Genomic DNA, 57,671 nt, shown 5'->3' on the forward strand with positions numbered 1-57,671 from the left:
AATATCTGCGGCAATTTTGTTTTTATCTTTTTTAAGAGCATTAACTAATTTTTGCTGCTCTTTTTTCTCCACCTCAAGAGTAACTTTCTCCTTTTGATTTTCGGCAATTATCTTCTTTTTTACTTGTCTTTGCCCGTCTAGTTTAGCATTAAAATCAACTAATTGTGCTGTTTTTGACTGAATTTCAAGGCCTTGATTTTTTCTGAAAGCAGTGTATTGTTTTAAATATTGTGCTCTTTTATAAGCTTGTAAAAAACTTTCTGAAGATAAAATAAACATTGCACGGCTTTGCTCAGAACGGCTTTTGTACGATTTTAAAATCATCTCAGCATAATCTTCTTTTAGAACTTTTAGTTCTTTTTTAAGTTTATTTACTTGAACCTGATTAATATACATATCATTACCAATCAGTCTTTCCTGTTTTGCTGTAGTATTAATTAATTTCTCTTTAAGCTTAATTTTGTTTGCCTGAATTAAATATTCATTCACAGCAGATTTTTCTTTTTTTCGAACAGATTGAAGCATCTTTTCGTTATCTCTGATTTCCTGCTGAATTTGAGCTTTACGCTGCTCCAGTTTTTCTTGCTGCGAATCCTGCGCCCATACAAATGTGGTGGCGCAAATTAAAACTAGACTTAGAAGAAATTTTGGCATGTTTCTGTTTTTATTTTTGCAAATTTACTTAATTGTAACTTTTTTATACCCGCTTGGAACACTATACGGAAAAGAAAGTTCTTCATTAAATGAAATATTGTTATAATTCAAATTAATACTTGTTTTGCCTTTTGGCTGAACGGCATTGATTTCTATACTTGTTGGCAGTATCCCTTGATCAAAATTTTTAGTATCAGAATAGGCAATTTGTAATGTTCTGTTTTCAGACGGTTGCGAAATCTCTTCTTTCTGAATTAAATATTTTTCTCCATCTAAGAAAAAGGTCTTTTTTAAATTGGCATCTTTTTCTTCGTCCAATCTAAAAAGATTATCTACAATAGTCTGGGTATATTTTCCTTTTCTTAAATCATCAAAAGCTTCTCCAACCAATAGATTTTGAACTTTAGAATAATCTAAATCTGTTCCGAGCCATTTGCTCAAACTTGTAAAGTCTCCTTCATAATAAGTGCCGTTCATTTTTTCGTAATAACTTACTGCTGAAGGCGTTATTAAAGCTTTAGCCATTGTAATTCCTAAAAAACGTACACTTATTAAAATCTGTTTGTCTTTTTCGATTCTAATTTCGGCAGTAACATTTTGGCTTTGTTTTTCATCAGCATATTTTGCACTTGCTTTTATATACAAAGTCGAAAAATCTAACTTGTTGTTGTAATGTTTTTCGATTACTTTTTTGTCTTCTTTCTCTACAATTGACTGGCTTGTATTTCCTTGTACCGCTACTGCTTTGGATTTGCATGAAATTACGGCAATAGACAATACTAGTATTGATATATATTTTTTCATCTAAATTTTATTTTTTCTTTTTTAATACTTCACTTGCCTTCAAAAAGTATTCCTCTTTTTTCTTTGCGTCTCCTAATCCATTGTAAGCCTCTCCTAGCTGAATATTAAAATTTGATTCTAATTTTACGTCATCCACTACATAATCAAGACCCATTTCTAAGACGGTTTTTGCATTTTTAAATTGTTTCATCTGATTACTTCCTAAACCAGCATAATAATAAAACTGAGCCTGACTCGGATAAACTTCAATCAGCATCATAGCTCTTTTCGTCATTGGCTCGTATTGTTTTGCTTGAGCATAGGTATCCAGCAATAACATATTGGTTTCAAGATCAGTATCTGAATTAGCCTTTAAATCTTTTTCATAATATTTAATGGCATTTTCAAATTGTCCTTTGCTATGATAAAATTTTCCAATTTCTTTGGCAACATCGACATTCTTATCATTATCAAAATACGAAATAGCTTTTTCTAAATCGGCAGAATACTGTGGATTTTTATTTACATAAATCAAAAATTCATTCAAAGTTCTGTGTTTGATTTTTGAATCGATTTTTGAGCTTGCTAAAATCACATTCATCGATTTTATAGCTTTATCTGCCTGATTGGCATCTAAGTAAGTTTTAAACAAACTCACCTGCCCCCATTCTGAATTTGGAATTTCTTTGGCCAGCTGTTTTGCTACTTCAAGCGATTTTTCGTTTTCATTATTCTTTGAATATAAAAGAATGAGATTCAAATAATTTGATTCTTCTTTTGGATCTTTTTTAATCTGCTGAATCAAATTATCAATTTCTGCATTCTGATATTTCCCTTGAGATAAAATCTGCGCTTTATAAATTTCGCGATCAGAAGATTTTCCGAACTTATCGTTCATCTCATTAATCGCTGTCAATGCTTTGTCATACTGATTCGTAATCATGTACAACGAAATCAAATCGTCTTTATATTCTTCGTCAAAAACAATTATTTTTTGAATAATTTCAATTGCCAAAGGATAGTTTTTTGTCTCGTAACTTACATCGTAAATTCCGAGCCAGAACCACTTATTTTTAGGATCAAGCTGTGTAGCTTTTTCAAAAGCCGTCTGCGCATTTTGATATTCTTTTAGCAAAAAATAGTTTTTTCCTAATTCAAAATAAGCAACTGCATCATTGGGTTTAAGTTTAATACATTTCTCCAATGATACAATGGCTTTATCATAATTTTCAATTCCTTTTTGTTTTAATGATTCATAAAATGAGTCTTGATATTCGTCTGTTGCCATAGCAATATCTTCGGGTTCTGTCTGAGCAAAAACCGAAAATGATGTGCTGAATAAAGCAAAAACCAATAGTGTAAAAACTCCTTTTTTTATCATCTGTAAAAATTACATTTTAAACAAAACGAAACTTTCTTAATTTTTATTTTATTCTAAAACAGCGTAATCCCCAATACTGATACTTGTAAATTTACCATCGTAACTTACATGGTTTCCGATCATTGCATTATCTAAAGCAGCATTTTTAATTTGAGAATACGTCTGGATCAAACTATTTTTGATTGTACTGTCTGTTACATGGCATCCATTTCCAAGAGAAACGTTTGGACCGATAGTAGTATTTTTCAAAACAACATTTTCTCCAATATAGCAAGGAGGAATAATAGTTGAATTTTCTAAAGTCACACCATAATCTACTAAATGCTCTCCGTCATTGTGAAGAAAACCTAACATTCTTGTATTGGTTTCAACCGTAACATCTTTGTTACCACAATCCATCCACTCATCAACACTTCCGGTTTTGAAAACTTTTCCATTTGCCATCATCGCTTTGATACCATCATTAATCTGGTATTCTCCACCATTCTGAATATTATTATCCAAAACATTTTGAAGTTCATTTCTTAGAATTCCAACTTCTTTAAAATAATAAATTCCGATAACAGCTAAATCGCTAACAAACGCTTTTGGTTTTTCAACCAATTCTATAATTTCATTATTTTGGTTTAGTTTCACAACACCAAAAGCTTCTGGCTGCTCTACTTGTTTTACCCAAATTACAGCATCTGCTTCTGGATCCAATTCGAAATCAGCTCTAATTAAAGTATCTGCATAAGCAATTACAGCTGGTCCTGACAAAGAATCTTTAGCACACATAATAGCATGTCCAGTTCCTAACGGCTGATCTTGACGATAGATTGAAGCTTTTGCTCCTAATCCTTTTGCTAGATCTTTTAAACTTGCTACAACATCATCTCCAAAGAACGCTTCATCTCCTAAAATAAAAGCAACTTCTTCAATTGGTTCTTTTAATATTTTGGCAATATCTTCAACTAAACGGTGTACAATCGATTTTCCTGCAACTGGAATTAACGGTTTCGGAACCGTCAATGTATGAGGCCTCAATCTTGATCCTCGGCCTGCCATTGGCACAATTATTTTCATTCTTTATTTGATTTTATGAGAAGATCTTCAAAAATCTTCATTGGGTTTGGTCTTTGTTTTTTTATTATTTTACTCCAGTGCTTCCAAAGCCTCCTTCACCTCTTGATGTTTCAGAAAGTGTTTCAACTTCTATCCATTCAGCTCTTTCGTGTTTTGCAATAATCAGCTGTGCAATTCGCTCTCCATTTTCGATTACAAAATCGTCATTAGATAAATTTACTAAAATTACTCCGATTTCTCCTCTGTAATCTGCATCAACAGTTCCTGGCGAATTTAAAACAGTTACTCCTTTTTTTGCCGCCAGTCCGCTTCTTGGTCTTACTTGTGCTTCGTAACCAATTGGCAATTCAATAAAAAGTCCCGTTTTTACAATTGTTCTTTCTAAAGGTTTTAACGTAATAGGTTCTATAATATTGGCACGCAGATCCATTCCTGCAGAAGCAATCGTTTCGTAATTTGGTAAATCGTGCTGCGATTTATTGATAATTTGAATTTTCATTTTTAAATATAGTTTTTCTTAAAACGTCTTATTTTCTCCTCATTATTCCTTTTATAGTATCTTTTTCAAAATGGTAAACCATATACATAAAGATTAAAAGAAGCGGAATTCCAACATAATATTTTTCTCTAAATCCGTAAAATGAGATTATTGAAAATACTATTGAAACGCCTAAATAAGCACCAATCTTGTTCATGTCATAAGGAATCGGATAATATTTATTTCCTAAAACATAAGAAATAAGCATCATACTTCCGTAAGCAGAAATGGTTGCAATTGCAGAACCGTAATAACTGTACTTCGGAATTAAAAGGTAATTTAAAATCAAGGTAACGATTGCACCAACAATAGAAATGTAAGCCCCGATTTTTGTTTTGTCTGTCAGTTTATACCAAACCGATAAATTGTTGTAAATACCCAAGAAGAAATTTGCCAAAATAATTAATGGCACAACTTTCATGGCTTCCCAATACGATTTGTTGTCTAATAGCAAATATTTTAAAACATCTGCAAAAACAATTACACCTAATAAAATCAATGATCCTAAAATCACGAAATATTTGGTGATAACGGCATAAGTCTGTGGTGCATTTTCATTTTTAGCATGACTAAAAAAGAAAGGCTCTATCCCTAATCTAAAAGCTGTTGCAAAAAGAACCATAAACAATCCTAATTTGTAACATGCAGAATAAGCTCCAACTTCAGACTTTGCTAAGTTTTCAGGAAGCAAATAGCCAAGTAGAATTTTATCGAAATGTTCGTTGACAGCAAAGGCCAATCCGGCAACTAAAATTGGAAGTCCGTATTTCATCATCTTCCTCCAAAGCACAGGATCGAATTTTCGTCCAAGCGAAAGATAATTTGGAGACAGCACAATAAATGTCGCCAAACTTGCTAAAAGGTTTGCAATAAAAATATAAGCAATCTGGAAATTTTGAACATATAAATTATCCCAAACAGAATTCGGGTTTGCTTCCGCCAATTTTGGAAGATACATTAGAAAGAATATATTCAGCAATAAGTTTATAACAACATTTCCAATTTTAATAGCCGCATAAACCATAGGTCTCTGATTGGCTCGAAGTTTTGAGAACGGAATTAAAACCAATGCATCTAAAACTAAAATCCATACCGTATAAGTAATGTATTGAACATCTACTTCGGCTAGATTTGCCAATGTATTTCTAAAAATCAACCCCGCGAAAAGAAAGAGTATTGAAGTCCAAAATATAGAAATAGTAGAAGTCGCGATTACATTTTTCTTATCCTCTTCAGCGCTGTAAAATCTAAAAAAGGCAGTTTCCATTCCGTAAGAAAGAACTACGTTAAAGAAAACCATCCAAGACAATACGATCGAAACTTCACCATACTCAGCTGTAGGCAAAATTCCTGTATACAATCTCACTAATAAAAAACTCAGCATTCTCGGTAAAACTGTGGCCAGTCCGTAAATTGCCGTTTGCTTGAATAGATTTTTATATAATCCCAAAATATAATTCTAATAATGTTTGTAAGACAAAAATAACCATTTCTTTTGTTTAATGGCGTTTTTGTTGTTGCAATAAAGAAAACTTCTAATTGTTTTTAAACTGTCATTTTCTTTTCGTCTAAAATTTTCACAAAATGAAATCCTCTCGGGACATATCCTTGATTATAATAAAATCTATGAGCACCAAAATTTCCTGTAAATGCATCTAGAACAATACTACTACAATTTAACTCTATGGCTTTTTTATCTACATAATCGGTAAGCATTTTTCCGATTCCTTTAGATCGATATTCCGGATTAACAACAAAATTGTCAATCTCCAGATATTTTCCTGTCCAAAGTTTCGTAGCCGACCAACAGCCGGTAAGTCCAAGACAAATCTCATCTTCAAATACCGCAATCTGAATGTAATTATGCGGAAGCATTTCAGAAAGAAATGATTTATATTTTTCAAGAGATATATTTGGATATAAAAAACGAATCGTGTTGATCTGAGCTGCCATATCTTCAATGGTAATAAGCTCTTTTATCTGTAAAGCCATTGTTTAAAAATGAAATAGAATTCAAAAATACTCAAAATATAATCATGAAAGAATCTGCATCAATTACATATTCATATCGTCCATATGTATTTAACTAATTTAACAATCATTAAATTGTAACTACACAAAATAAATTCAGGTTTTATCCGTTTTAAACAAAAGCATTTGTTTTAACAACTTCCTGATCGCAGACTAAAACTGAGGAATCTCTGGACAAAACTACAGAAACAGCAGTAATGTTTCATTAAATTACTTACCTACAAATAATTACACGATTTTTTAACATAACATGTGAAATATATAAAATACACATGAAAATTATGTAACATTTTTTTAACAGTCTTTTTTTAAATTTGTTACAAAGGGATTGGGAAAGCTAAATGCAACCCTTCAAAAAAAAGAAAGCACTGGGACTAATAAAGCTTGTTTGTTCCCATAAAAGACAAAGCATAAGGGATTGATTCAGCTGTAATGTAACCCTAATAAAAACAGAGCACTGGGACTGATAAAGCTTGTTTGTTCCCACAAAAGACAAAGCACAAGGGATTGATTCTGCTGTATTGTAACCCTTAAAAAAACAGAGCATTGGGATTAATAAAGCTAGTTTGTTCCCATGAAAGACAAAGCACACAGAGTCAATCTGTCTATTTTTATAAAATGGTAGTGATTCTCAACTTAATAGTAATTTGAGAATCACCATTTTATAAAAGTTATTTTTAAAAAAGAATGAAACTTCCAATAAAAGAAAAGCCAGCTAACGCTGGCTTTTCTTTTATATAGTAATGGAACTACTATTATCCATTTAAAGCTTCTGCTCCACCAACAATTTCCAAAATCTCACTTGTAATCGCAGCCTGACGAGCTTTGTTATAAGTTAATTTCAATTGGTTTCTTAATTCAGTTGCGTTATCTGTTGCTTTGTGCATTGCAGTCATACGTGCTCCATGCTCAGAAGCAAATGAATCACGGATTCCTTTATACAATTGTGTTTTTAAAGACTTAGGGATTAAAGTCAACACAATATCTTCTTTTCCTGGTTCAAAAATGTAATCTCCAGAAGAAGCCGCTACACCAGTACTAATAGGAGCTAACGGTAAGAACTGTTCTACTTGAACAATTTGAGTTGCAGCATTTTTAAACTGATTGTAAACTAACTCAATTCTATCGTATTCTCCAGTTAAAAACTTTTGTGTCAAATCATCTGCAATTCCAGCAACATTTTCAAATGTCAAATGGTCAAAAATTGCATTATGATGACCGTGAACTTTATGAGTTTTGCTTAAAGCATCGTTTCCTTTTTTACCAATAGCAAAAACATCAACTTGCTTTCCAGCATAAAAATCAGTACGGTTTTTAATCTCTTTAATAATATTTGAATTGAAAGCACCGCATAAACCTCTATTTGAAGTTATAGCTACTAACAATACTTTTTTTACTTCACGTTGTGTAGTGTAATCTCCTCCTACTTCACCTTCGAGTGTCGCAGAAAGATCTTGCAATAACTCCGTTAATTTCTCGGCATAAGGACGCATTGCAGTGATTGCATCTTGTGCTTTCTTCAGCTTTGCAGCAGAAACCATTTTCATAGCCGATGTAATCTGCATCGTCGATGAAACGGAAGTAATTCTATTACGGATTTCCTTTAAATTTGCCATCTATTAATTAGAAAATGTGACAATTTTTAAATTAGATAATTAGAATAATGTTGGAATATTTTCTAATTATCTAATTTATCAATTATCTAATTAGTTATATTTTGCTGAAACTTCTTTTGCTGCTTTTTCAATAACATCTGTAATAGCGTCATCTAATTTACCAGCTTTCAACGCGTTAAGCGTATCTTTATGTTTACTGTTTAAGTAAGCGATAAAATCAGCTTCAAATTCTTTTACTTTATTTACAGGAACATTTCTCAATAAGTTTTTAGATCCAGCGTAAATAATTGCAACTTGGTTTTCAACAGGATAAGGGTCATTTAAACCTTGTTTCAAGATTTCAACATTTCTTTTTCCTTTTTCAATTACGTTTAAAGTAACAGAATCCAAGTCAGAACCAAATTTAGCGAAAGCTTCTAATTCACGGAATTGAGCTTGATCTAATTTTAAAGTTCCAGAAACTTTTTTCATTGATTTAATCTGTGCATTACCTCCAACACGAGATACAGAGATACCTACGTTAATTGCAGGACGAACCCCAGAGTTGAACAAATCTCCATCAAGGAAAATCTGACCATCAGTAATAGAAATTACGTTTGTTGGGATATATGCAGAAACGTCACCAGCTTGAGTTTCGATAATTGGCAAAGCAGTTAATGAACCACCACCTTTTACGATAGATTTGATAGAATCTGGTAAATCGTTCATGTTTTTAGCGATACCATCATCAGCGATTACTTTACAAGCACGCTCTAATAAACGAGAGTGTAAGTAGAAAACGTCTCCAGGATAAGCCTCACGTCCCGGTGGTCTTCTTAATAAAAGAGAAACCTCACGGTAAGCAACAGCTTGTTTAGATAAATCATCATAAACGATAAGAGCTGGACGACCAGAATCTCTGAAGTACTCTCCAATAGCAGCACCAGCGAATGGAGCATAAACTTGCATCGGAGCTGGATCAGAAGCATTAGCAGCAACAATAACTGTATAAGCCATTGCTCCTTTTTCTTCTAACATTTTTGCAATTCCTGCCACAGTTGAAGCTTTTTGTCCAATTGCAACATATATACAGAATACAGGTTTTCCTGCATCGTAGAATTCTTTTTGATTTAAGATTGTATCGATACAAACAGTTGATTTACCTGTTTGACGGTCACCGATTACAAGCTCACGCTGTCCACGACCAACTGGGATCATAGCATCAACTGCTTTTACTCCTGTTTGTAATGGCTCAGTTACTGGCTGACGGAAGATAACTCCAGGTGCTTTTCTTTCTAAAGGCATTTCGTATAAGTCTCCACCGATTGGTCCTTTTCCATCAATTGGAAAACCAAGAGTGTTAACAACACGCCCTACCATTTGCTCACCTACTTTAAGAGAAGCAATACGTTGAGTTCTTTTTGCAGTAGATCCTTCTTTAAGTCCAGTCGATGGTCCTAATAATACAACCCCAACATTATCCTCTTCAAGATTCAATACGATACCTTCCATACCGTTATCAAATTCCACTAACTCTCCATATTGTACATTAGACAGCCCGTAAACACGAGCAATACCGTCTCCAACTTGAAGTACTGTTCCTACTTCTTCTAGCGTAGCACCAGATTCAAAACCTTCTACTTGCTTTCTTAATATTGCTGAAATTTCAGCAGGTTTGATTTCCGCCATAATTATTATTTTTACCTACTTTTACTTTTATTTAAAATTAGAATATAAATCAACTAGATTTTTTAAGCCCTCCAAATTGCTGTAGTCAATTTTTTCCAAATCACTACTACCAACAGAATCTCCTACATATTCTTTTAACTTACTTAAAAATTTATCTTCTTTACCTTTTTTTACTAAAATCTGAAATCCTTTTTCTTGATTTGGTACTTTAATTACATAAGTATTTGATGGTATATCCTGATAGATACTCATCTTATCTGTAACTTGTACTTCTTTAAAATACTTCCAAGATGCAGAAGCTAAAGACACTCCCGCTAAAGCTCCTAAATCAAGAGCTGTGTTGTCTTTTGGCGCAACATTTTCAATTTTTACCAAAAGAGCTCTATATTTTGTTTCTGTATTGTCATCATTATAGACACCAAACATCACGTTTTCTTTTGCTTTGAAATTGAATGTTCTTAAATTTCCTTTTTCGTTAGGACCAAAAACCGTTACCAGTTTTCCATCCCCACCGCCATCTAAATCTACCATTCCATTGCTAGATTTTGGAGCAGCTATTCTTTCAAAATCAATAGTTACTTTTCCTTCAGTTTTTTCACCTTTTGGATCAATAGCATATCCTTTTTTATCAAAAATATTAGCTGAATTTTTCTTAGCTTCCTCATATTTAGCCATCTTGTCAGCATTTTTAGCACTTAAAAGTACTTCAGCCTCACTTAAGGTCATAAATTTTTGACCATTTAAATACGAGTTATCTACAACTTCTTTAACTAATCTTTCAGTATCAGCTGCGCTGCTTCTGCTTGTATATTCGAAAGATGGTGCATAAGTAAATGTTTTGCTTGACTCAGTCAAAGCTACTACCATTTTTCCTCCTCTATCCACAGCTTTAACCAAAGATCTTCCGCTTAATGACAAAATATCAACATTCAAAACTGGATAAGGAGATGAATCTTGTTTCCAAGAAACAACATACTTTGCTACCACTTTAGACATAAACTCTTTACGCTCTGCATCACTATATTTTGACGTAAAAGCATCTTCAGGAACTTCACCAGAAAAAACTAATTTTTCAGCTGTATGAATTTGGTAATTTAAAGTGGCTAATTGTTTAGCATCAACTTTACCTGCTTCTTTTACTTTTTCTATTTCTGCAGAAATACTAGGGCGTTCTTCAGCAAAAAAAGCATCAAGATTTTCAATACCTTTTGCAGTGAAAATTGTATACTTTTTAGCAAGAAGCTCTGCTATCGCTTTTTTATAATTTAATGTAAAAGACAATAACTCAAAGTTTACCTCTGTTTTTTTAGACCCATCTAAATTCGTAACTACTAACCAGCTTTTAGAATTTTGAGCATCAATTTTATGTGTTTTCAAATTGGCAACAATCCCTGTCGAACCATCTAATGATGTATACGTAAATTGTGTACCAGTTTTATCTTTATCGACCTTAGCAATTGCAGTACCATCGAATAAAATTTTGTTATCATCTTCTTTGATCTTTTGACCAAACGATAGAAATGATATACAGAAAACAAATAAAATTAAAAAATTCTTCATAGGTTAGATTTAGTTTTGGGTTAACTCTCTTTTTAATACTTGTAATCTGTTAGCAACTGAAGCGTTGTACTGATTATCTCCTATTCTCAAAATAAATCCACCAATAATTGAAGGATCTACTACATTTTCAATTGTAATTTTTTTATCTGATAAAGTTGCAACTTTTGCCAAAACTTTAGCTTCTAAAGCTGCATCCATTGGGATTGCTGTTGTAACTTTCGCTACTTCAACTCCGTTGTTTTCATCAAATAATTTATTGTATTCTACTGCAATTGCATCTAGAATTTCAAATCTTTTATTTTCAAATAATAAACGGAACAATCCTTTTGTTACTCCATTTACATTTGCAAAAACTTCTAAAAGAGCACTTTCTTTAACTTCAACAGTTGTTGTTGGGTTTTGAATAAATGTACTCAATTCTGTATTTGTCTCAATTGCATTTGCAATTGATTTCATATCGTTATTTACAGCTTCGGCAACACCTTTAGAGTTTGCTAAGTCCAGAATTGCTTTTGCATAACGAATTGCTGCTCTTGTACCTGCCATAATCTTAGTTTAACTTTATGTCACCTAACATTTTCTCTACTAATTTAGTTTGAGATTCTTTGTTAGATAATTCTTCTTTCAATAATTTCTCAGCAATACTTAATGATAGAGAAGAAACTTGAGATTTCAATTCTGCCATTGCAGCATTCTTTTCACTTTCGATAGCCGCTTTAGCTTGATCAATCATTTTTTGACCTGCTTCTTGTGCTTCGTTTTTAGAATCAGCAATCATTTTCTCTTTCATTTCGCGAGCTTCTTTCAACATCGCGTCACGTTCAGCACGAGCTTCATTCAAAATTCTTTGATTGTCAGCTTGTAAGTTTTCCATTTCTCTCTTTGCATTTTCAGCAGAAAGTAATGCATTTTTAATACCTTCTTCTCTTGCAGTAATAGATTCCATAATTGGTTTCCAAGCAAATTTTACCAAAAGCAAAATTAATATTACCAAGATTAAAGCTTGCCAGAAGAATAATCCGAATGAAAAATCGTTAATTAACTTATCCATTTTATATAACTATATTAAATATTTAATTTCTTTTTTAAAGTAACAACATCTTTAACCAACCGTTAAAGATGCTGTTATTTTTTTCTTTATTATTTTCCTAAGATTAAAGCAGCGAATGCTAAACCTTCTAATAAAGCAGCGATAATGATCATCGCAGTTTGGATTTTACCAGCAGCTTCTGGCTGACGAGCAATAGCGTCCATAGCAGATCCACCGATTTTACCTAAACCTAAACCTGCACCGATTACTACTAAACCAGCACCTACTAAAGTTGGAATTGTTCCCATAAGTATTTATATATAAAATTAAACTTCTAATTAAATAATCGCAGTTTCGTCTTCATGGTGGTGAGCGTGATCATGATCCTGAACAGCCATACCTATAAACAATGATGATAACATTGTGAAGATAAACGCTTGTAAAAATGCAACCAAAATTTCAATAACAGAGATAAACAATGTCAATCCTAATGAGATTGGCAAATCTGCCGCTAAATTTTTTCCAACAAAAATCATTGCAATTAAACTCATAATTACTACGTGACCTGCAGTAATGTTTGCGTACAAACGAATTAATAATGCAAATGGTTTTGTTAATGTTCCTAAAACCTCAATCGGAGCTAAGATAATTTTCATTGGAACTGGCACTCCTGGCATCCAGAAGATGTGCCCCCAATAATCTTTGTTTGCACTAAATTGAGTAATGATAAATGTAAAGGCCGCTAAACAAACTGTAATAGCAATATTTCCTGTTACGTTGATTCCTAGCGGAGTCATTCCTAATAAGTTTAAGATCCAAACAAAGAAAAACACAGTCAATAGGTAACCCATATATTTACGGTATTTTTTCTCTCCAATATTTGGAACAGCAATTTCATCTCTGATGAAAATTACTAATGGTTCTAAAACTCTACCGAATCCAGTTGGGATTGGTCCTTTTTTGTATGATCTTGCTAAACCAGTAAACATTAATAATAATAATACTGATACGAAAAGCATTGAAACAACATTTTTAGTAATTGAAAAATCTAATGGTTTTTCATTTGATGGATGACCATGCTCATCAAAGTTGATTGTTCCAGCAGCATCTGTTTTGTAAATTTTACCGTGAACTAATTTGTAGTAGCTACCATCAACTTCTGCAACTTCTTCTCCGTGGTGTAATTTTGAAGAAGAGAAAATTTTTAAACCACCATCAATTAAAATAACTGGTAATGGAAAACCGTAGTGTTTATTTTCTTTTTCATCCGAAAAGAAAACAAAGTCATGAGAATCCTGTAAGTGGTGATCAATAAATGCATCCACTTTTGCCTTTGGGTCAAGAGCAACATGCTCTCCCTCTTCGTGAGCATTATGTGAAACTACTTTCTCTTCGTGAGCAGTTTCAGTTTGTACATGCGTCGAGTCATTCTCTGGATTTGCAAAACCCATAATCGGTAGAGAAGCTACAAAAGCAGCAAGAATAAAGCTGAGTGGTTTGTTTGAAATCACCATATCTTGGAAAATCTTATTTTTTTACGTTTCTAAAATTTGGTGCAAAGGTACATTTTTTATTAATATTCAAAAGGATATGAAAAATTATTTTTAAACCTTGTTTTAAAGAATTGTTATTTTAAGGCTTTTCATTTAATAATCGGACAGTTAAAAGCGTCTGAAATAACAAAAACAGCACAAATGTTATAAAAAAACTGACTTTTTCAACATTGGTTTCCCCTGTTTGATTTTTTAAAATTGGCTGCAGAACTAAATAGGCTAATAACATTTGCGTAAAAGTTCCGAATAGGAACGTCATTCCGACGATTTCAAAATTTTTCTTTTTAACTACTAATAATATAAGGTATAATAAAGACGAAATGGCGAAGAAAGAAAAATATAGTAATTCTAAACTGTAATGAAAATTCTCCTTACTAATTTCACTAAAGAAAAAAATTGCTTTATGAATAATATAAGTTCCTAAAGCAAGGCCGAACAAATAAAAAAACGGTTTGTAATTTTTTGAAAGCATTTGAAATAATTTTTGTGCAAAGATGCAACTTTTATCTCAAGACGTTTTACATACAAACTACTTTGTTTTATTGATATCATTTACTTGTCGGATTACATTATATAATGCAACTCCAACTCCGACTAGTACAAAAATGGTATTATAATAAACTTTCGGGCTCGGATGTTCTTCGTCAAGCCAAGTCCCGAAATAAGAGAATACAAAAATAATGACTCCCATTTGAAAAGGAATGTTAATAAATGCGAGCCATTTATTTCTCCTATTATTATTCGGTTCCTTTTCCATCTTCTAGCATGATTACAGGATTCGAATGAGCAAGCATCGTACAGGTTGCTGTGAAATCGGCTCCTGGCTCTATCGAAAGTTTTCCTACAGCCACTTCTCCGTGTATTTGGGCAGTCGATTTAATATTAAGGGTTTCCAGAACTTTTATTTTTCCATGAAATTCTCCTTCTATATCAGCGTTATTACAAATTATTTCTCCTTTAACGGCTCCTTTGGCCCCAATCACTATTTTGCCTTGCGAAGTAAAGTTTCCGATCAATTCGCCGTCTAATCTAAAATCGGCTTTTGAGACTATATCTCCAACTATTGATGTTCCTTCAACAATTCTATTTGTTCTTCCTAATTGTTCAGTTCCATTTTTCTTTACTTTTTCAAACATGGCGGTTAAGATTTTTAAGGGGTTTTCGGGGTCAAGTATGCGTCTAAATTCTTTTTGATCTGAACGATCTTGTAATTATCATTTGATATTATTATTGCTTGATCTGGGATTTTATATTTTTTATCGTCTCTGAAAACTCCTGCAATATCATTTGCATAAGCCTCAGATTTTAAACCATGAATAACTACAAAACTTTCTGTTTTATTGTATTTATCCAGAGATGTTGTCAATCTTTCGTAATTTTCAACTAATAAAAATACTCGGATTGCTTCTTCAATTCTTTTAACTGCTTTTGTATCGCTGTTAGAAATACGATATAAGATTTTCCAGTTTTTAGTATCGGTTGTTGTGAAACTAAGTTTCTCCAAAACAGGAATTTGTTTCTCTAGAATTTCTCTAGCATTTTTACCTTCTTCACTATTTGGGTAATTGTCTGCTACATTTTCAAGTCCTTTTTTATAGGCTTCTAGACCATTTACTTTTCCTAAAGTATTGGCTTTTAGTAATTCGTATTTAGATACAATGTCATCTCCCGAATATTGGTTAATCAGATTATCAACATTGGCTAAGACTTCATCAAATTTTTCCTCTTCAAAAAGTTTATACCATTTCTGATATTCTTTATCGGGATTAGAACTTGGATCGTCTTCTTTGTTATTTAAAATATGAGCGTATCTCGAATCTGGATATTTTGAAGAAATCTCTGCTTTTATAGCTTCTGCTTTTGCTGGATTTGTAATCTGATAAATTTTGTACAAATTATACATCGATGGCAGTACCAGTTTTTCTTCAGGATTATTTTTAAGCAATTGTTCCAGTTTGTCGCTAGCCAGATTATATTCTTTAAACTTCTCCTTGTATATAAGTCCTAATTGATAGTATGAAAAATTGCGCTCTTTACCAATACTATCCATTGCAGCTTGTGAAGTTGGAAGCTTTTCTACATAATAAGCTACCGTATATTTTTCAGGAACTATTGTATCTTTCAACGCATTGGCAACTTCTTTTGTATTGATAGTGTCATTCATTACGGCATCGTTTGCAGATCGTACTCCCGCCAATCTCCAATTTCCACCCAAAGTTCTGCTTCCCCACATTTTTTTAAATTGCAGTTTTCCATAAGCTACTGTTGTAGGATTATAAAAATAAAATGTGCTTCCATTATCGTTACCGCCAGGAGGCATACCAATTCCTTCTGGTTCTGCTGGTTTACCTAAAGAATTAGGGTTAACGGCTCCATTTCCTGAAAAATCTGCTTGCGAATTTCGATCAATATTCGCCAATCTTTCTTTTTCTTTTTCCTCTAAAAGTCTTTTTGCTTCGTCCTTCTTTTTAAGCTCAGCAATATAATTTTCGAAATAATCTTTCTTTTCGTTTGGTGGCAGGTTGTATATTTTAATAATACTGTCGTTGCGTTTTGCAATACCCTCGTATTTAATTACATTATCAAGATTTTTTCTGTTTTTTTCTATAAAAGCAAACTCTCTGGTTTTTGGATCCAGTTTTACCAAAGTACTGTCATAATACTTGGCAGCCATTGTATAATCTGTATTTTTAAAATACATATTTCCAATGTTTCTATAAGCCGAAGCCATCAAATAAGGATCTTTTGATTTTCTGCCTAAAGATTTATTGTAAAATAGAAGTGCATTTTCTTGATCTTTATTCTTATCAAAGAAAACTCCCATTTCATAAAATAAAATATCGTAATAAGGACGGTTCTCTCGATTTTCTACCAGCTTATTATAGGCTTCAATAAACAAATCCTGATTACCATTTTCATAATCAAACATCTGTGCTTTTTTCGCGTAAGCGTGCATCATGTACTTACGATCTGCCTTTCTATTTAAATCAATAACAGCGTCATAGAAATAAATCGCGCTGTCACGTTTTCCTTCTGCCTGATACATTTGCCCAAGGATAAAACGATATCTTGCGCGTTCTTCACTACTTTTTGTAAATTGTTCAGCCACTCTAAGTCTAGAAACAGCGCTATCCTTTTGTTCCAGATTTAAAAAAGCTTCTGCCAAAAGCGCGTTGGCATCAGCATAAGTCTGTTTATCTAAATCTGTCTTTTTAAGTAAAAGTTTGATGTTTTTAAGAGCAATTGCATCATTGCCTAAGCGCATATTGGTTTTTTCGCGCCAGATTTTTGCGGTATAAATATTATTGCTTTCTGGATATTTGTATAAAATATAGTTGAATGCCTCAATTGCTGGGATAAAACGCTGATCGTAATATCTTGCTTTTCCAAGCATAAGATAAGCTTCATCAATCTGCCAGTTTCTTTCTCTTCCTCCAATATTCATGGAGTGTTTCTGAATGGCTTTTGTAGCTTTGGTTTCAGCCTTTTCAAAATCAGGATTTTTTGCTTTTTCGCCTTCAGAAAAATTTTCATCAAACTGCATTTTTTCAATTGGCAGCTGTTTCCAAAAATTATCTTCGTTATTGGCCTGAATTGACTTTAGGCCTTTATCAAGACCAATTCCGCCATTATAAAGAATATTATATTTTGTCCCAATCGAGTGAGAACTTCGAGCCAAAAAAGTATTTTTTTTGGTAGAACAAGCTATCAAAAAGAATAAAAAAATGGGAATAAAACTATATTTAAGAGTATTCTTTTTCAATAGAAAAGAGTTTAAAACACATAACTACTAAAAACTAATTTTAGTATAATCACTTGTAAAAATACGCTTCTTTTTGAAATATAGAAATTCTTACACAGCAAAAAATAATTCTAGTTCTTGTAAGGTCTCTTTTGAAGTCTGAATATCTTTTACGATCTCGCCTTTATTAAGCGCAACAATTCTATCGCAAACCTCTACAGTATGCTGTAAATCATGGCTTGAAACTAAAACCGTTACATTTGGATCATCAGCTAATTCTCTAATAATTTTTTTTAATCGACTAACTGTAGTTGGATCCAGATTTGCAAATGGCTCGTCTAAAATTACTACTTCAGGATTACCAATAAGCGTTGCAATAATCCCCACTTTTTTCTGGTTTCCTTTAGATAGATCACGAAGGTATTTTTTGTTCTTTAAAATTTCTCCATTAAAAAACTCTTCATGTTTTGCCAACAATGCATCAATATCTGCTTTGTTCTGATTTCGTAAATCTCCGATAAAATAGAAATATTCTTCTGGAGTCAAATATCCGATAAGGAAATTTTCATCTAAAAAAGATCCCGTAAAAGATTTCCAGTTCTCACTAGTATTTACTTGAATATTATTACTTTTTATGTATCCAGTTGAAGGCTGAATAAGATCCAGAAGCAAACTGAAAAATGTTGTTTTGCCTGCTCCATTATTTCCCACCAAGCCAAAACTTTGCCCTTTTGGAATTTCTAAATTACTAATGTTTAAAACTGTAGTTCCGTTATATATTTTTGAAAGCTGATTTACTTGTATCATAATAATTTTAGATTGTTGATTTCAGATTTTATATTAATCCAAATTGATTCATTTTCTAATTAACTCTTTTGTTTATAAGCACTTATCGTACTGTATTTCTCAATTTTGTATCTTCTTTCTATTAATGAAAATACTTTTTCTTTAAAGATAAACCCTAAGACTCCTGCTCCTGCAACCAAACTTAATGCTACAGATTTATCTGCGTAACGTAATCCAAGCCAATACAATAATAATGGCAAAAATATTTTTGGTAGGGACAAAAGCATAGCGCTTACATTGAATGCTTTTTTATCTCCAAAAGCTCCTCCAGCATTACTTAAATCGATTGGTGTTTTGGTAAAAGCGCCTCCTAAAAGCACCAAATGAGAATTGACTCCTATATTATAAATTGCTCCTACTACAATAATTAGATAGACTTCCCACCCAAACAAAAGATAAAAAGAAGCCAGAATTGTAGAAATAAAAGTAGCAATTACAATAAGCCACCATTTTGCGGTAATATAACCTCTATACGGAATATTCTGTGTCATCATTAATTGATAATATGAACTATCCCAACTTGGCACAAACTGCCCAAAAACAAACAGAAATCCTCCTGAAACAAATATTCCAGCAAAAATTTGCATAGCAGGCGGCTGATGGGTATTTCCGAAAAAAATCAATCCGTAGAATAAGAAGATTACACTCATTACTATAGTGGTTTTTGACCTTTTATTTCTTTTGATGAGTTTAATATCATTTTTTAAAAAAGTACCCAAAGTCCCAAATTGATTCAGCCAAGCCAGATTTTCTGTTGATGCCACATCGTGTTTTACAGAAAGACCTGCGTCTAGGTATAAATTCTTTTCAAAGTATTTAAAACTAAAAATATAGAGCCCGATTAGTATTAAAATCGGAATTAAAAACACTCCATCAATATCATAGAAATTCTGAAAAAATGGAGTTGTAAATATTGTGACATCAAACAACTTATAATATTGTGCGCCCCCTAAAACTACTATCAATACTACAAATACAGCAAATAATTTGTCAATATTACTCAAGATAATATTCAGGAAATTGTTGATGTATATCATCGCCATTATTCCTAAATGCCAGAAAATAATTTCGACAACATCATATCCATTCAAAATTAACACGACCGAAAACGGAATAAAAAATAAAGCATGTATCCAGTTAAAAAAAGACAAGGCCGTTTTGCCTAAAGAAAAATGAACAATTGTTGGTTTCTTAAAAGGAAGAACCAATAAAGGTTTAATATTCAAAACAGGAATTGACTGCAATAACAATCGAATTATTAAGTCTAAAAGAAAATAGTAAAAAAGAAATTTATTGACTGTTACTAATGGTTCCAATTTCATATCCTTTAGAACATAAAATGCTCCAACGCCCATTGCGACAAAAATTAATGAAAAATAGATCATCAAAAAACCTATTATAATTTTCATTGCCAGGTTTTTACCGAAGGATGCCGACCTAATAAAAGCCTTCCATTCGAGGTAAATAAACTTCTTAATCATGGTTTATGGTTTTAGTATTTTTGTAGTAAGAGACCAAATGTAGGAAAACGTTACAAAAAAAGTTAAAAAAAATAATTTAGTGCTAAACTTTTAATGGTGGTTTGCTACTTTTGCATAAAAATTCTATCATGCCTTCATTCTTAAAACTTATAATTAAAGAGGTTAAACGCGAAACTGCAGATGCTGTTTCTATTCTTTTTAATGTTCCTGAAGAACTAAAACCAGACTATAAATTTATAGCAGGTCAATATATAAATTTAAAACTAACTCTTGATAACCAAGAAATTAGACGTGCTTATTCTATTTGCTCTGCACCAGATAGTGGCGAATTAAGAATTGCTGTAAAAGCAGTAAAAAATGGTCTTTTTTCTCAGTTTGCCAATACAAAACTGAAAGCGGGAGATGTTCTTGAAGTAGGTCAGCCAGAAGGTAAATTTACTTTTGAACCAGATGCCGAAAGACAAAAAAACTATGCAGCATTTGCTGCAGGAAGCGGAATTACTCCAGTTCTTTCTATTATAAAATCTGTTCTTAAAAATGAGCCGAAGAGTTCATTTGTATTAGTTTACGGAAATAAAACTCCTGAGAGCACAATCTTTCATCAAGAACTTCACGATTTACAATTGCAATATGTAGGCAGATTTTTTGTGCATTATGTATACAGCCAAGCAAAAGCTGAAAATGCTTTATTTGGAAGAATTGAAAAATCGGCTGTAAATTTTGTTTTAAACAATAAACACAAAGAACTTCAATTTGATAAGTTTTTCCTTTGCGGACCAGAAGAAATGATCAATACTGTTTCTAATGTTTTGAAAGAGAAAAATGTAAAAGAATCTGCTATTAAATTCGAATTGTTTACCTCTTCTTCTGAAGAGCATGCAATTCAAGGTTCTCAAGAAGGACACACAAAAATTACTGTTTTGGTTGACGATGAGGAAACTACTTTTGAAATGTCTAAAAAACAAACAATTCTAGATGCTGCTCTAAAACAAGGTGTTGACGCTCCTTATTCTTGCCAAGGCGGAATTTGCAGCAGCTGTTTAGGACGTGTTACCTCAGGAAGTGCCGAAATGACAAAAAATTCTATTTTGACAGACGGCGAAATTGCTGAAGGTTTAATTTTAACATGTCAAGCGCATCCAACCTCAGAAACTATTTATGTTGATTACGACGACGTCTAGTCTCATTAAATTTCAATATTAAAAATTCCAAATTCCAATCTTTCAATTGGGATTTGGATTTTTTTTTGTTTAATTGCGTTTCTACTCTTTGTCAAAGTTTAAAACTTTGACGGAGATGTAACTTGGAATTTAAAAAATTGAAAATTAATTGTTTATGAAATCGGTACGAGAAATTTTTAGAAATAAGGAATATCTTCTGGATGAGCCAGAAGTTGGCAAACTAGTTGATTATTGTGAAGAGCTTCAGGATGAAATTGTTGAACTAAAATTTCAAAAAACCGACAATAAAAAACTTGCCTTGCTCGACATGATTAAAGAAGTTATAAAAGGATGCGATAGCGTTGAAAGAGAACAAATGGAACACGAACGCTATGGTTATGATGCTCCTAATTACCAAGAAACCATTGCAAACCTTAAAAGTTATATCTACCGTCGTTGTCGCGATGAGAAGATTTGGCTCTAATTGAAATAAAAGCAAAATATTGTCGAATTATTGCCGATTTTTCATTAAATTAGAGGTAAAATTATAGCAATCTCAATCTCATTGTTTTGAGATTTTACAGAGCTAAATCAAATTTGTCAAACATTTAAACATTAAATATCATGACAGCTCACGTACAACACTTTCATCTCTATCTTTTTATTATGCTCGTTGTAACTGCTTCGCTGTGCGTTTTAGCAGTTATTATAAAAATGAAAAACAGAAAAGGTCCTAAGTTGCTTGAAAGAGAAAAATATAATTCAACTTTGGCTGACAAAATGGTAGAAGTAAAAAAAACCGATTCAAATGTTTTTAATATCTGGCCTTATGTAAGCAGGCTTAAATCGGCTAAAGTTTTATCTAAAAAAATTAAAGATCATGATTTGATTTATAAAATTTATAGAGATCCATCCAATAAATTCGAACATATTCTATTGTCAACTGAAGACAAGAATAATTTTGTTTCAATTATAGTAAACAAAAAAAGAAAAAAAACAATAGGATATTCTTTCCTCGATTCTAATGAAAGATACGATTTAAACAAAAATATTGCTTAAAACATTGTTCATAGCAAATACCCCAGCGGGGTAAAATGTTTATAGGATCACAATAAAACAAAAGAAAAAAGCTCCAGCGGAGCGACATTATTATAAAAAGCATGTCGCTCCGCTGGAGCTTTAATATTGTAGACGCATATTCTACTATAAATATTTCGCTTCTCCGAAGCTTGCAAAAAAGTAACTACCGTTTTAGTCTGTTTTCTAAATATTTACAAAAGTTGCTCTAAGACCTTGTCAACAACCTGTTGTGGTAAAATTGTCCTCATAGCATTTTCATATCCTTCAACAACTTTATTTCCGTAAACTGATGTTGGTAATTTTGGATATTGATTTCGGTCTGAAGTCAATGCATTTTCTAAACTTTGATTAAATGGCAAAAATCCTGCATAAGGATGTGTCGCACCCCAAAGTGTAACGACTTTTACACCCAACATTGCTGCAATATGTGCGTTTCCAGAATCCATAGAAAGCATTACATCAAGATTACTTATCAATTGTAATTCCTGCTGAAATTTAATTTTTCCAGCCATATTTATTACGTTTTCAAAAGGTTGGGAAAGTGAATCTAAAACTTCGATTTCTTTCTTTCCTCCGCCAAAAAGTAAAATTTTGTATGAAGAATTTTCAGCCAATTTTGCAATTACTTCTTTCATTAAATCCAAAGGATAAACTTTAGAATCATATTGTGCAAAAGGTGCGATTCCAATTAATTTCAAATTTTCATTTCCGATAATTTGCAAAATATCAGAACCTAAAACTGCTTTTTCAGGAAATGTTGGTTTCGATAAATCCAAAGGAAAACTTAATTCTTCAAACACTTTTACATGTCTTTCAAACATGGTTGGCAATTGTTTGAAAATCTTGTTTTCTTCACGTGTCAATTCTTTTTTTCCTTCTCTTCCTTTATCAACTGTTGCTCTTTTTTTTCCGCTTAAAGCGAAAAGCAAACTCACCACTTTTGATCGTAACACATTATGAAGATCAGCAAAAGCATCAATCTTCAATTTTTTTACATCCTTAAACAAGCGTAAAAGCCCTGGAAATCCTTTGTGTCTCTCTTTTTCATCAAAAGCAAAAAACTCCAAATTCGGAATTCCGTCAAAGAAAGGTTTAAAAAACGGACGAGAAATAACGGTCAATTTTACCTCTGGATACTGTTTTACAAAAGCTCGTAAAACAGGAACCGTCATGGCGACATCTCCCATTGCGGATAGTCTCATGACGGCTATATGCTTAATTTTGCTAGACAAGTCTGCCAAATTATTATTTTTTATTTTGGTATAAAACTGGATTCAAATCATCGTCGTTGTACATTTTCATTTGTTTGTACACTTTCATGAATTTATCTCCGTTTTCAATATCTGTAAGTAAATCATCAATTGCAGTAGATAAATCACTTCTTTGTTCTAAAAGTACATTTAATTTTTCCTGACATTTATCTCTATGCTCTTGAGTAGCCTCTGCACGAGTAGCTTCTTCATGCATGTGATAAATTTTTAATGCCAAAATCGATAATCTGTCAAATGCCCAAGCTGGACTTTCAGAATTGATTTTTGCGCCGTCTTTTACTTTTACATTGCTGTATTTTTGTAAAAAATAACTATCTATATATTCCACCATATCAGTACGTTCCTGATTTGATGCGTCAATTCTTCTTTTTAAAGTTAAAGCCGCTACAGGATCAATCTGTGGGTCGCGAATAATATCTTCAAAATGCCATTGAACAGTATCAATCCAATTTTTTAGATATAACAAATGCTCGAACTTATCTTTTGGATAAGGATTATTGATCGGCTGATCTACATTATCAAACTGATGATAATCTTTGATACTTTGCTCGAAAACAGAATATGCTAATTTTGAAAACATGTTTTTATTTTTTTAATAGATACAAAGATACTTTTTATACTTTTATGCTGCGAAGAAAAGGAATTATTTTTCGTTTCATCATTATATCTCTAAATAAACTACAATTTCATCATGAAAATTCATTATATCTCTGAAAATAACAGTGTTTTAAATCATTTCTTAGGGCAAATTAGAAATGTAAATGTACAGAATGACAGTATGCGTTTTCGTAGAAATATTGAACGCATTGGCGAAATTATGGCTTATGAACTGAGTAAAATTTTACCTTATAAAAATGTCGAAATCCAAACTCCTCTTGGAATTAAGAAGACTACAGAAATTGATACAGATTTAGTTTTGTGTCCAATTTTAAGAGCTGGATTACCACTTCATAATGGTTTTTTAAATTATTTTGATCATGCCGAAAATAGTTTTGTTTCTGCCTGCAGATTTCACCCTAATAATGATGACGAATTTGAAATTCGAGTTGAATATCAGGCAATTTCAGACTTAAATAATAAAACCGTTCTGCTTCTTGACCCGATGCTCGCGACGGGGCAATCAATAGTTGCAGTTCACAAAAAACTAGTCGAAAACGCAACTCCAGAAGAATTACATATTGTTGTTGTTATTGCTGCTCCAGAAGGGATAACTTATCTTGAGGAAAATCTTCCTGAAAACTGTCATTTGTGGGTAGCTTCTCTAGATGAAAAACTAAATGAGAAAAACTACATTGTTCCTGGTCTTGGCGATGCTGGCGATCTTGCTTACGGAAGTAAATTATAACTGAGAGAAAAAAGTAAATAAACTACACACAATCAAAGTGTAATAAACAATTTCGTTATTTAGTTTCTGTTGCATGTATTCTACATGACTTGTGGCCATAATACTTAATGGAGCAATACTAAACAATAATAAATCGTTGCTTTTGTTTGGTGAAACAATGTAAACAAAAGCGGCGATAAAAAAACAAGCTACAATTTTTTTATACGAAGAATGTACGATCTGCGGTCTGTTTGACAATGTCATTAACATCGAAGTAACAAAAAACAAGGCAACAGCAGTATAAATTGAAAGTGCGGCGTTTTCATAATTATTCTTAAAATAATCAATTCTAAAATCGATTACAGCTCTTTCTTGAATAAAAGCTAAGGCATCAAAATTTAAAATTAATGATGTCATGTAAAATAAAATCGTTACTGCCAAAAGTGCGATAAATGGCAAAACCCAGTTTCTATAATCTCTTGAAACGTGAAAAATAATCGAGATGTAAACCAATATTAAGAAGAGAATACTCCAAAATTGAAACAAAGAAGCTATAAAAATCCAAAATGCTGCGTCAAATATTTTTTCTTTTGATGCTTTGAGAGATTGTAGCGAAATCAATCTTCGAAGAGCCAATAAAACAAAAAAATTGGCATAGATAACATTTGAGTTATTAAATATTGTTGGAAAAAATAAAATAAACAATAAGTAAAAAAGTATCGCGTAACCATTGTCTTTACTGAGTCCGTTCTTTTTTACAATGAAATTAATCATAAAAAAAGAAGCCAAAATAAAGCATAACAAACTCACTTTTTGAAAAGCCAAAAAATAAGAAGTAACCCAAGATGGGTCTTTAATTTGGAACATAAAAAAGAAAACCAGTATTAAAATTACAACCAATGAATAATTTAATGGCGTAGATTTTTTAAAAACACTTGTTATCATAAGGATATTTTATACTTTTGTGATTGTAAAGATAATACTTGTTTAAAAGGAAAAACCTAACAAGTTGAAAAAAGATTTGGTTTACCGAATTTTATCTTCAAAGCATTACACAACAATAAATAACATATAATTTTAAAGAATTATGACAGCTTTTTTTGAAGGAATACAATACTTATTCGTTAACATTTTGTTTGCTCCTCTTGACTTTTTACGTCGTTTGGAATTAATTACATGGTTTGGTGCAAACACTATTAACTGGATTTTCATGATCATCTGCTCATGCGCAATCGTTTATTGGATTAAACAATTACGTATTTTTGATGACGCTGGAACAGAAAACCAAGATACAACGGCTCATTCATTTTTAAAATAAAAAATCAAACCCTTTAATTAAAAAGGGCTTGTGAATTTTATTTTTAGATTAAATCGAAACCGATATCTTTTCTAAAATACATCTTATCAAAGCTTAGTTTATCTATGTTTTGATAAGATTTTTTTATGGCCTGCTGGAAATCGTCTCCATAAGATGTTATAGCAATTACACGTCCTCCATTAGTAACGACATTTCCGTTATCTAATTTTGTACCCGCATGAAAAACTATAGAATCTGTAATATTTTCTAAACCAGAAATTACTTTTCCTTTTTCGAAATCTTCTGGATATCCGCCAGAAACTACCATAACTGTTGTTGCGCTTCTTGAATCTACTTCTAAATTAAATTCTCCCAATTTCTGGTCTGCAACAGACAAGAATAATTCTACTAAATCTGATTTCAATCTCGGAACCACAACTTCAGTTTCAGGATCTCCCATTCTTACATTGTATTCAATAACAATTGGCTCTCCTTTTACATTGATTAAACCAATGAAAACAAATCCTTTATATTCGATTCCGTCTTTTTGGAAACCTTCGATTGTTGGTTTTACGATACGTGTTTCGATTTTTTCCATCAAAACAGCATCTACATAAGGAACTGGAGAAACTGCTCCCATTCCGCCTGTGTTTAAACCTGTATCTCCTTCTCCAATTCGTTTGTAATCTTTTGCCGTTGGAAGAATTTTATAGCTTTTTCCGTCAGTTAAAACGAAACAGCTTAATTCGATTCCGTCCAGGAATTCTTCAATAACTACTTTTGCACTTGCTGTTCCAAATTTAGCATGAACCAGCATGTTTCTTAGTTCGGTCTTAGCTTCTTCAAGATCCTGAATAATCAAAACACCTTTTCCAGCTGCTAGTCCGTCTGCTTTTAAAACGTATGGTGGTTGTAAAGTTTCAAGAAACTTACATCCTTCCTCAACTGTTTCAGCAGTAAAACTGTCATAAGCTGCAGTAGGAATATTATGTTTCATCAAGAATTCTTTTGCAAATTCTTTACTTCCTTCTAATTGCGCACCTAATTGAGATGGTCCAATAACTGGAATATGTTTTAAACTTTCGTCGTTTTTAAAATAATCGTAAATACCTTTTACCAACGGATCTTCTGGTCCTACGACTACTAAACTTATATTTTCTTTAAGCACTAATGCTTTTACAGCTTCAAAATCTGTCGCAGATATTGCAACATTTTCAGCAATTGCAGCAGTTCCTGCATTTCCTGGCACTACAAAAAGTTTTTCGCAAAGCGGACTCTGTGTCATTTTCCACGCAAATGCATGCTCTCTTCCGCCTGATCCCAATAATAAAATTGTCATGGTGTTGTTGTATTTAGTTGTGGTGCAAAAATACTTGCTTTTGAACGTAAAAAATAATTAAATCTCTAAAAAGTTGTTGGTTCTATACTGTTAGTAATTCCTAAATATTATTTTTGACGAAAATTATCCAGAAAAATGATTCGCCTTTTTGATCTTTCCCTTCAATTAAATGGTTTTCCGATAAAGGAAGCAAAAGCTGAATTGGATAAAATTGTTCATTTTTCTGAAGACAAATACATTTCGTTTCTTGAAAATAAAAAGAAAGAAATTGTTGATTTTCATCTAAAAAACAACTCATTTTACAAAGAATTGGCTGGAAGTACAACTGTTGAAAATTGGGAAAATTTGCCCATTTTAAACAAACAAAATCTTCAAAAACCTCTTGAAGAAAGACTTTCAAAAGGCTATTCTAAAAAAAACATTTACCTTAACAAAACTTCAGGATCAAGCGGAACTCCTTTTGTTTTTGCTAAAGACAAATATTCGCATGCCTTGACTTGGGCTTCGAATATTATGCGTTTTGGCTGGTTTGGAATTGATTTTAATTACTCGTATCAGGCACGTTTTTATGGAATTCCGATGGATTTTATTGGATATAAAAAAGAACGTTTCAAAGATTTTTTGACGCATCGTTTTCGTTTTCCAGTTTTTGATTTATCGGATGATGTTCTAGAAAAATTTCTACAGAAATTCAAAACCAAAAAATTCGATTACCTCAACGGCTATACTAGTTCTATTGTGCTATTCGCCAAATATTTGGAGCAGAAAAACATTATTTTAAACGAAATTTGTCCGACTTTAAAAGCTTGTTTTGTTACTTCGGAAATGCTTTTTGAAACGGATAAAAAATTGTTGGAAAAACAATTCGGAATTCCGATTATCAGCGAATATGGCGCTTCTGAATTGGATTTAATTGCTTTTGAAAATCCGCAAGGCGAATGGCAAGTAAATGCTGAAACGCTGTTTGTTGAGATTTTAGATGAAAACAATAAACCTGTTCCACATGGAACAGAAGGAAAAATTGTAATTACTTCGTTATTCAATAAAGCAAATCCTTTTATCCGATATGAAATTGGCGACATTGGAATTTTAGACGAAAAAAGCACACCACAAAAACCAATTTTAAAAAAACTGATTGGAAGAACCAATGATGTTGCAATTCTTCCAAGCGGTAAAAAATCACCCGGTTTGACTTTTTATTATGTAACCAAAAGCATTATTGAAGACGATGGAAATGTAAAAGAATTTATCATCAAACAAACTAAAATAGACACTTTTGAAATTGAATATGTAGCTGAAAAAGAATTGGTTTCAGAGCAAATCCAAAAAATAAAAGAAGCTATCGATTTGTATTTAGAACCCAATTTAAACTTCACTTTTACTAGAAAAACGGTTTTAGAAAGAACCAATCGGGGAAAATTAAAACAATTTAAATCTTATTTGTAATATAAATAAAATCTTACATTTGTTTTTCAAATAAAAACTCATGGACGATAATTCTTTACTTTCAGAAGAAACAATTTCTAATAAAATATATTTTATTCGTGGTCAAAAGGTAATGCTTGATCGTGATTTGGCTTTGCTTTATGGAATAGAAACCAAAGTGCTTAAACAATCTGTGAAAAGGAATATTTCAAGATTTCCTGATGATTTTATGTTTGAGTTGTCTCAAAATGAATTTGAAAACTTGAGGTCACAATTTGTGACCTCAAGTTGGGGAGGAACTCGAATATCTCCTTTTGTCTTCACTGAACATGGAATTTTAATGCTATCAAGCATCCTAAAAAGCGACAAAGCAATTCAAACCAATATTCAAATTATGAGGATTTTCACGAAAGTGAGACAAATGCTTTTGGATACAACTGAAATTAAAGTCGATATTTTACAGATTCAGAAAAAGTTAGAGAATCATGATAAAAATATAGAATTGGTGTTTTCATATTTGGATGAATTAACTGAGAAAAAAGAAAACGAAGAGGAAAGAGTGAAAATTGGTTATAAAAAATAGATTTTCAAAAATTGTTTTTTAAACATTAAGAAAATCTTCCAATTTGTTTAGAATCCAATTTAAACTTTACTTTTGCCAAAGAAAGTTTTTAGAAAGAATCTATGAAAATTACCATAATCGCAGGTGCGAGACCTAATTTTATAAAAATAGCTCCAATTATTAATGCTATCAAAAGTAAACAAAATGAAGGTTTCGATATTTCATTTCGTTTAGTACACACAGGCCAGCATTATGATAAAAACTTAAGCGATACTTTTTTTGAAGAATTAAATATTCCTCAGCCAGATATCAATTTAGAAGTTAAAAGCGGTTCTCAGGCAGAACAGACAGCTGCAATTATGATTGCTTTTGAAAAAGAATTACTTCAAAATCCTACTGACTTAGTTTTAGTTGTTGGCGACGTTAACTCAACAATGGCCTGCTCAATCGTCGCAAAAAAATGCCATACAAAAGTCGCGCATGTTGAAGCTGGTATACGATCTGGAGATTTAACAATGCCTGAAGAAATTAATAGAATGCTGACGGACAGTATTACCGATTACTTTTTTACAACCTCAACACCGGCATCAGAAAATTTATTAAAATTAGGCTCACATCCAGAAAATGTTCACTTTGTGGGCAACGTTATGATTGATACTTTATATCAAAATATCAATAGAAGTTCGGCACCAGATTTTTGGAGCGAGCATCAATTAAAAGAAAAAAATTATATCATTTTAACCTTGCATCGTCCGGCAAATGTTGACGAAGTTTCGTCTCTTATCGATTTATTGCACGGAATTGATTCATTAGTAAGTGATAAAAAAATAATTTTCCCTATTCACCCTAGAACGCAAGCAATTTTAAGCGAAAGTAAAATCGGATTTAAAAACATCATTTTTGTTTCACCACAAGGTTATCTAAATTTTATGTACTTAATTAAAAATAGTTTTGCAGTTATTACAGACAGCGGTGGAATTTCTGAAGAAACAACTGTTCTTGGAATTCCGTGTTTTACGATGCGTGATAACACCGAAAGACCTGAAACAGAAACCATTGGATCTAATACAATTGTGGGAACTTCTTTTGAAAATCTAAAAAAAGTCTTTGGTTCATTTTTACAAAACGGTGCCAGAAAAAGCGGTATTCCAGAATTATGGGATGGAAAAGCATCAGAAAGAATTATTTCAATTTTATTGGATAAATAATGAAAGATATCTTAATTATATCCAATTATTATCCGCCAGAAAAAGGTGCAGCTGCAAATAGAATTGAGCAATTGGCTTTGAAATTAAACCAAAACGGATATGAAGTTTCGGTGATTTCTCCACTTCCAAATTATCCAAAAGGAGAAATTTTTCCTGAATACAAAGGTAAATTCTCGGTGACAGAAAAAATTCAGAATATTACTTTAAAACGCCTTTGGATTTATCCGAGTAATAGTTCTAATATTTTTAAACGAATTATTTCGACGTTTTCTTTCTCTACTATCCTATTTTTTCATTTATTATTTGCCAAAACACCCAAAAAAGTAATTGTGCAATCTCCGCCTTTATTGTTGTCTTTTACTGCTGTTTTTGCACTTTGGATTAAAAGAAAAAAAATAATTTTGAACGTCTCCGATCTTTGGCCAACAGCTGCAATTGAACTCGGCGTTTTAAAGAAAAACAGTATTTCGCATAAAATGCTTCTTTTTATAGAACGTTTCATTTACAAAAAAGCAACGCATATTTTTGGTCAGTCAAATGAAATTATAAATCACATTCATTCTATTTTTCCAGAAAAAAAATGTTTTTTGTACCGTAATTACCCAGATCATTTTGTAGAAAATATTATACATAAAAATGAAACACCTGACGAACCTATAAAGTTATTTTATGCAGGATTGTTAGGTGTAGCGCAGGGAGTTTTTGAACTTATTCAAAAATTATATTTAAAAAATCTAAATGTAGAATTACATATTTTTGGAGATGGTGCAGAGAAAGCTCAAATTGTCGATTATATGAATCAGAATCCAATGCAGAAAATTGTTTTTCACGGAATGCTGGATAGAAATGTGCTTCATGAAAAACTTATGAGTTTAGATATTGCACTTGTTCCATTAAAGACAAGAATTTATGGTTCTGTTCCTTCAAAAATATTCGAATACAGTGCTCTAGGATTTCCTGTTCTTTATTTTGGCGGTGGAGAAGGTGAAAATATTGTGGAAGAAAACAATCTAGGATGGGTAGTTCCAGTTGAAGATTTTAATGGTTTAAATACAACTTTACAACAGATTTCAGAAACTGGAAAAATTAAAATTCAAGACATGAAAAAAACAATTTTTAATCATGCAAAACAGAATTTTAATCTCGATAAACAAATGAAAGATTTAATTGAAAATGATGCTTTTTGAATCAATTTCATTTAAATGAAAAAGGGGAAATGTTTAAAATTTCCCCTTTTTTTATTTTATATAATTCGAAAAATCTTTATGTTCTTCTTTGGCTAACTCTTCGGGAGACAATGATTTAAAATACTCATAAGTGATTTTCATTCCTTCAGCACGGCTAACTTTGGCTTCCCAACCGAGCAATTTTTTAGCTTTTGTCGTGGCTGGCTGGCGCTGCAACGGATCGTTTATCGGCAACGGATGATACACTACTTTCTGATTCGTTCCTGTCAGTTTTATAATTTCTTCTGCAAAATCTTTAATCGTGATTTCGTCAGGATTTCCAATATTTACTGGATATACATAATCAGAATGTAATAATCTGTAAATACCTTCGACTTGATCGTCTACATAACAAAAAGAACGCGTTTGCATTCCGTCTCCAAAAATCGTTAAATCTTCGCCACGTAAAGCTTGTCCAATAAAAGCAGGAATTACGCGTCCGTCGTTTAGTCGCATTCTTGGACCGTAAGTATTAAAAATACGTACGATTCTGGTTTCGACACCGTGAAAAGTATGATATGCCATCGTGATTGATTCCTGAAAACGTTTTGCTTCGTCATAAACTCCACGAGGACCAATGGTATTTACATTTCCATAATATTCTTCCGTCTGAGGATGCACTAAAGGATCTCCGTAAACTTCTGATGTTGAAGCAATCAAAATTCTGGCTTTTTTAACTCGCGCTAATCCTAATAAGTTATGCGTTCCTAAAGACCCTACTTTTAAAGTCTGAATTGGAATTTTTAAATAATCTATAGGACTTGCCGGCGATGCAAAATGCAAGATATAATCTAACTCACCTGGAACATGTACAAATTTGGTAATATCATGATGATAAAACTCGAAGTTTTCTAATTTGAATAAATGTTCAATATTTTTAAGATCTCCCGTAATTAGATTATCCATCCCGATAACAAAATATCCTTCTTTGATAAATCTGTCACATAAATGTGATCCTAAAAATCCCGCTGCTCCTGTAATAAGTATTCTTTTCATTTTAATATTTTCTGTTCATTAGAATTATCTGCCACATTCAACATGCAGTAAAAAATTATAAAGAAAATTATTCCTCTTTGTCGACTCAAAAAAGACTCGGTCAAAAATAAGACTATCATTGTTACCGCAAAAGCAATATGAACAAAATCTTTGTTTATAATTCCTCTTTTGATTGTAATGAATAACATGCTTACTAGTACTAAAAAACCAAATACTCCTAATTCTGAGAATATTTGAATGTATTCATTGTGAAAATTAAACTCTCCGTAATTTGGATATAAATTATGTTCTTTTACTTTTTCTTTGATTTTATTCTGAGAAGCATCTAATCCAAATCCTGTAAAAAGAATATTCTCTTGCTCCAGCATTTCTTTAAAAATTCTAATCTGGAACAATCGAAAAGCTGTTCCTGGGAAAAAATCATTTTGTTGAAATTGATCTTGGTTCCACGCTTGTTTTAAACTTACATTATAAATTGGCCCTTGGTTTTCTTTAGTATTTTTATTTAAAGAACCGTCAACAAATATTGTTTCAAACTCAATCATAAACCTTTCTCTAATTGGTTTAATAAAAAGTATGGAACTTATAGATATCACAATAACAGTTGAGAGTATTATCAGCTTTGTTTTTCTTGAGATAGCAGAAAAAAACGAATAATAAGTTATGATCAAAATCAAATCAACTACAATAATATTTTTAGATGATAATAAAAATATAAAGACAATAAGAACTGAAAATCCTGCTTTATCTATAATTGATTTTTCTTTTTTGGTAAGGAAATAAAATAGGCCTAAAGAAGCAAAAACAGACATATAAATCGCATTTAACTCTAAAGTGACTAATTCGTGATAAAAGAAAACTCCTTTGTTCCCAAAATTTATGAATCTTACAATTGCCTTTATAAAATAGAAAATCGCGAAACATACCATTGTAAAACTATACCACTTGATAACCTTATTTACATCATTTCGATTTATTTTTGGCAATGCGCAAAAAGCTAAAGGAACCAAGAGTAACAATATTTCTTTTTGTAAACCTCTGACAGTTAAATTGTTTTCTATTGTCCAAATGAGTGATAAAAGCATCAAAGCATATAATAGTATTGGGAGTAATAAAACTTTAGAAAACGAAAAATCTATCTTTTTTGCTTTAAGAAAAGTAAACAATAAAAAAACAATACAGGTTAAACTCCCTATATTATGTTTCAATGGAAGTGTTATTAACATTGCCGCTAATAAACAAGTAGGCAAAGTTTTGTCCTTCCATAATTCATCCATTTTACTGTAGACTTTCTTCGAATAATTTAAGATATGATTCATTTATTTTATTCCAATTAAATTCATGAAGTATTGTATCAAAGTTATCTTGAACAATTTTTTCGTGATCTTTTCTTTTTACGGTTTTTATAAAGTGTTTAATATCTTTTGCATTCGAAAAATAAAATGCCTTTTCTTGTAAAATAGCGCGATTAAATTCGTTGTTGTGTGCAACAATTAATGCTTTTGTAGCCATTGCCTCAAGTAAAGAAGGGTTTGTTCCTCCTACTGAATGTCCATGAAAATAAAGATTAGAAAAATATCTTAAATTATCTAAATGTCTTTTATTATAAACTCCGCCTATAAAACGTATATTTCGATAATTATAAAACTTCTTTTTAAGATAGTCTCCATAACTATTATCATTATTCCCTACAACCAGCATCACTTTATCATCTTGACTTTCAGCAATACCGTCCAAAATTACTTCTATATTATTTTCTGGTTCAAAACGAGCTATCAATAAATTAAAATTGTTTTTTTCAACATTATATTGTGCAAGCACCTCTTCTTGCGGTTCAGAAAACAAATCAGCTCCATAAGCAATATAAACTGCCTCTGTTTTATATTTTTCTTTCAAATATTTTTTAATCCCCAGCGAGTCTGCAACTAGATAATCACTGCTTTGTACTGCTTTTTTTTCGGCAAATTTTAAGAACTTTTGTATTGGTTTGGAATATTTGGTTCTCTTCCACTCCAATCCATCCATGTTGGTAATTATTTTTGTTTTTTTTGGTAAAAGAAAAGACCATATAGAACTGCTTGTATAACCTAATTGTAAAATGATATCAAAATTTCTTTTTCTAGAATCTAAAATGCAATTCAGATCATAAATAAATTGTCCGGCAGTGCCTATTTTATATTCTGGATCATATTGATGAATAATATTTACTCCCATAAAATCTTTCTCCTGAAAAATATGTTTATGAGAATTATATACATAAACATCGTGTTTTTTTTCAGCTAAAAAAACGGCAAAAATTTCAGCAAACTGCTCAAATCCACCATAATTATTAGGAATTCCTCTAGTACCAAGAATGGCTATTTTCATTTTAAGTCTTATAAAACAGGAATCAAAAATAATGATTTTAAAATTCTGAAAATTTTTATTATAAACAAATTCATTTATAATTAATGATTATTTGATTTAATTTCTACTTTTGTTCGCAAGCGGTTTAAAATAACACTTATGATTAATTTTGAATACCTGGAAACCCATTTAGACGATTTGCGCTTAAAATATTTAACTGCCAGTCCGTTTCCGCATTTAATAATTGATAACTTTTGTGAAGAAGAAAAGTTGCTAAAAGCTCATCAAAGCATTCCTGAACTCAAAAACAAAAGCCGCGACTATTCTTTTGCAAATAATAAATTTGAAAAATCAAATTATAAAGAATTGGGCCCTGAAATGTATGAATTGTATAATGAGCTTTCTTCTGAAAGATTCAATAAAATCATATCTTATATAACCTCAAAATCTGTTTTTGTTGATCCAAAAAATCACGGTGGTGGCTTACATCAGGGCAAGAAAAATAGTTTTCTGGATATGCACTTAGATTTCAATTATCATCCTATTAAAAAGAATTGGTATCGCGAATTAAATCTGCTTTTATATCTAAACAAAGACTGGAAACCAGAATATAAAGGAGAATTAAAAATATTTGATTTAAGAACAGGTGAAAATGCAGAATTAGACGTTCCTTTTAATCGTTTAATTATTCAGCAATGTGCGCCTTACACGCTTCATGGATATGATATGACAAATTTTCCTGATGGCAATTATAGAACTTCTGTTGCAACTTATGCCTATCAAATTCATAAAGTACAAATCGAGAAGGCAAGAACAACAGATTGGTATCCAAAAGAAGATGCTTCGTTTTTAAAAAAACAATTTGCTAAAAATTATAATTTTCTAGTTCAAACAAAAAACAAATTATTTGGAAGCAATACAGCCAAAAATCAATAAACTGAATTGTTGTTATTCATGTTTTTTAATCTGCTGATACAATATATCTGCTGATTTTTGCCAGCTGTACTTTTCTTTTATTTTTTGCGACATTATCTCAAAATCTGAAACTACATTTTGGGTTAAGATCTTTTGGAGTTTTTGATTAAAATCGTCCTGATTATAAGGATCAAAATAATAATCCTCAAAAAAAGTAAAATCTGACATTGCTGTTTTATTAGAACAAATTGTTGGGACTTTGGCCGCTACTGATTCCAATGGAGGAATTCCAAAACCTTCTGCCAAAGAAGGATAAACAGATGCATCTGCTCCCCTCAACAACAATAGCATTGTTCTTAAATCGGTATTTTTTAAAGTAATTATCTCATTTTTTATTTCGGAATTTAATGCATTAAAAACCTCATCATATCGTTGATTTGATAAAGTATCATTTCCCAAAAACAGAAGCTTGTATTTTTTGTACAATTTCAGATCTATAAAAGCTTTTAAAACCATTTGTTGATTTTTTCTTGGCTCCCATCGGCTTACATAAATAATGTAATTTTTTAAAGAAAACTTTTCTATAACTTCAGCTTTAATCTGCTCTTTATCATATTCTTGAAAAAATGCATCATATATCGCATTTGGAGTTATCAGATAATTTGATAATGCAAAATGTTGCTGGATTTTCTGTTTAGAATATTCTGAAACCGTCAATCTGATTTCTGAAAATTTAGCGCTTTGTTTATATAAAAACGTATTGACAATTTTGCTGAAAAACGTAAAATATTCTGGAAAATCAATAAACAATACATCATGTGTCGTAACAATGTATTTACACCTTTTTATTGGTGAAACGGTATATTGAAAATGAGCAAAATCAATTTTATTCCTTTTTATAATCTGCGGTATATCAATCAGTAATCTCAGAAATTTGTTTTGATATCTGTATTTTAAATACGTAACATTTGAATGGTTTCCAAAAATAGATGCCAAATGATCCGGATTAGAAGAAACTAAAAAAAATTGAATATCGCTTTTCTTAATTAACTCAAAATATAAACCTTTTATATAGGTTCTTGTTCCTTGAAAACCACTATCAAAAACATGGCAATCAACAAAAATACTGGTTGTGTTTTTAATACTCATTTTCAATTCTTTTTTGACTTATATGCTCTCTTATTATTATTTCTCTAAGGGCAATCAAAAAACCTATTATTATCGATTTATTATCCAATTTTAAATACAGTCCCAGAAACACCCAATTTGATACTATTAGAAAAACACTTGTTCCTATCAACAAATAATTGACAGCCTGCACATTCTCTACATCAGATTTTTTTTGTCTGTATAAAATAATTAAAAAAATTAGAAGAAATAAAACCCCTAATAATCCTGATTTTAAAAACACTGTCATATATGCATTGTGTGCAATTGGGATATACTGAACATTTTCGTGGTCATTGGTCCAAATTTTCCTGCCCAAATTCAGGGTTGAACCGAGGCCTTCTCCAAAAAATATAGCTCTGTTTCCTTTTGCAGAAACTTGATTTACAGCAATTATATTTTCAAAAGATCTATAATTGTCGTTAAAATCTTTCCAATCATCTTTGTCAATTTTTGTTTTAAAAGCTTCCTGAGGCGCAATTTTTATTTTATATAAAAAAGCCTGAATACCTTTTCCTTCTCTTTTTGGGTTAATATAAACAATCGTTGTATAGCCAATAATTGTTGCCAAAAAAACAAACAAAATTACTTTTAAAGATTTCTTATTAAAACTTAAATATCCCTTTAAACCAACATAAAGAATAATAAATTGAATTAGGTTTGTTCTAGCCAGATATAAAAAACTAGATAATCCAATTATTGCTAAAAATAGGATTCTCTGTTTTTTTGATATTTCTAGTTTCAGCTCTTTACAAAAAATAAGAATAATTAATACATAGATTTCGTAATCGCTAAAATAACCGCCATTTTCCCTGAGCAGATTAACACTTAAAGTTCTGAATTCAATAACCGCGAAAGATAACATCACGAGGTGCATGACAGAAATTGCTAATCCTGTATAAACCATCACTTTTAAAGCTAATTTACTGCTGAATCTACAGAGTTGATATCCAACCAATAATCCTAAAATTGGTTTAACTAAATAGGTAAAATCTCTTATAACTAAAAAAAGCGTTGTTGTGCTGAAGAATGTAGAAACAATCGCTATTAAAAGTATAATGAGAAAAATAACGTTATATTGAATAATGGTAAAAGAATATTTTCTTTTGATTGTCAACAATAAAGTTAAAGACCAGACCGCAAAAGTAAGTTCGTAGTTAGCAAACAAAGAAACTCCGATGCAAAGCAAAAATAAAATTTGGTACGGAAAACTTTTGTAAACTGGTATATTCATTATTACTTACTCAATCTAATTATTGGTTTTAAAACTGCACAATATAAAACTATTACCATTATTTCGATAAAAATTGTAGCAATAAAAGCACCCTGTAACCCAATAGTTTTTACTAATAAAAAAAACGCAAGCAAACTAAAAATTGAAGAGCCGATTGTAATATTTATGTACACCTTATTCTTATCTAATGCAAAAAGTAATTGTTTTAAAGCAAAAGAAATTGCCATAAATATAGGTATAATCAAACCTAATCTGAAAAAGTATACCATTGGTTTTAAATCATTTGTTTCAATATTGAAATATAACAAGACTTCTTCTGCAAATACAAATGCTATAAATACTAATAATAGAATAAATATATAATTTAGACCATTATATTTTAACCAATGTGAAACTCCTTTTTTTAAACTTGTGTGTATTTGCAGGCAAACATCGGCATAGATAAAATTGAAGAACATTTGCAAGTAACTTCTAAAAGTCATGACGATCTGTTCTATAATTCTATATTGTCCAGCCATTCCATTACCTCCCACATAACTAATTATCATTATAGGCAAATATTGATAAAACGAAAGAAACAATTGAGAAAAAGTCAGAGAGAATTCTTCCTTTAATAATACCAATGCATCTTTAATAACATTGTGATAGAATTGTAAATCGTATTTTTTAATCAAATAAATTAGTCCTATTAAACTCGAAATAATCAAACCAAATCCTAAATAAGCATTCGCATAAATATAATCATCCCTTTTAGTGATAAAAATAAAAACACAAGCAACATATATTACTTTCGAAATAATATTAATAAACGAGATCCATTTATAGTTTTCCACTCCCTGAAAAATCCAAGTAGGGTTTAAGAATTGACCTATTACATACAAGAAACTAAAAAAGAAAACGCCTTGTTCTTTATTAAAAAAAGGAATAAAATAAATAAGAAGAAAAGCAATAAATGACGAGAATAAAATCAAAAAGAATTTCATTACATATATTGAAACTATTTTTGTTCTTATAATCTCAGGATTCTTTCTATTTATTGATATTTCTTTGGTTCCGTTAATATAAGAACCATAATCAACCAAAACATTCAATACTAAAGCAAACGAAAATCCTACGCCAATTTTCCCTAATCCTTCTTTTCCGCAAACAGCTACTAAATAAGGCATTACCAAAAGCGGGCTGACCAGATTAACAATCTGGCCAATTCCATAAATAACAAAATTTTTAATTCGGTTATTCTGTAATACATTTTGGCATTTTAATTTAAACAAGATAATAGGATTTGTTTAGAAATAGTATAGGTCGCAGATAAAAAAAGCCACATTTTTGTGGCTCTTAAATCTTATGTAAGTTATTTTACAATTAATTGAATCTGATCGTAAAGTGCTTTCTCAGAATAAAACAACGGATCGTATTTTCCTTCTTTTGTTTTGAAATTTTGAACAATTGAGTTTTTCTTGTCTACAATTTTTATACAATCATTTGGAATAAAGTAATTGAAAAATAATGAATCCTTAGCTTCAAAACTTTTACTGTAATACTTCATCTTAAAGTTTTTAATGATGATTTCTTTTTGTGCTTCATTTGTTCCAAAATCAATTCTGATATAGTTTGGAATTACATCTTCAGGAAGATTAAAAACGATATCCTGCGGATTTTCATTTGCCTTTACAGCCATCCAAACCGAATTTTCTTCCTTATATGGAGCTTCGTAGGCATCCTGACTGTAATATAGCTGAAAATTATCGTCTGTTTTTACTGTTGCTGTCAAGGTTACCTGAAAATTATTGTTTTGTGTTTCAAGTTCAACTGGTTTAACTTCATCTTGTTTTACTTCTTTCTTACATGAAGTGAATGTTACAAATAAAATCAAACTTGCAAAAAATAGTTTTGTTCTCATTTTAAATTTTTTGGGCAAATTTAGTTTTTAAACTTTAAAAAAAATCTTTATCTCAACCAAAGTGTGTTATATTTTTAAACATTTGTTTTCTCCGTCATTAATACTTTCTGTTTTCTATAAAAAGCTTTAAAAAAATGCAGTAATACGTAAAGAAAAACAAGTAAAACCGGAAATATCAATTTCTTATGTCCATAAATAATACCTTTTTTTTCAATATTTAATGTTGTGCTGATATCTTTTATAATTTTATCAAATCCAATTAATTCAAGTCTATGACCTCCCTGTTCATTAACTAAATCTCCTTTTGTTTTAATAACATCGTTAAGCTGGGTATTTTCATTATAATAGACCAAACTATTGCTTTTTTGCGAACTATTTGCTTTGGCAGAAAATTCTTTCAAGACACCATCAATCTGAGATATAGTAGCCTCATTATGAATTATTTTCTCTTTAGCATTTGCTATTTTTGCTTCCTGAATTTTTTTATAGAAATCTGTTTTATTCAAAAAATTCAAAAGCGGATCAGTTATTTTTTTACTATCGGCTAATTCATTGGTTAAAATTGAAATTCTATGGTATCGATAATTTTTACTTGTTAGATTATCCTCTATAATTTTTTTTATATCTCCATTATCGGCCATCAATTTAATCAATTCAAAATTTTCAGGTTTATTTTCAATCAATCTATAAACATCTGATATAGGTTTAATTGTAATAGATATAAGGCTTTCAGGATGTTGAATTCCAACTGCCTTTTGTAAAAAAAGAGTGTCGTCTTCTCTAATCTTAGAGTAAATTAAATCAATTTTTGCATACAAATAATCTGTACTGTCAAAATTTGGTGCGACGATAATTTCTTGTTTGTATTTTTTTTGAGTTATATCTAAAAGAAGTCCTAAACCAAAACCAACCAAAACTAAAACCAAAACAATAATCCTATTGCGAACAAAGAATTGAATTAAATTAAAAATCTTGGTATTTATTCTATCGAAAAAATTACCAATACTTTTTGAAACTTCAAAAATATCAATCTCCTGATCTAGATTATCCTGCGGTATTTTTGTACTCATTTACAATTTATTTTATATTGAAAATCTGTTCTAAAATCTTAATGGTAATCAAATAAGTTGGTTTAACCCCAGTTGTTCCTAATCCACCTGAAGCTAGCGTGCTTCCTGTTTCTAGAGGATTATCTGAAGCATAATAAGCATAACGAACTTTGATATCATGCGGTACGCTTTTTCTAATTTTAGATGCAGACTGAATCGCTTTTTGGTAATATGATCCTTCCATTTCAAGACCTATTACACCCCAAGTAGATTCATGGAAAAATTTCAATAAATCTCTGTTTTGCAATGAAGTTCCAAGAACGGTAACCATCGCACCTTCATAAATGTCTATATCATTTCCTTCAAACATTGCGCCTGTTAATTCGTTTTCGAAGAAATAATTATCTGCCGTTCCTTCATTGATATGTGCAGACGGAATCATGATATCTCCTTTTCCTCCTTCCAGAATTCCAGCTTTTCCCATAATAGAAACCGATTTTACATTCAGTAAAGTTTCTTTTTTGAATGGTTTTAAAAGCTCATCAATGGTTTCATAAGCCTGCTCTCCAAAAGCATAGTCCATTACAATAATAACTGGTTTTTCTTCGCCTACATTAGCATGCGAAAAAGCTGTTTTTGACCAATCAATTTTAGCTGTATCAAAAATCTGAACATCAATATTGGTTCCTGAACAATCTGGCAGCGAAATCATTCCGTTTTTTAAAGCCAAATCTTCAACCTGAGATCTGATTTCTTTTGAACCCGAACCGCTTAATTCTTCATAAATAAAGAAATCTGTTTTGCCTTTAAATTTTGTTTTTAAAAGAGGCGTCGCAAAAATCGAATTCATCACACTGTGCATATTTGCACTTATTACGTGAATTGGTCTTTTCAACAAATCGTTTGCTTTTAATACTTCTTTGATGTTGGTTGCCCAGATTTCTCCGTGAATATGATGTCCAAGACGCTCACGCAAAACTGGACTAAAAGTAATTGTACGTTTATTGTTTTCAACAATTTCTTCGATTGCTAATTTTCCTAACCAATAAATAACATGTAAGAAACGATCTGGTGCATTTTCTGAACCAAAAGCATCGTAAATATCTAAAACTTCCTCAAAAGTTCTCGCTAAAATATTGGCAACATGCGAAATTGCTTTTTCTTTTTCAACTTGAGAAAGCTTTTTAGTCTGCATAACCGCTTGTTCCAGTTTCTGCCAATCGCGCGAAACTTCTCCTCCATCATCTATTAAAACTCTATTTTTTATTTTATGAGATTCGATAAAAATGAAAGTCAAATGTGTCAAGATATCATAAATATCAGAACGTCCGCGAGTAATTTCAACGTTCATTTGCTCTTCGTCTATTCTATAGCAATTTCTTCTTCTTTTAGGGGGAACAATTGGCTGGAAATGCGATTTAGAATAGCCTTCGTCTGAAGTTAAATTGATAAAACGGCATTGCTCAATTCCGATAGGAAGTCGTTCTATAACGTACAAAAGTCCGTTAAGTTCTACTTTTTCTTCGGCAATATTTCCATAAATTTCAGGACGTAAAGCCAATAAAGATTCGCGTAAGCTGTCGCCAGAAACTCCCATTGGTTTATAAAAACCACGGTTGAATAAATGGCGCATTGTAATGTACATTTTTTCTATAGCCGCAGAAGATTCCTGCGCTCTAGATCTTGATATATGTTTGGTTTCTTTCATGTCCTTTAATTTTAAAAATCTTCTTCATTTGTAAAGAAGATACGAATATTTCGATCAACGAAAGTAGGAATTATATAGATAACTTTAATGAGTTCGCATTTAACAAATTGTTAGATGGTCTTTTTAAAAGATAAATTTCACTTCAAATTATCTGCAATATTTCTGTCATTCGACAATCTCGGAATTTTATTCTGTCCGCCCAATTTTCCTTGCGATTTCATGTAATCTTGGAATCCGTTTTTTGAGACTTTAGTAATCACTACTTTTCTTAAAACATTTCCGGTAATTAAATCGTCGTAATAGATATTCTGCTTACGCATTGAATTATCGATTGTTTCCGCAAAAGCCTCCATATTTTCGGGCTCTTTTTCAAACTCAATTAACCATTCGTGATATGGTAAACCACTGGCAGGCGTAATTTGTGGTGCTACTGTAAACTCGTTTATTACAATATTGGTTGAATTTACAGCTTCTTTCATAGCATTTTCGACTTCATTAGCAATTACGTGCTCGCCAAAAGCCGAAATATAATGTTTAATACGTCCAGAAACTATAACACGATACGGTGCTAAAGAAGTAAACTGAACAGTATCTCCAATATTATAACGCCAAAGCCCTGCATTAGTAGAAATAATCAAAACATAGTTTACTCCTACCTCAACTTCACCAATTGTATATACTTTCGGGTTTTCGTTAAAGAATTCGTCTACTTTTATAAACTCATAAAAAATTCCCGAATTCAAAAGTAGTAACATTCCTTTTTCTTTCTGCGAATCTTGGTACGCAAAAAAACCTTCAGAAGCAGGAAACAATTCAATGCTGTCTACTTTTTTACCTATCATCTGCTCAAACTTAGCACGATAAGGTTCGTAATTAACACCGCCGTAAATGAACAAATTAAAGTTTTTAAATATCTCGCTAATCTTTTTTCCACCACTTTTTTGCTCTAAACGTTCAAAATACATCTGAACCCAAGACGGAATTCCAGAAATAACCGACATATCTTCTTTTATAGTTTCGTCCACAATGGCATCTACTTTGGTTTCCCAATCTTCTATACAATTGGTTTCCCAAGATGGCATTCTGTTTTTCTGCAGATATTTAGGAACAAAATGCGCTACAATTCCAGAAAGTCTCCCAAATTTAATTCCGTATTTTTCAGTCAAAATTGGACTTCCTTGCAGAAAAATCATTTTTCCGTCAACAAAATCGGCGTTTCCTGTTTCGTTGATATAATGCAAAATGGCGTTTCTTGCTGCTTCTATATGATAAGGCATCGATTCTTTGGTAAGCGGAATAAATTTTGCTCCTGAAGTAGTTCCCGAAGTTTTAGCAAAATATAATGGTTTTCCTTTCCAGAGAATATCCGCTTCGCCTTTTACAACCTTTTCAACATACGGTTTCAAATCTTCATAATCCCTTACAGGAACTCGTTTCTGAAAATCATCAAAAGTTTTTATCTGACTAAAATGATGATCTTTTCCGAATTCTGTATTTTCAGCATTTTCTATCAGACTTTTAAAAACCTTATGTTGTGTTTCAACAGGATTTTCAGTCCATCTAAGCGTTTGTTTATATATTTTTCGGGCAAATATTTTCGCCGCAATTGACTTAATTGACATTTTCAGTGGTATTATTTTTTGTCACTTTTCTTTTTGTCTTGAGTTTTTGCCTTTAATTCTTTTTCAGTTTCAGCGACATCTTCTCTTAATTTTATTTCAGCATCAGATGCTTTCATGTTTAAATCTGAAGCATCTTCAACAGATTCTGCTAATATAGAATCTTTATTAAATTTTGAATATTCTAATTCTCCCTTTAAAACTTTCTGAATTCCTTTTATATAAACTTCATTTTGTTTCAAAGCCGTTTCTAAAGAATCAGATTTAATTGCCAGTCTCGTAGCATTTCGTTTCAATTCTGTAGAAGAATATCCAGGAATAAATTCGCGAAGGGGTGTAAAAGCAATAATGAAAGTAGTAACCAAAATTAGAAATATTCCGCCTAAAGTAAACGTTACAAAGACATTCATTAAAGTAAGCCTAAAAGAAAATATCTCTTCAAAAGTGTCTTCATTTAAAATTACTAATCGGTTTTTAATGAACAGTTTTTTTCTAAAATTCTTTTTCTTCTTTTGATTCATTATCCTTCTTTATGCTAGCAAATATAATAATTAATCATCATGATATTTATTCGAAAAATTTCATGAAGAGCTATAATTTACGATTTTATAAAATATTTAACGCGGTCTGATTGAAATATTTTAAACTAAAAATACTTCTATTTCGTATATTTCTATATACCTTTGCGGAATAATTAAGAAAAACAATTTGCTTCGGCATTAAATATATTAGTCATGGGAAGATTAGGTCTTACAGAAATCCTTGTTATCGTAGGTATTGTGATATTACTTTTTGGAGGTAAAAAAATTCCAGAATTAATGAAAGGTTTAGGAAGTGGAATTAAGGAATTTAAAAACGCTGCTAAAGACGATCAACCTGCTGCTTCTAAAAAACAAGAGGAAGAAACAAAATAAGAAATTCGAAAAAATTAAAATCCCAGATTACAATGTAATCTGGGATTTTTTTTTGCTTATAAATTTCGCAAAATATTCTTGAAAGAAAATTTCGATATATTTGATGAAATTTATTTTTATGAAAAAAACTCTACTTTTTTTAATTTTCTTTTTAACAACTTATACTATTTCCGCTCAGAATCCGACAGAGATAGATCAAACTTTTGGATCTTATCCCGGATTTAATGATATAGTTTTTGTTACTGTCCTTCAACCAGATGGAAAAATACTTGTAGGCGGTAGGTTCAGTGCTTACAGGGGAGCAGCTGAAAATGGTCTTATTCGTTTAAATTCAGATGGCAGTAAAGACACTTCTTTTTCAAATGGAATAGAGGGAACTATTTATTCTATTGCCTTACAAGATGATGGAAAAATAATTGTTGGAGGTACTTTTATAAAATTTAACAATACAACACAAAATTATTTGATTCGTTTAAATCCTGATGGAACTAAAGATTTTACGTTTGATATTGGCAGTGGATTCACCAGCAAAAAAAATGACAATAATTTTTTGGGGGTTGTGAGTTCCATATTAATTCAAAATGATGGGAAAATACTTGTCGGGGGTAACTTTATAGAATACCAAGGGACTTCACAGAAATATTTAATCCGTTTGAATAGTGATGGAAGCAAAGATTCTTCTTTTGATATTGGTACTGGTTTTGACAATGGTGTATATTGTATTGCAAGACAAAATGATGGAAAAATAATAGTTGGTGGAATGTTTGACTATTTTCAAGGAAGGATTTCTAGTAATATAGCAAGATTAAATAATGATGGAAGTGAGGATAAAACATTTAAAAAGGGAAATGGTTTTGATTATTATGTAAAATCTCTGATAATACAGCCGGATGAAAAAATAATTGCCAGCGGTTTTTTTTACGAATATGATGGTAATATTAAAAGACATTTGGTACGATTAAATAAAGATGGAACTAATGATACTTCTTTTTACATAAAAAATGGATTTAATTTTCGTGTTGATGCAATTGCATTAAGACAAGATGGAAAAATAATGGTTGGTGGTGCATTTACCAATTACAGTCTCACTGACAATTACCATTTGATTCGTTTAAATACTGATGGAAGTATGGATACTTCTTTTAAAATCGGAAATGGATTTAGCATTTATAATGGTCCGACTGTAAATTCTATAAATATTCAGCCAGACGGAAAACTAATTCTAGGAGGTGATTTTACTTCTTTTCAAGATCTTAACGAAAATTATTTAATTCGATTAAATGAAAATGGTAGCAAAGATCCCTCATTTGATATTGGAAGTGGTCTGAATAATGTTGTAAATATTGTAACTATTCAATCTGACAATAAAATAGTTGTAGGTGGAAAATTCAATAAATATCAAGGAATCCATCAAAAAAATTTAATTCGTTTTAATGATGATGGTAGTAAAGATGAATCTTTAAATATTGGTGAAGGATTTAATGGCGCCGTAAATTCTATAAGTCAGCAAATAGATGGTAAAATAATAGTTGGTGGCGCTTTTAACAAGTTTAAAAATGAGGATAATTTCTATCTAATTAGATTAAACTCTGATGGAACTAAAGATAATTCTTTTAATATTGGAACTTTAGGATTTAGTAGAGATATTAATACTACAGTCATCCAGAAAGATGGAAAAATTTTAGTGGGAGGTAATTTTGGCTCATATCAAAATAAACAGCAAGGTCGTTTAATTCGTTTAAACACAGATGGTAGCAAAGATACAAGCTTTGATATAGGCAGTGGATTCAATACTGACGTCTTAACCATTGCATTGCAAGTAGATGGCAAAATTATTGTAGGAGGTAAATTTCAAAAGTATAAGGGAATTAGCCAAAATTATTTAATACGTTTGAACAATGATGGAAGTAAAGATGAAACCTTTGATATTGGTGTAGGATTTGGAAGTACCTATACATTAGGTGATATTCATTCAATTATTGTTCAGCCTGATGGAAAAATAATTGTCGGAGGAAAATTTTCTTTTTTCCAAGGAAATATTGCTGACGGCATTATCCGTCTAAATCCTGACGGTAGTAGGGATTTAACTTTTAAAACAAATAATAATTTTACTGGCTATATTTTATCCATGGCCTTGCAGAAAGATGGGAAAATTTTGGTTGCTGGAGGTATAAGTCCAAGAATAATGCGAATAAATTCTAACGGCAGTTTTGATAGCTCCTTTATAGCTTCTCAATTTAACATTCCATATTTTTCAATATCTGAAAATGATTCAAGTTTAAAAACAGTAGCTTTACAAAATAATGGTAAAATTATAATTGGAGGCGCATTTACTAGCTATAAAAATGATAATGCTTCAGCTTTTATAATACGTTTAAAAGGAACAGAAGTTGTCTTATCAAACGAAGATTTCATCAAAGAAAAAAAATCATTTTCTGTATGGCCAAATCCAGTAAAAAATACATTAAATATTAACTCACTAAATGAATCTAATTACTCTGTAAAAATTTATGATTTGTTAGGAAGATTGATTTACACAAAAGAAAATGTAAATACTTCAATAGATGTAAGCTCTTTTACATCAGGTTTGTATTTAATTAAAATAAAAGCCGAAAATGGAGAAGCTTCACAAAAGTTCATAAAAATATAATTATTTGATTTATAAACTAAAAACTCCCAAACTACGAATGTAATTTGGGAGTTTTTTTATTTAAAGATTCCAACCATTTTGGAATTTGGAATTTAGAAAATTGGAATTTTTACAAAACCATCGTTAACTGAATTCTCTTTCTATCTTCATCGACCTCAGTCACTTTCACATCAACATGCTGGTGCAATTTAACCACCTCATTTACATCGCTCACAAACCCAGCTTTTAACTGAGAAATATGCACTAAACCGCTTTCTTTAATTCCGATGTCAACAAAACAGCCAAAGTTGGTGATGTTATTAACAATTCCTGGAAGAATCATTCCCGTTTTCAAATCTTTGATTGATTTTACGTTTGCATCAAATTCAAAAACCTTGGCCGACTTTCTTGGATCTAATCCAGGCTTTTCAAGCTCTTTTATGATGTCTTTCAGCGTTAATAAACCAATTTCTGGTGTTACATACTTTTCTGGCTTAATAAGCGCTGTTTTCTCTTTATTTGCAATTAATTCGTTTAAAGAAATATTCAAGTCCTTCGCCATCTTTTCAACAACCGGATACGCTTCTGGATGCACCGCCGAATTATCCAACGGATTTTTAGCATTTGTAATTCTAATAAACGCTGCTCCTTGCTGATACGCTTTATCTCCTAAACGAGGCACTTTTTTCAGCTGTTTTCTATCTTCAAAAGGTCCATTTTCAGAACGATATTGTACAATGTTTTCGGCAAGCTTTTCCCCGATTCCACTCACATAACTTAGCAAATGCTTGCTTGCCGTGTTAATATTAATTCCAACCGAGTTCACACAACGAATAACTGTGCTGTCTAATTCTTCTTTCAATTTAGTTTGGTCAACATCGTGTTGATACTGCCCTACTCCAATCGCTTTCGGATCGATTTTTACCAATTCGGCCAACGGATCTGAAAGTCGTCTTCCGATAGAAACCGAACCACGAACGGTTACGTCATAATCTGGAAATTCTTCTCTAGCTGTTTTTGAAGCCGAATATACCGATGCTCCTGCCTCAGATACCACAAAAACCTGAATTGGTTTGTCAAACGCAATTTTTTTGATGAAAAATTCTGTTTCTCTTGAAGCCGTTCCATTTCCGATAGAAATAGCATCAATTTGATACGCATTTGCCATCGAACGAATTTTTTTAATCGCCATAGTTTCCTCGTTTTGAGGCGCGTGCGGATAAATGGTTTCGTTATATAATAAATCGCCTTTTTCGTCTAGACAAACTACTTTACAACCGCTTCTAAATCCTGGATCGATTGCCAAAATACGTTTTTCTCCCAATGGCGGAGCAAGTAATAACTGTCCTAAATTGTTTGCAAAAACCTGAATTGAGTTAGCATCTGCTTTTGCTTTTGCTTCCTGCAAAGTTTCATTTCCAATTGCTGGATTCAATAGACGTTTATAACTATCTTCAATTGCCAGCTGCAAATGTGATGTTGAATTGTTTTGTTTTTTAATGATGATTTCGTCAATAACATCATACGCATCGTCGATATCAACATCTATTTTCATTTTGATAAAACCTTCGTTTTCTGCACGTAACATTGCCAATAAACGGTGTGCCGGCGCTTTTGTCAAAGGTTCTTCCCAATCAAAATACTGATTGAACTTTTGTGCACCTTCTTCTTCCGCTTTCTTTTTTACGACTTTAGTAGCAATCGTAGCTTTTCGTTGAAACAATCTCCTTAATTGTTTACGAACATAGATATTTTCGTTGATCCATTCGGCAACAATATCTCTAGCGCCTTGAATAGCGGCTTCTTCGTTAATAACATTTTCATTTAAATACTGCGTCGAAATAAAATCAAAATCAACATCGCTTTCAGACATTATTAATTTTGCTAATGGCTCCAATCCGAATTCGCGCGCCACATCGGCTTTTGTTTTTTTCTTCTTTTTATATGGAAGGTAAAAATCTTCTATTTCCTGTAAATCAAAACTATCTTCAATTTTTTTCTTCAAATCTGGCGTAAGCGCTTTTTGCTCTTCGATCGATTTTAAAACCGCTTCTTTACGTTTTATCAACGTATCATATTCTTTCTGCAGTTTTGCAATCTGTTCAATTACAGTTTCATCCAGATTTCCGGTTGCGTCTTTTCTATATCGAGAAATAAACGGAATCGTACAGTCTTCTTCTAATAATTTAACTGTGTTTTGAATACTTGTTGCTGGCGCCTGAACAGACTTGGCAATGAATTGAATATTGGTCATACTTTTAATGAAATGATTTTCTTACTTAAAAATGATATAATTTACTTGTTAAAGCATTTCTGCAAAATAGTAAATCATTTGGCTAAAATAATATCTTTGTTTTTAATTTTAAGCCAATGGAAGTTTTATTACTATATTTTTTATTTATAAATATTCTCGTTTTTATTTTTGCGGGATATGACAAATCTCAAGCCAGAAAAAATAACCGACGTGTTCCTGAAAAAACCTTGTTTCTCATGGCTTTAACTGGAGGATCGCCAGGGTTATTAACAGCGATGTTACTTTTTAGACATAAAACGAGTAAAACTTCTTTTATTGTAAAGTTCGTTGTGATTTTAGCAATTCAATTAGCACTTATAATTGCTTATTTAAACTATAAAAAGTAGATATTAACATTGTTGATAACTCAAAAAATATATTTTAAAACACTGAATAATAAATACTTAAAATAAAAAACCGGGCAAATTAAAAAATCAGCCCGGTGTGTTTATGAATAGGTGCGAAGCACCGAATTTTTTTTTTGACTTTTATGCGCAAGCAATTTTATTCACTCTATTTTGATGTCTTCCGCCTTCAAAAGCTGTATCTAAAAAAGTTTCAACGATTTCAACAGCTTGATGAATAGATGTGAATCTCGCCGGAATACTAACAATATTTGCATCATTGTGTAAACGAGTTAAATACGCGATTTCTTTAGTCCAGCATAAGCCAGCTCTTACTTTCGGGTGTTTATTAACAGTCATCGCAATTCCATTTCCGCTTCCGCAAATTACAATTCCAAAATCTGCTTTTCCTTCAGATACATCATTGGCAACTGGATGTCCAAAATCTGGATAATCTACAGAAGCATCAGTATCTGTACCATAATTAGTTACCTCATAACCTCTAGCTTTCAGCATTTCAACAATTGCTTTTTTATATTCTGGTCCTGCGTGGTCGTTTCCTATCGAAATTTTCATTTTTCTATACTATTAAGTTGTGTTATGCAAATTTACTCAATTAATAAATGGTTGCCACCAATTGCACTAATTTTCACAAATTTTTTTCTTTTTAAGTACTATGTAAACATTCCAAAATAAATTCGTGTACATTCGTGCGATTCTTGGCAAATAATCTCATTTTACAACTATCTTACTATCAAAACCTTATAGGTTATTAACAATTTTGATAACTCTATAAGTATCTCATAATCAATAAATAATATTCAAAATATTTGTTAAAATTTTGAGGTGTTAATAGGAGTTTGTAATTACTTGATATTCAATTAACTTTAAGTTAACAGAAAATGTTAATAAGTTCGAAAAGAAAATTAGAAGTTTTTTTTGGTTGTTTAATAAAAATGCTTAATCCAAAACGTGATTTAAATATGCAAGAAAAGTTTCGTGAATTTTTGGAAAAGTTATCAATATCAAAAATACCATTTTCAACAGTAATCAACATATCAACTTATCTACAAAATCAATTCAAATTTGGTTTTCAACCGTTGTTAATTAAAATACAAAAAGTCTTATAAATAAGTAATTTAACTAAAAATAACTATGTTGATAACTCAGAATAAATAAGTAAAACGAGATTTCAATGGCTTCAAAAAAAAATTTATTCGACATATTAACAAGCTATAATAACAACCAAATTTTTTTAAATTTTTAAAAATCTTTTTTGTTGTATTTAATATATGTTGAAAACTAAAAAAGTTGAAATTGAAAAATTTTATTTTTTGAATTGAATTTTACTTCTGATTTGAAATTGATTTTTGAAATTGGAATTGATTTTTGAAATTGGAATTGATTTTTGAATTTTTGTTTCAGACGATTTTAAGCGGATTGTTGAGATTGTCCAGAATTTGCTGAACTTGTTCGAAGTCTTCTGGATGAACTTTGAGTTTGATTCCGCCCAGGGCATTTGAGTAAAATGGCATAACGGAAAGCGTCATTTCGTTTTCGAAAAAATAAGGAATTCCTTCTTGCTCTAGTAAGTGTTTGAGAACCACTGTTTCGTGCTGATAATTGAATACGGCGATGGTTTGAAAGCTTTCCATATAACGTGTTTTTGTAAATGTACGAAAAGTTATAATTTTAATAATTCTAATTGTTAAAATCTGTAATCTGATTTCTTATTTGTAATTTTAAACCTTATAAGAGAAGATTTATGAGTAAGAAAATTAGAAAGCCGATAAAAAAAGAGAAAGATTTCTCTGGGAAGATCCTGAAAATTTTATCGCAAAACGCCAATAAGCCATTTAATTACAAACAGATAGGAGCAAAGTTAGAACTTGATGATACTAAAAGCAGAAATCAGATTATAAAAGATCTAAAGATTTTAGCAGCTCAGAAGAAAATAGTAGAAACAGAACCTGGAAAGTACTTAGTAAAAGCAGTAAGCCAGGATTACTACGAAGGAACAATAGATATGACGAGCAGAAAAACGGCATATTTTATTTGTGACGAGTTCGAAGAAGATGTTTTTATTCCGACCAATAATTTGAATCGAGCTTTAGATAAAGATAAAGTAAAGGTTTATGTTTATAACAGAAGAAAAGGAAAAAGACCTGAAGGTGAAGTAATTGAAGTTATAGAAAGAGATAAAACAGAGTTTGTTGGTGTAATTGATATGCAGCCAAATTTTGCTTTTGTTTCTACTGCAAATCCTAAAATGTATACCGATATTTTTATTCCTAAAGATAAAATTGGTGAAGCAGAAAACGGTGATGTTGTGTTGGTTAAGATTGAAGACTGGCCAAAAAGAGCCGATAGTCCGTTTGGATCTGTAATTCGAGTTTTAGGAAAACCTGGAGAACATAATACTGAAATTCATGCTATTTTGGCTGAATACGGTTTGCCAGCAGATTTCCCTGTAGAAGTAGAAGTTTTTGCACAAAAACTAGATACTTCGATTCAGGAATCTGAGATTGCAAAACGTCGTGATATGCGTGATACGCTTACGTTTACGATAGATCCAAAAGATGCAAAAGATTTTGATGATGCCTTGTCTTTCAAAAAGTTAGAAAATGGAAACTTCGAAATCGGAATTCATATTGCCGATGTTTCCTATTATCTTGAAGAAGGAACTATTCTGGATGATGAAGCGTATCAACGTGCAACTTCTGTTTACTTGGTAGATAGAGTAGTGCCAATGCTTCCAGAAGTATTGTCTAACTTTGCTTGTTCGCTTCGTCCAAATGAGGAGAAATATACTTTCTCAGCAATATTTGAAGTTTCTCCAACTGCACAGGTTATTAACCAATGGTTTGGAAGAACTGTAATTTATTCAGATCAGCGTTTTGCGTACGAAGAAGCACAGCATATTATTGAAACAAAAGGAAATAATACCATTCCAGTTGATATTTCTATTACTGGAGAATCTTATGTTGTATCAGATGAAATTGTTGAAGCTACTTTAAAACTAGACGAATTAGCTAAGATTTTGAGAAAGAAAAGAATGCAGCAAGGCGCTATTTCTTTTGATAAAGTCGAAGTGAAATTTAATCTAAATGAAGAAGGAGAACCAGAAGGAGTATATTTTAAAATATCAAAAGATGCCAATCATTTGATTGAAGAGTTTATGCTTTTGGCTAACAGAAAAGTAGCAGAATATATTGGAAAACAAAAGAAAACCTTTGTTTACCGTATTCACGACGAACCAAATGAAGATAAACTGATTGCAATGCAAACTGTAATTGCTAAGTTTGGTTATAAGATTGATTTTAGAACAAAAGGCGATATAGCAAAATCTATAAATGCTCTGATGGAAGAAGTAAATGGTAAGAAAGAACAAAATCTTATTGATACTCTTGCTATTAGAAGTATGAGCAAAGCCAAATATTCGACTGATAATATTGGCCATTATGGTTTGGCTTTTGATTATTACAGCCATTTTACATCGCCAATTCGTCGTTATCCAGACGTAATGGTACACAGATTGCTGCAGTATTATTTGGATGGAGGAGCTTCTGTAGACGAAGAAACGTACGAAACCAAATGTCTGCATTGTTCAAATATGGAAAACTTAGCAACAAATGCTGAGCGTGACAGTATCAAATACATGCAGGTTAAATACATGCAGGATCATCAGGACGAAGAATTTCTTGGAGTTATTTCTGGTGTTACCGAATGGGGAATTTATGTTGAAATCGTTTCTAATAAATGCGAAGGAATGGTAAGAATTAGAGAAATAAAAGAAGATTACTATACTTTTGACGAAAGACAATATGCATTGGTTGGAGCAACTTCAAACCGTTTACTGCAGTTAGGAGACGAAATTTATGTGAAAGTAAAAAATGCCGACTTAGTGAAAAAACAACTTGATTTTCATTTTTTAAGACGAGCAGAATAAATATTAATTTAAAAATAAAAGTATGAAAAAGCTAATTATAGGAGCAGCAATTTTATTTGTACAAATGTCTTTTGGTCAGGTAACTAAACAGTTAGGAGATTTTGATACCGTTAAAGTATTTGATAAATTAAGCGTAAAATTAGTTCAGTCATCTGAAAATAAAATTGTTATAAAAGGAACAAGAGAAGCAGAACTGGAAGCTGTTAACAAAAATGGAATTCTAAAATTAAGAATGCCTTTCCCAAAACTACTTTCAGGAAATGATCTTCAAGTAACTTTGTATTATAAACATTTAGAATTAATCGATGTTAATGAAGGAGCAGAGGTAAATAGCAGTGAAGCCATTAAAGCAACTTCTTTTAAAGTAAGTGCTCAAGAAGGCGGTATTATTAATGTTGATTTGGATGTTGATAAGCTAAAAGTAAGTTCAGTTTCTGGAGGTAAAATTACATTAACTGGTAAAGCCGCGAATCAAGATGCAAGTTTAGGAGCTGGCGGATATTTACTAGCAAGTAAATTAGAGACGTCTCAGACTACTGTAAGCGTTTCTGCGGGAGGAAAAGCAGATGTTAATGCTTCTACCCTTGTTGATGCTAAAGTGAGCGCAGGAGGCTCTATTTACATTTATGGAAAACCAAAGCAAATAAACCAAAAAACAGTTTTTGGTGGTAAAATAGAAGAAGTAAAATAACAAGTAGTAATTGATGATTAACGATATTTTAGCGGGACTTCCCTGGGGACTTGTTCTTAGTTTTATGGTAGGTCCGGTATTTTTTGTTTTATTAGAAACCAGCATTACAAAAGGGTTTAGAGCTGCAATTGTTTTTGATTTAGGTGTAGTATTGGGAGATATTTTCTTTATTGCTATTGCTTATCTTGGGAGTTATAGATTGATTTCCAGTTTAAAAGACGATCCAGCACTTTTTATTTTTGGTGGAATAATTATGCTCTCTTATGGTATTATATCGTTTGTAAAACTAAAGAAAGAAGAAAAAATAAACGATGAAGAAATTGATCGTGATATTCTGAAAAGAAACTATGGCAGTTTGTTTGTAAAAGGCTTTTTGCTTAACGTAATTAACATTGGAGTTCTTGGCTTCTGGCTTGCCGTAATTATTTCTGTTGGTCCAAAATTAGATATGCAGACTCCTAGAATGATGACATTTTTTACTGCTGTAATTATCACTTATTTATTAATTGATTGTGCTAAGATTTTATTAGCCAAACAGTTAAAATCAAAAATGACTCCAACTAATATTCTTAAAATCAAAAAAGGAATTAGCGTTGTTTTAATGGTTTTCGGATTTGCATTAGTAGTTCAAGGTTGGTTTCCAAAAGAGAAAGAAATGGTTAAAAATGCTTTTGAAAGAATAGAGAAGAAGTAGTTGTTAATAACTCAAAAATATAAAATTAAACCTCTGAATTTCAGAGGTTTTTTTGTGTTTATAAGTGTTAGTTTAGAACTGAAACAGGTTTAAGTTTAATTTGTCATTCTGAGGAACGAAGAATCACACTAGAAATTCCGTGAAGAAAATCGCCAATCTTTGTCGAGTTACGAGTGTGATTCTTCGTTCCTCAGAACGACAAGATTGTACAAAAATTAGATATAAAAAAAACTTAAAATTGCTTTGATTTTAAGGCATAGTTCGGATTCGAACGTATATTTTAATTAATTTTTTCTAAAAATTAGACATAAAAAAAAGAGACACATTTCTGTATCTCTGTTTGTACCATCGTCTGAATTCGAACCGATATATTTTATATAATTTTTTCAAAAAATTAACCATAAAAAAAACCTTCAAATTGCTTTGAAGGTTTTGAGGCATCGTCCGGATTCGAACCGGAGTAGGAGCTTTTGCAGAGCCCAGCCTAGCCGCTCGGCCACGACGCCATTACTTGAACGGTTGGCAAAAGTAACTAAAATCTTTAAATTTCAAAAGTTTCGAATGAACTATTTTAAAAAAATACAGATTTAATTGCAATGATTACTTTCTAATTTCCGTCATTTTTATAGTAACTGACTCAACATCACCACCAATAGGCGGATTTATTTTAGAAACCCAAACTGTTGTTTTTTCTACAGTTTTTATCTCTGCCAGTACACGAATATTGATTCTTTTAGCAACATGTTCTAATAAATGCGAACGAATTGCCATTTCTTCCGTTACAATTTTGTTCAAATGAACATAATCAACAGTGTCTAAAAGATGATCTGTTTCTGCTGATTTCTGTAAATTGGTTTTAATTTTTAGATCAACAGTGTAATCAGATCCAATTTTTCCTTCTTCAATTAAACATCCGTGGTAAGAAAAAGTACGAATGTTTTTAAGTTTAATGACTCCCATTTTTATATTGTTTCACGTTTAAAGTTTCAGGTTTTGCGCTAGTTAAATAACTTTAAACCTGAAACCTGAAACCTTTTTTTTATCTTTGCTAAAATTACTATAAAATAATGGCATCAGAAGAGAAATCACTCAATTTTATTGAACAAATCATAGAGGAAGACGTAAAATCAGGTCTTTCAAATACTAAACTTCGCTTTCGTTTTCCACCAGAACCTAATGGATATTTACACATTGGGCACGCGAGTTCTATTGCGTTAAATTTTGGTTTAGGAATTGATTATCAATCTCCTGTGAATTTACGTTTTGATGATACAAATCCTGAGAAAGAAGAACAGGAATTTGTTGATGCTATTAAAAAAGATGTAGAATGGCTGGGATACAAATGGGCAGAAGAATGTTATGCATCTGATTATTTCCAACAAT

At 31.4% G+C, this 57,671-nt stretch carries 56 protein-coding genes and 1 tRNA gene (2 of these 57 only partly in view); 17 read left to right on the forward strand and 40 right to left on the reverse strand.

What is annotated here, in order from left to right; translation table 11 throughout:
• From ABXT06_RS02020 to ABXT06_RS02115, 20 genes are all read right to left on the reverse strand, one after another.
• Positions 1–654 carry the 5' portion of a murein hydrolase activator EnvC family protein gene (locus ABXT06_RS02020; RefSeq protein WP_354589239.1) on the reverse strand. The gene continues 603 nt to the left of window position 1, outside the view, so the window shows 654 of its 1,257 coding nt (coding positions 1–654); it begins with the start codon at positions 652–654; its stop codon lies beyond the left edge, outside the window.
• A gap of 24 nt (positions 655–678) precedes the next feature.
• Positions 679–1,458, reverse strand: coding sequence for a lipoprotein insertase outer membrane protein LolB1 (gene lolB1, locus ABXT06_RS02025; protein ID WP_354589240.1), 780 nt, complete (start codon positions 1,456–1,458; stop codon positions 679–681).
• A 7-nt stretch (positions 1,459–1,465) separates the two neighbouring features.
• Positions 1,466–2,818, reverse strand: coding sequence for a tetratricopeptide repeat protein (locus ABXT06_RS02030; RefSeq protein ID WP_354589241.1), 1,353 nt, complete (start codon positions 2,816–2,818; stop codon positions 1,466–1,468).
• 48 nt (positions 2,819–2,866) lie between these two features.
• Entirely contained in the window at positions 2,867–3,883 is a 1,017-nt protein-coding gene (locus ABXT06_RS02035) for a sugar phosphate nucleotidyltransferase (RefSeq protein ID WP_354589242.1), read from the reverse strand.
• A 64-nt stretch (positions 3,884–3,947) separates the two neighbouring features.
• Positions 3,948–4,382 carry a dUTP diphosphatase gene (gene dut / locus ABXT06_RS02040; protein ID WP_008465845.1) on the reverse strand — a complete coding sequence of 145 codons (435 nt, stop codon included), beginning with the start codon at positions 4,380–4,382 and terminating at the stop codon, positions 3,948–3,950.
• Positions 4,383–4,410: 28 nt separating this feature from the next.
• A complete protein-coding gene (locus ABXT06_RS02045) occupies positions 4,411–5,871 on the reverse strand; it encodes a lipopolysaccharide biosynthesis protein (RefSeq protein ID WP_354589243.1) in 1,461 nt (486 codons plus the stop codon).
• Between the two features lie 95 nt (positions 5,872–5,966).
• Positions 5,967–6,413: a GNAT family N-acetyltransferase gene (locus ABXT06_RS02050; protein ID WP_354589244.1), complete on the reverse strand. Its 447-nt coding sequence runs from the start codon at positions 6,411–6,413 to the stop codon at positions 5,967–5,969.
• Between the two features lie 794 nt (positions 6,414–7,207).
• Positions 7,208–8,068: an ATP synthase F1 subunit gamma gene (atpG, locus tag ABXT06_RS02055; RefSeq protein WP_354589245.1), complete on the reverse strand. Its 861-nt coding sequence runs from the start codon at positions 8,066–8,068 to the stop codon at positions 7,208–7,210.
• A gap of 90 nt (positions 8,069–8,158) precedes the next feature.
• Positions 8,159–9,736, reverse strand: coding sequence for a F0F1 ATP synthase subunit alpha (gene atpA, locus ABXT06_RS02060; protein WP_129745824.1), 1,578 nt, complete (start codon positions 9,734–9,736; stop codon positions 8,159–8,161).
• 27 nt (positions 9,737–9,763) lie between these two features.
• Positions 9,764–11,296 (reverse strand): hypothetical protein, encoded by a 1,533-nt coding sequence (locus ABXT06_RS02065; RefSeq protein WP_354589246.1) that lies wholly within the window; start codon positions 11,294–11,296, stop codon positions 9,764–9,766.
• Between the two features lie 9 nt (positions 11,297–11,305).
• On the reverse strand, positions 11,306–11,842 hold the full coding sequence (atpH, locus tag ABXT06_RS02070; RefSeq protein WP_354589247.1) for an ATP synthase F1 subunit delta: 537 nt from the start codon (positions 11,840–11,842) through the stop codon (positions 11,306–11,308).
• Between the two features lie 4 nt (positions 11,843–11,846).
• On the reverse strand, positions 11,847–12,347 hold the full coding sequence (locus ABXT06_RS02075) for a F0F1 ATP synthase subunit B (protein ID WP_354589248.1): 501 nt from the start codon (positions 12,345–12,347) through the stop codon (positions 11,847–11,849).
• A gap of 89 nt (positions 12,348–12,436) precedes the next feature.
• The gene (atpE, locus tag ABXT06_RS02080) at positions 12,437–12,634 is read right to left on the reverse strand and encodes an ATP synthase F0 subunit C (RefSeq protein ID WP_008465835.1); all 198 of its coding nucleotides are present in this window, start codon (positions 12,632–12,634) and stop codon (positions 12,437–12,439) included.
• Between the two features lie 30 nt (positions 12,635–12,664).
• Positions 12,665–13,840, reverse strand: a complete 1,176-nt coding sequence (gene atpB, locus ABXT06_RS02085) for a F0F1 ATP synthase subunit A (RefSeq protein WP_354589249.1) — start codon at positions 13,838–13,840, stop codon at positions 12,665–12,667.
• A gap of 118 nt (positions 13,841–13,958) precedes the next feature.
• A complete protein-coding gene (locus ABXT06_RS02090) occupies positions 13,959–14,351 on the reverse strand; it encodes a hypothetical protein (protein WP_354589250.1) in 393 nt (130 codons plus the stop codon).
• Between the two features lie 57 nt (positions 14,352–14,408).
• Positions 14,409–14,636, reverse strand: a complete 228-nt coding sequence (locus ABXT06_RS02095; protein ID WP_008465831.1) for an AtpZ/AtpI family protein — start codon at positions 14,634–14,636, stop codon at positions 14,409–14,411.
• Positions 14,617–15,015 (reverse strand): bactofilin family protein, encoded by a 399-nt coding sequence (locus tag ABXT06_RS02100; RefSeq protein ID WP_111368379.1) that lies wholly within the window; start codon positions 15,013–15,015, stop codon positions 14,617–14,619. The genes ABXT06_RS02095 and ABXT06_RS02100 overlap by 20 nt, the downstream gene beginning before the upstream one ends.
• A 14-nt stretch (positions 15,016–15,029) precedes the next feature.
• Positions 15,030–17,642: a type IX secretion system periplasmic lipoprotein PorW/SprE gene (gene porW, locus ABXT06_RS02105; RefSeq protein ID WP_354589251.1), complete on the reverse strand. Its 2,613-nt coding sequence runs from the start codon at positions 17,640–17,642 to the stop codon at positions 15,030–15,032.
• A 90-nt stretch (positions 17,643–17,732) separates the two neighbouring features.
• On the reverse strand, positions 17,733–18,428 hold the full coding sequence (locus ABXT06_RS02110; protein ID WP_111422941.1) for an ABC transporter ATP-binding protein: 696 nt from the start codon (positions 18,426–18,428) through the stop codon (positions 17,733–17,735).
• Between the two features lie 59 nt (positions 18,429–18,487).
• Positions 18,488–19,948, reverse strand: a complete 1,461-nt coding sequence (locus ABXT06_RS02115) for a DUF5687 family protein (RefSeq protein ID WP_354589252.1) — start codon at positions 19,946–19,948, stop codon at positions 18,488–18,490.
• Between the two features lie 128 nt (positions 19,949–20,076).
• Between ABXT06_RS02115 and ABXT06_RS02120 the strand changes: the two genes are divergently transcribed.
• From ABXT06_RS02120 to ABXT06_RS02130, 3 genes are all read left to right on the forward strand, one after another.
• Positions 20,077–21,129, forward strand: coding sequence for a 2Fe-2S iron-sulfur cluster-binding protein (locus tag ABXT06_RS02120; RefSeq protein WP_354589253.1), 1,053 nt, complete (start codon positions 20,077–20,079; stop codon positions 21,127–21,129).
• Between the two features lie 154 nt (positions 21,130–21,283).
• Positions 21,284–21,592, forward strand: a complete 309-nt coding sequence (locus ABXT06_RS02125) for a hypothetical protein (protein ID WP_354589254.1) — start codon at positions 21,284–21,286, stop codon at positions 21,590–21,592.
• A 230-nt stretch (positions 21,593–21,822) separates the two neighbouring features.
• On the forward strand, positions 21,823–22,167 hold the full coding sequence (locus tag ABXT06_RS02130) for a hypothetical protein (RefSeq protein WP_354589255.1): 345 nt from the start codon (positions 21,823–21,825) through the stop codon (positions 22,165–22,167).
• A gap of 212 nt (positions 22,168–22,379) precedes the next feature.
• Here the strand turns inward: ABXT06_RS02130 and ABXT06_RS02135 are convergent, their stop codons facing one another.
• Both ABXT06_RS02135 and ABXT06_RS02140 read right to left on the reverse strand, forming a co-directional pair.
• On the reverse strand, positions 22,380–23,390 hold the full coding sequence (locus tag ABXT06_RS02135; protein ID WP_354589256.1) for a glycosyltransferase family 9 protein: 1,011 nt from the start codon (positions 23,388–23,390) through the stop codon (positions 22,380–22,382).
• A gap of 43 nt (positions 23,391–23,433) precedes the next feature.
• Positions 23,434–24,039 carry a DUF4254 domain-containing protein gene (locus tag ABXT06_RS02140; RefSeq protein WP_354589257.1) on the reverse strand — a complete coding sequence of 202 codons (606 nt, stop codon included), beginning with the start codon at positions 24,037–24,039 and terminating at the stop codon, positions 23,434–23,436.
• A 111-nt stretch (positions 24,040–24,150) separates the two neighbouring features.
• On the opposite strand from ABXT06_RS02140, the gene upp reads away from it, so the two are divergent.
• Positions 24,151–24,804 carry a uracil phosphoribosyltransferase gene (upp, locus tag ABXT06_RS02145; protein WP_354589258.1) on the forward strand — a complete coding sequence of 218 codons (654 nt, stop codon included), beginning with the start codon at positions 24,151–24,153 and terminating at the stop codon, positions 24,802–24,804.
• Here the strand turns inward: upp and ABXT06_RS02150 are convergent.
• Entirely contained in the window at positions 24,799–25,728 is a 930-nt protein-coding gene (locus ABXT06_RS02150; RefSeq protein WP_354589259.1) for a DUF6427 family protein, read from the reverse strand. The two genes, upp and ABXT06_RS02150, sit on opposite strands and share 6 nt — an antisense overlap.
• A 142-nt stretch (positions 25,729–25,870) precedes the next feature.
• Here ABXT06_RS02150 and ABXT06_RS02155 point away from each other — a divergent pair, with 142 nt between their 5' ends.
• A complete protein-coding gene (locus ABXT06_RS02155) occupies positions 25,871–26,101 on the forward strand; it encodes a DUF6341 family protein (protein ID WP_031453858.1) in 231 nt (76 codons plus the stop codon).
• Between the two features lie 43 nt (positions 26,102–26,144).
• On the opposite strand, the gene purD is transcribed toward ABXT06_RS02155, so the two are convergent.
• The gene (gene purD, locus ABXT06_RS02160; RefSeq protein ID WP_354589260.1) at positions 26,145–27,419 is read right to left on the reverse strand and encodes a phosphoribosylamine--glycine ligase; all 1,275 of its coding nucleotides are present in this window, start codon (positions 27,417–27,419) and stop codon (positions 26,145–26,147) included.
• Positions 27,420–27,554: 135 nt separating this feature from the next.
• On the opposite strand from purD, the gene ABXT06_RS02165 reads away from it, so the two are divergent.
• The 4 genes from ABXT06_RS02165 (at position 27,555) to ABXT06_RS02180 (ending at position 31,801) form a co-directional block, all read left to right on the forward strand.
• Positions 27,555–28,865, forward strand: coding sequence for a phenylacetate--CoA ligase family protein (locus tag ABXT06_RS02165; protein ID WP_354589261.1), 1,311 nt, complete (start codon positions 27,555–27,557; stop codon positions 28,863–28,865).
• A gap of 40 nt (positions 28,866–28,905) precedes the next feature.
• Positions 28,906–29,427 carry an ORF6N domain-containing protein gene (locus ABXT06_RS02170; protein WP_354589262.1) on the forward strand — a complete coding sequence of 174 codons (522 nt, stop codon included), beginning with the start codon at positions 28,906–28,908 and terminating at the stop codon, positions 29,425–29,427.
• Positions 29,428–29,528: 101 nt separating this feature from the next.
• The gene (wecB, locus tag ABXT06_RS02175) at positions 29,529–30,614 is read left to right on the forward strand and encodes a non-hydrolyzing UDP-N-acetylglucosamine 2-epimerase (RefSeq protein WP_354589263.1); all 1,086 of its coding nucleotides are present in this window, start codon (positions 29,529–29,531) and stop codon (positions 30,612–30,614) included.
• Complete coding sequence (locus ABXT06_RS02180; protein WP_354589264.1) at positions 30,614–31,801, forward strand: glycosyltransferase family 4 protein; 1,188 nt, start codon at positions 30,614–30,616, stop codon at positions 31,799–31,801. Before wecB ends, ABXT06_RS02180 begins: the two co-directional genes overlap by 1 nt.
• A gap of 51 nt (positions 31,802–31,852) precedes the next feature.
• Here the strand turns inward: ABXT06_RS02180 and ABXT06_RS02185 are convergent, their stop codons facing one another.
• The 3 genes from ABXT06_RS02185 to ABXT06_RS02195 are packed head-to-tail and all read right to left on the reverse strand — an operon-like array spanning position 31,853 to position 35,203.
• Positions 31,853–32,836, reverse strand: a complete 984-nt coding sequence (locus ABXT06_RS02185; RefSeq protein ID WP_354589265.1) for a UDP-glucuronic acid decarboxylase family protein — start codon at positions 32,834–32,836, stop codon at positions 31,853–31,855.
• Positions 32,833–34,113: an O-antigen ligase family protein gene (locus tag ABXT06_RS02190; protein ID WP_354589266.1), complete on the reverse strand. Its 1,281-nt coding sequence runs from the start codon at positions 34,111–34,113 to the stop codon at positions 32,833–32,835. The genes ABXT06_RS02185 and ABXT06_RS02190 overlap by 4 nt, the downstream gene beginning before the upstream one ends.
• Before the next feature lies 1 nt (position 34,114).
• A complete protein-coding gene (locus ABXT06_RS02195; protein WP_354589267.1) occupies positions 34,115–35,203 on the reverse strand; it encodes a DUF1972 domain-containing protein in 1,089 nt (362 codons plus the stop codon).
• 138 nt (positions 35,204–35,341) lie between these two features.
• Here ABXT06_RS02195 and ABXT06_RS02200 point away from each other — a divergent pair, with 138 nt between their 5' ends.
• Entirely contained in the window at positions 35,342–36,118 is a 777-nt protein-coding gene (locus tag ABXT06_RS02200) for a 2OG-Fe(II) oxygenase (RefSeq protein ID WP_354589268.1), read from the forward strand.
• Between the two features lie 12 nt (positions 36,119–36,130).
• On the opposite strand, the gene ABXT06_RS02205 is transcribed toward ABXT06_RS02200, so the two are convergent.
• The 8 genes from ABXT06_RS02205 to ABXT06_RS02240 form a co-directional block, all read right to left on the reverse strand.
• Entirely contained in the window at positions 36,131–37,246 is a 1,116-nt protein-coding gene (locus ABXT06_RS02205) for a glycosyltransferase family 4 protein (RefSeq protein WP_354589269.1), read from the reverse strand.
• The gene (locus ABXT06_RS02210) at positions 37,236–37,835 is read right to left on the reverse strand and encodes a hypothetical protein (RefSeq protein ID WP_354589270.1); all 600 of its coding nucleotides are present in this window, start codon (positions 37,833–37,835) and stop codon (positions 37,236–37,238) included. Before ABXT06_RS02210 ends, ABXT06_RS02205 begins: the two co-directional genes overlap by 11 nt.
• A gap of 665 nt (positions 37,836–38,500) precedes the next feature.
• Complete coding sequence (locus tag ABXT06_RS02215) at positions 38,501–39,769, reverse strand: lipopolysaccharide biosynthesis protein (RefSeq protein WP_354589271.1); 1,269 nt, start codon at positions 39,767–39,769, stop codon at positions 38,501–38,503.
• A gap of 80 nt (positions 39,770–39,849) precedes the next feature.
• Positions 39,850–40,398, reverse strand: coding sequence for a hypothetical protein (locus ABXT06_RS02220; protein WP_354589272.1), 549 nt, complete (start codon positions 40,396–40,398; stop codon positions 39,850–39,852).
• 74 nt (positions 40,399–40,472) lie between these two features.
• Positions 40,473–41,468 (reverse strand): hypothetical protein, encoded by a 996-nt coding sequence (locus ABXT06_RS02225; protein WP_354589273.1) that lies wholly within the window; start codon positions 41,466–41,468, stop codon positions 40,473–40,475.
• A gap of 7 nt (positions 41,469–41,475) precedes the next feature.
• Positions 41,476–43,155 (reverse strand): DUF6909 family protein, encoded by a 1,680-nt coding sequence (locus tag ABXT06_RS02230; RefSeq protein ID WP_354589274.1) that lies wholly within the window; start codon positions 43,153–43,155, stop codon positions 41,476–41,478.
• A gap of 137 nt (positions 43,156–43,292) precedes the next feature.
• Positions 43,293–44,777 (reverse strand): GH3 auxin-responsive promoter family protein, encoded by a 1,485-nt coding sequence (locus tag ABXT06_RS02235; protein WP_354589275.1) that lies wholly within the window; start codon positions 44,775–44,777, stop codon positions 43,293–43,295.
• Positions 44,778–44,788: 11 nt separating this feature from the next.
• On the reverse strand, positions 44,789–45,295 hold the full coding sequence (locus ABXT06_RS02240; protein ID WP_354589276.1) for a peptidase: 507 nt from the start codon (positions 45,293–45,295) through the stop codon (positions 44,789–44,791).
• Between the two features lie 213 nt (positions 45,296–45,508).
• Here ABXT06_RS02240 and ABXT06_RS02245 point away from each other — a divergent pair, with 213 nt between their 5' ends.
• A complete protein-coding gene (locus ABXT06_RS02245) occupies positions 45,509–45,688 on the forward strand; it encodes a Sec-independent protein translocase subunit TatA/TatB (RefSeq protein WP_008465789.1) in 180 nt (59 codons plus the stop codon).
• Positions 45,689–45,806: 118 nt separating this feature from the next.
• Complete coding sequence (locus ABXT06_RS02250) at positions 45,807–48,338, forward strand: T9SS type A sorting domain-containing protein (RefSeq protein WP_354589277.1); 2,532 nt, start codon at positions 45,807–45,809, stop codon at positions 48,336–48,338.
• 109 nt (positions 48,339–48,447) lie between these two features.
• Here the strand turns inward: ABXT06_RS02250 and ABXT06_RS02255 are convergent, their stop codons facing one another.
• Positions 48,448–50,571, reverse strand: coding sequence for a Tex family protein (locus ABXT06_RS02255; RefSeq protein ID WP_354589278.1), 2,124 nt, complete (start codon positions 50,569–50,571; stop codon positions 48,448–48,450).
• 116 nt (positions 50,572–50,687) lie between these two features.
• On the opposite strand from ABXT06_RS02255, the gene ABXT06_RS02260 reads away from it, so the two are divergent.
• Positions 50,688–50,957, forward strand: coding sequence for a DUF1294 domain-containing protein (locus ABXT06_RS02260; RefSeq protein ID WP_160780525.1), 270 nt, complete (start codon positions 50,688–50,690; stop codon positions 50,955–50,957).
• 141 nt (positions 50,958–51,098) lie between these two features.
• Here ABXT06_RS02260 and rpiB read toward each other — a convergent pair whose 3' ends face one another.
• Positions 51,099–51,530, reverse strand: a complete 432-nt coding sequence (gene rpiB / locus ABXT06_RS02265; protein WP_008465784.1) for a ribose 5-phosphate isomerase B — start codon at positions 51,528–51,530, stop codon at positions 51,099–51,101.
• Between the two features lie 845 nt (positions 51,531–52,375).
• A complete protein-coding gene (locus ABXT06_RS02270; protein WP_354589279.1) occupies positions 52,376–52,609 on the reverse strand; it encodes a putative signal transducing protein in 234 nt (77 codons plus the stop codon).
• A gap of 110 nt (positions 52,610–52,719) precedes the next feature.
• Here ABXT06_RS02270 and rnr point away from each other — a divergent pair, with 110 nt between their 5' ends.
• Genes rnr through ABXT06_RS02285 form a run of 3 tightly spaced genes read left to right on the forward strand, consistent with a single transcriptional unit; the run spans position 52,720 to position 56,288 of the window.
• On the forward strand, positions 52,720–54,903 hold the full coding sequence (gene rnr / locus ABXT06_RS02275; protein WP_354589280.1) for a ribonuclease R: 2,184 nt from the start codon (positions 52,720–52,722) through the stop codon (positions 54,901–54,903).
• Positions 54,904–54,925: 22 nt separating this feature from the next.
• Positions 54,926–55,594 (forward strand): head GIN domain-containing protein, encoded by a 669-nt coding sequence (locus ABXT06_RS02280; protein WP_354589281.1) that lies wholly within the window; start codon positions 54,926–54,928, stop codon positions 55,592–55,594.
• 13 nt (positions 55,595–55,607) lie between these two features.
• A complete protein-coding gene (locus ABXT06_RS02285) occupies positions 55,608–56,288 on the forward strand; it encodes a LysE family translocator (RefSeq protein WP_354589282.1) in 681 nt (226 codons plus the stop codon).
• A 435-nt stretch (positions 56,289–56,723) separates the two neighbouring features.
• Here ABXT06_RS02285 and ABXT06_RS02290 read toward each other — a convergent pair.
• Positions 56,724–56,794 (reverse strand) — tRNA-Cys (locus ABXT06_RS02290).
• A gap of 94 nt (positions 56,795–56,888) precedes the next feature.
• Positions 56,889–57,248, reverse strand: coding sequence for a dihydroneopterin aldolase (folB, locus tag ABXT06_RS02295; RefSeq protein WP_354589283.1), 360 nt, complete (start codon positions 57,246–57,248; stop codon positions 56,889–56,891).
• Between the two features lie 107 nt (positions 57,249–57,355).
• Between folB and ABXT06_RS02300 the strand changes: the two genes are divergently transcribed.
• Positions 57,356–57,671, forward strand: partial view of a glutamine--tRNA ligase/YqeY domain fusion protein gene (locus ABXT06_RS02300; protein ID WP_354589284.1) — the 5' end (the start) only. 1,802 nt of this gene lie beyond the right edge of the window; only the first 316 of its 2,118 coding nucleotides appear in the window; its start codon is at positions 57,356–57,358; its stop codon lies off the right edge, out of view.

The sequence above is a fragment of the Flavobacterium sp. UW10123 genome (assembly GCF_040538975.1).
Lineage (GTDB): Bacteria > Bacteroidota > Bacteroidia > Flavobacteriales > Flavobacteriaceae > Flavobacterium.

Excerpts from the sequence above, each read along its gene's own strand:
- ABXT06_RS02270 (WP_354589279.1), bottom strand. The coding sequence starts at position 52,609 with ATGGAAAGCTTTCAAACCATCGCCGTATTCAATTATCAGCACGAAACA.
- ABXT06_RS02125 (WP_354589254.1), top strand. The coding sequence starts at position 21,284 with ATGAAATCGGTACGAGAAATTTTTAGAAATAAGGAATATCTTCTGGAT.
- atpH (WP_354589247.1), bottom strand. The coding sequence starts at position 11,842 with ATGGCAGGTACAAGAGCAGCAATTCGTTATGCAAAAGCAATTCTGGAC.
- ABXT06_RS02110 (WP_111422941.1), bottom strand. The coding sequence starts at position 18,428 with ATGATACAAGTAAATCAGCTTTCAAAAATATATAACGGAACTACAGTT.
- ABXT06_RS02220 (WP_354589272.1), bottom strand. The coding sequence starts at position 40,398 with ATGAGAACAAAACTATTTTTTGCAAGTTTGATTTTATTTGTAACATTC.
- ABXT06_RS02195 (WP_354589267.1), bottom strand. The coding sequence starts at position 35,203 with ATGAAAATAGCCATTCTTGGTACTAGAGGAATTCCTAATAATTATGGT.
- ABXT06_RS02230 (WP_354589274.1), bottom strand. The coding sequence starts at position 43,155 with ATGAAAGAAACCAAACATATATCAAGATCTAGAGCGCAGGAATCTTCT.
- ABXT06_RS02095 (WP_008465831.1), bottom strand. The coding sequence starts at position 14,636 with ATGGAAAAGGAACCGAATAATAATAGGAGAAATAAATGGCTCGCATTT.
- ABXT06_RS02150 (WP_354589259.1), bottom strand. The coding sequence starts at position 25,728 with ATGATAACAAGTGTTTTTAAAAAATCTACGCCATTAAATTATTCATTG.
- ABXT06_RS02130 (WP_354589255.1), top strand. The coding sequence starts at position 21,823 with ATGAAAAACAGAAAAGGTCCTAAGTTGCTTGAAAGAGAAAAATATAAT.
- ABXT06_RS02090 (WP_354589250.1), bottom strand. The coding sequence starts at position 14,351 with ATGCTTTCAAAAAATTACAAACCGTTTTTTTATTTGTTCGGCCTTGCT.
- atpB (WP_354589249.1), bottom strand. The coding sequence starts at position 13,840 with ATGGTGATTTCAAACAAACCACTCAGCTTTATTCTTGCTGCTTTTGTA.
- ABXT06_RS02035 (WP_354589242.1), bottom strand. The coding sequence starts at position 3,883 with ATGAAAATAATTGTGCCAATGGCAGGCCGAGGATCAAGATTGAGGCCT.
- ABXT06_RS02285 (WP_354589282.1), top strand. The coding sequence starts at position 55,608 with ATGATTAACGATATTTTAGCGGGACTTCCCTGGGGACTTGTTCTTAGT.
- ABXT06_RS02245 (WP_008465789.1), top strand. The coding sequence starts at position 45,509 with ATGGGAAGATTAGGTCTTACAGAAATCCTTGTTATCGTAGGTATTGTG.
- atpA (WP_129745824.1), bottom strand. The coding sequence starts at position 9,736 with ATGGCGGAAATCAAACCTGCTGAAATTTCAGCAATATTAAGAAAGCAA.
- ABXT06_RS02235 (WP_354589275.1), bottom strand. The coding sequence starts at position 44,777 with ATGTCAATTAAGTCAATTGCGGCGAAAATATTTGCCCGAAAAATATAT.
- ABXT06_RS02030 (WP_354589241.1), bottom strand. The coding sequence starts at position 2,818 with ATGATAAAAAAAGGAGTTTTTACACTATTGGTTTTTGCTTTATTCAGC.
- folB (WP_354589283.1), bottom strand. The coding sequence starts at position 57,248 with ATGGGAGTCATTAAACTTAAAAACATTCGTACTTTTTCTTACCACGGA.
- ABXT06_RS02100 (WP_111368379.1), bottom strand. The coding sequence starts at position 15,015 with ATGTTTGAAAAAGTAAAGAAAAATGGAACTGAACAATTAGGAAGAACA.
- ABXT06_RS02115 (WP_354589252.1), bottom strand. The coding sequence starts at position 19,948 with ATGATTAAGAAGTTTATTTACCTCGAATGGAAGGCTTTTATTAGGTCG.
- ABXT06_RS02280 (WP_354589281.1), top strand. The coding sequence starts at position 54,926 with ATGAAAAAGCTAATTATAGGAGCAGCAATTTTATTTGTACAAATGTCT.
- lolB1 (WP_354589240.1), bottom strand. The coding sequence starts at position 1,458 with ATGAAAAAATATATATCAATACTAGTATTGTCTATTGCCGTAATTTCA.
- ABXT06_RS02240 (WP_354589276.1), bottom strand. The coding sequence starts at position 45,295 with ATGAATCAAAAGAAGAAAAAGAATTTTAGAAAAAAACTGTTCATTAAA.
- wecB (WP_354589263.1), top strand. The coding sequence starts at position 29,529 with ATGAAAATTACCATAATCGCAGGTGCGAGACCTAATTTTATAAAAATA.
- ABXT06_RS02205 (WP_354589269.1), bottom strand. The coding sequence starts at position 37,246 with ATGAGTATTAAAAACACAACCAGTATTTTTGTTGATTGCCATGTTTTT.
- ABXT06_RS02050 (WP_354589244.1), bottom strand. The coding sequence starts at position 6,413 with ATGGCTTTACAGATAAAAGAGCTTATTACCATTGAAGATATGGCAGCT.
- atpE (WP_008465835.1), bottom strand. The coding sequence starts at position 12,634 with ATGGGAACAATTCCAACTTTAGTAGGTGCTGGTTTAGTAGTAATCGGT.
- ABXT06_RS02185 (WP_354589265.1), bottom strand. The coding sequence starts at position 32,836 with ATGAAAAGAATACTTATTACAGGAGCAGCGGGATTTTTAGGATCACAT.
- atpG (WP_354589245.1), bottom strand. The coding sequence starts at position 8,068 with ATGGCAAATTTAAAGGAAATCCGTAATAGAATTACTTCCGTTTCATCG.
- ABXT06_RS02120 (WP_354589253.1), top strand. The coding sequence starts at position 20,077 with ATGCCTTCATTCTTAAAACTTATAATTAAAGAGGTTAAACGCGAAACT.
- ABXT06_RS02135 (WP_354589256.1), bottom strand. The coding sequence starts at position 23,390 with ATGAGACTATCCGCAATGGGAGATGTCGCCATGACGGTTCCTGTTTTA.
- ABXT06_RS02155 (WP_031453858.1), top strand. The coding sequence starts at position 25,871 with ATGACAGCTTTTTTTGAAGGAATACAATACTTATTCGTTAACATTTTG.
- purD (WP_354589260.1), bottom strand. The coding sequence starts at position 27,419 with ATGACAATTTTATTATTGGGATCAGGCGGAAGAGAGCATGCATTTGCG.
- upp (WP_354589258.1), top strand. The coding sequence starts at position 24,151 with ATGAAAATTCATTATATCTCTGAAAATAACAGTGTTTTAAATCATTTC.
- ABXT06_RS02255 (WP_354589278.1), bottom strand. The coding sequence starts at position 50,571 with ATGACCAATATTCAATTCATTGCCAAGTCTGTTCAGGCGCCAGCAACA.
- ABXT06_RS02260 (WP_160780525.1), top strand. The coding sequence starts at position 50,688 with ATGGAAGTTTTATTACTATATTTTTTATTTATAAATATTCTCGTTTTT.
- ABXT06_RS02065 (WP_354589246.1), bottom strand. The coding sequence starts at position 11,296 with ATGAAGAATTTTTTAATTTTATTTGTTTTCTGTATATCATTTCTATCG.
- ABXT06_RS02225 (WP_354589273.1), bottom strand. The coding sequence starts at position 41,468 with ATGAGTACAAAAATACCGCAGGATAATCTAGATCAGGAGATTGATATT.
- rpiB (WP_008465784.1), bottom strand. The coding sequence starts at position 51,530 with ATGAAAATTTCGATAGGAAACGACCACGCAGGACCAGAATATAAAAAA.
- ABXT06_RS02180 (WP_354589264.1), top strand. The coding sequence starts at position 30,614 with ATGAAAGATATCTTAATTATATCCAATTATTATCCGCCAGAAAAAGGT.
- ABXT06_RS02075 (WP_354589248.1), bottom strand. The coding sequence starts at position 12,347 with ATGGATAAGTTAATTAACGATTTTTCATTCGGATTATTCTTCTGGCAA.
- ABXT06_RS02200 (WP_354589268.1), top strand. The coding sequence starts at position 35,342 with ATGATTAATTTTGAATACCTGGAAACCCATTTAGACGATTTGCGCTTA.
- ABXT06_RS02250 (WP_354589277.1), top strand. The coding sequence starts at position 45,807 with ATGAAAAAAACTCTACTTTTTTTAATTTTCTTTTTAACAACTTATACT.
- rnr (WP_354589280.1), top strand. The coding sequence starts at position 52,720 with ATGAGTAAGAAAATTAGAAAGCCGATAAAAAAAGAGAAAGATTTCTCT.
- ABXT06_RS02190 (WP_354589266.1), bottom strand. The coding sequence starts at position 34,113 with ATGGATGAATTATGGAAGGACAAAACTTTGCCTACTTGTTTATTAGCG.
- ABXT06_RS02170 (WP_354589262.1), top strand. The coding sequence starts at position 28,906 with ATGGACGATAATTCTTTACTTTCAGAAGAAACAATTTCTAATAAAATA.
- dut (WP_008465845.1), bottom strand. The coding sequence starts at position 4,382 with ATGAAAATTCAAATTATCAATAAATCGCAGCACGATTTACCAAATTAC.
- ABXT06_RS02165 (WP_354589261.1), top strand. The coding sequence starts at position 27,555 with ATGATTCGCCTTTTTGATCTTTCCCTTCAATTAAATGGTTTTCCGATA.
- ABXT06_RS02140 (WP_354589257.1), bottom strand. The coding sequence starts at position 24,039 with ATGTTTTCAAAATTAGCATATTCTGTTTTCGAGCAAAGTATCAAAGAT.